The following is a 54,828-nucleotide window of genomic DNA, read 5'->3' on the forward strand; positions in this document are numbered from 1 at the left end:
AAAACGCTTAAACCGTCTGGACCAAGTTCGCTCCACTTGGCGAAATAGGCATGCACCGTGCGCCATTTCGGATATTCACTGGGCAGCATCCGCCACTGGCAGCCACTTTTTAGCAAATACAGCACGCCACAGAACACATCATATAGATCAACCGTACGGGGCTTGGTCTGTTTGCGTACACTTTCCAGCAAAGGACGGATCTGTTCGAACGCTTCCCTGCTCACATCACTGGGGTATTTCTTTCTCATGCCGCAGCTTACGACATTCAAATGATTGTGAACAGGTTCTAAGAGGCTGTTTACAATTTTTTCAGCAGCAAGGTCAAATGGGAGGGATTGCTGCCGCTTCACGCTGATGTGCAGCAAGGCCAATGTCTTTTGCATTGCATATGTCGTCCGAATGTACGTAGAATCGTCGGAATATCTACTCCCGAAGATCCAATCATGCGTAAAGCTATTCTCGCCTTGGTTTGCCTTAGACTGATGGTGGCTTGTGGAGGTGGCGACGGCGAGAGTAGCGGCGCATCCGGCAGTGGGGAAACCTATGCCGAACTCTCCGTTTCCCGTATTGACGCGATTGCTGCGATGTTGCCTGACCAACCCGCTGGCAGTGGCCCGACTTGCGCCGACCGTGCCTCTTGGGGAAAACCGGAGCTTGCCAGCCGTGTCACTGACATCCTGGCTAACGCCGATACCCGCCTCACCCAAGCATTCCCCGCATGGAGCGATGCAGATTATCTGGACTACTCCCAGACTGGCAGCCGTACCCGAGGCGAAGCCATGATGAATGCGCGCAAAAGCTGGATTTATCCTCTGGTGATGGCGGAATGCGTGCGCTATGACGGACGCTATTTGGCGGCAATTGAAAAAACCTTGACCGAACTTGCCAGCCAACCCACCTGGACTTGGCCGGAGCAAGACAAGACCTTGCGCAATTTTCGCTATGCCAATTACGAAGTGGATCTGATGGCGGCGGATACCGCCCACGAACTGGCGCAAACCCTGTATTTGCTGGGTAACAAGATTTCCACCCCGGTGCGCCAGAGTGTGCTGACTGCGCTGGAACAACGCATATTCACGCCACTGCGCCGCACCCTGCAGACCGGCAATAGTGATAATTGGTGGCTGGCAAATCATTACAGCTGGAACGCAGTCTGCCTGAAAGGCACCGTCGGTGCCGCACTGGCGGCACTGCCCGATCACCGTGATCGCGCAGTCTTCGTGGCCATGGGCGAGCATTACATTCAGAATTACCTTGGCACTTTTGGCAACGATGGCTACAACGTCGAAGGGCCAAGCTACTGGAATTATGGCTACGGGCATTTCACCGAGTTGCGCGAGCTGATCGGCCGCGCAAGCGAGAACAAGATCGATCTTTTCAGCGATCCAAAGGTGCGCAATATTGCGCTTTACGGCGCGCGCATCCAGATGTTCCCCAACAATGTCGCCGCCTTCAGCGATACCAGCCCCACCACCAAGATGGATTCCTTCGTACTGGGCTACAACAACGACGCACAGGGATTGGGCTTGAGCTCCAGCTTGGCAACGGCAGCACTCAGTTCCAGCACCAAGCAGTCGGCGAACAGTGCGCCGCTGGCAGTAGCTTCAACAATCTTGTTCGCAACCCCGTATGCTCTCACAGGCAGCTCGGTGGTCATTGATCCACTGCGTGGCTATTTCAGTGATGTCGGCGTTCTGGTGACTCGCCCAGCCAGCGGATCAAGCAACAAAATCGCTGCCAGTATTAAATCCGGCGGCAATGGCGCCCATAGCCACAACGACATAGGTTCCTACACCATTGCACTCAACGCCGAGCAACCCAGCGGCGACGTTGGCAAACCGGCCTATACCAGCAAAACTTTCAGCAGCGAGCGCTACACCATCAAGGCCATCAATTCCTATGGCCATCCGGTGCCGGTGGTTGACGGGCAATTGCAGATCGACGCCACCAGCGTCAAACACAAAGTGCTGGCGACCCACTTTACCGATGCCGACGACGAAATCACCATTGATCTCAAGCCCGCCTATAGCCTGAGCGGCCTGCAGACGCTGACCCGTACCCTGCATCACAAGCGCGCCGACGGTGGCAGCATCAGCATCCAGGACGACTTTTCATACGATGTGCCCCGCAGTTTCGAAACAGCTATGACCACCACAGGCTCTTGGCAACTGATCGCACCCGACACCATCGAGCTATGGAAAACCAACGAGCACCTGATTGCCAAGATTGAAGCCTCTGCAGCGTATAGCGTCAGCGGCGAGGTGATCGACGAAGAAGGCTTGATCTTCAAGCGCATCGCCATCCGCCTGAACGGAAATCAGCAAACGGGTTGGGTGAAAGTTGTGATGCAAAGTAAATAGTCGAATCTGAAAGATCCCGTTTTCGGAGGCTGATCTAGCAATCCCGCTCAACGCGAGGCTGTGTGCTGGTCTGCCGACGAATATCCACGCCGCCGGTGCAAAGCATAAGGAGTTTGGCGGGCGCCAAAATGGCACACAGGCGGGTTTCAAAGTGAAGCGGTCATCCGTGTGGCTGCTTCGCGGAGACCGGGACCGTCAGATATCGGTCTGTCAATCCTGCTTCAATGCTTCATAAGCCGTCAAGGCTCAAAATCGACCCAATTCGGACCGTCGTGTCCGTGTACTGTCATCGACAGGAAACTGAGTGCAGCAGACATTTCGGACAGGCTCACCGGCAGGTCATAGCAGTCATCCATTCCCTATCCATTTTGCGACAGCTTTGTGATACCAAAGGGAGGCTCGAAATCATTAATGGCAGTTCGCCAAAGCAGCCTAGCTACTTCGGGCTTTCCGGCCACGCGTAGCCTGTTTGATTGGAACGCTTTGTCCGTACTCTTTCCACCAAGCTGTGAGCGCCTCCATCGTCGGGCCGAGCCCACGCGCCTTTTGCGTGATTTCGTATTCAACTCGCGGCGGTACTTCTGCGAACACCGTGCGCGACACTAAACCGTCCGCCTCTAGCTCACGAAGTTGCGCCGTGAGCATGTGCTGAGTGATACCTGGAATTGCTTTGCGAAGCTCTCCAAAACGGTACAGACGCTGATTAAGCAGCCACATGATTTCCAGCTTCCATTTGCCTGAAAGCAGTGCAAATGCGCGACGCATTTCCTCGTGCATGTTGATCTCAGAATCTTCAATAGTCTGCTTTTTCATACTAAGCACCATTTTTTCATCCTACTTGTCAATAGTCATCTTAGACGACATCCTTGCTGCGTGTCAAACTCAAATGCTGATTAGCAATTAACTCAATGACTACTACATACATCTACTGGATTAGCACCGCTCTGTTGTCGCTGCTCTATTTCGCTTCTGCTTTCCTGTATATCACCAAGGGCGACTTCGTTCGGAAAGCTCAGGCGGACTTGGGCTATTCGGCCCCACTTCTGGTGCCGTTCATGATCGTCGTCAAGCTGCTTGGGCCTGTTGCGGTTCTGTGGCACTTCAACGCAGCACTCAGCGATCTTGCCTACGCCGGCATCTTCTATCACCTGATCTTGTCTGGCTTGGCACACCTGGGTGTTCGCAAGCCCAAGGGCGCCATTCCAGCGGCTGCCGGACTTATTTTTCTGGTCGCCTCCTTCACGACACAAAACGCCGCCCGCGAACTGCAATCGCCTTACAGCCTTACACCCGACGGCGGAATGGTCATCGACGCTGCGCGCTGACCGGCGCAATGACATCAACTACGAAGCGATTGGAGAAACGAATGAGCCAATTTCAAGCCAAGACCTCAGAACAGTATTTTGCCGCAAAGAAATACCTCGACATTCACGGGCACAGGATGGCCTATATCGATGAAGGCGAAGGTGCGCCCATCATCTTTCAGCATGGCAATCCCACGTCCTCCTACATCTGGCGCAACGTCATGCGCCACCTGCGTGGGCAGGGTCGATTGATCGCTGCTGATTTTATGGGAATGGGCGACTCCGAGAAGCTCGACCCGGCGCTTGGCCCCTCCCGCTACAACTTCAACGAGCAGCGAAAGTATCTCCATGGTCTATGGGACGCATTGGACCTCGGCAACGAGGTGATCCTTGTTCTGCACGACACGGGTTCTATGTTTGGCTTCGACTGGGCGAATCAGCACCGAGACCGCGTTCAGGGCATTGCCTACATGGAATCCATTGTCGCCCCGCTGTACGTATCCGACTTTCCAGAATATGCGCAGGCCCAGCTCAAGCAAATGACACCCGAAGGACTGGAAGCCAGTTTGCAGGGGCTGGACTTTCTCGAAGGATTTCTGCTCGGGGCACGTGACTTCACCAATGTGGAAAAGGCTCATTACCACACCCCTTTCCTCAACCCTGGTGAGGACCGCCGCCCCATGATTTCATTCGATTTGCCGCTCGAAGGGCTGCCAGAACATACCAATAAGATTGTTGCGGATTATTCGCTCTGGCTTAGCCACAGTGCTGTTCCCAAGCTGCTGATCCGGGCTGAACCCGGCTATCTATTGAGCAATCGCCTATACGATATTGCGAAGACTTGGCCGAACCAGACCGAGGTTACGGTCAAAGGTGGCCATTACATTCAGGAAACAACTCCGGATGAGGTGGGATTGGCGATAGCAGATTTCGTGCGTCATTTGCGTGGTTAATCGTCGGCCAGACCGGTCATTTTCCCCGTAAGAAAAATGGCTGTAGACCTATCGAAAGTTGCCATTGAAGTATCTAGCAAGCTAGGTGCGATTCAAGAAGACACCTAAACCGATGGTAATTTGCGGCGTATTGAGTAAAAAATGTGTTTTTAACTGTCTATGACCAGAGCTTGGGCTATTTCTTCGGTGGTATGGGCCTTGCGGTCACCAAGAAATCACGATTCGTAGCTTCGACCAACTCCAGAGGCGGAGTCGGTCGAACAACCGACTCATCCAAGCATTCCCAAATACATTGGCGGCACTGCCGTTAGTCCTGCATGCACGTTGCGGGTCACGTCATCGGCCAATAGTTCGGACTGTCCGGCCTCCAAGGCGTCAATCGTCATGCGCGCGACATCGTCAGGGGATGTTTTGGCGCCCGGCACGCCGCGTGCCATGTCGGTGTCCATGAAAGCGACGTGCAGGGACAGGACTTCCGTACTCTGGCCTTTTAGTTCCTGCCGCATTGCATTACTCAAAGCCCAAGCAGCAGCCTTGGAGGCACTGTAGCTACCAGTAACGCTGGGCAACGTAGCCCAGCTTAGGGCCGAGATAACGTTGATGACGGCACTGCCATTGTGAGCGGCCAGAATCGGTGCAAATGCCTGCGCCATGCGCAACGGACCCACTGTATTCGTTTCGAACTGCTGATGCAGCAGTTCGATAGCTGTAGGTGCGAGCACAGGTCCGGAGCCCCCAATGCCAGCGTTGTTGACCAGCAAACTCACATCGCCCAATCCACGAGCGAACGCCTTGATCTGGTCGGGGCTGGTCACATCCAAGCGTACCGGCACGACGCCTGACTGCGCCGTGATGGTCGATGGATCACGTGCGGCCGCATAGACTTTGGCGGCACCGGCAGCCAGCAGTGTGCGGACGAATGCAGCCCCTAACCCTCTATTGGCGCCCGTAACGAGCGCGACAGAACCTTGAAGCTTCATAATAATTCCTTCCAAAAAAGAAGCAGTTACGATGCCAAATGAAGCATGACGTAATGCTCATAATGGCCAACGCTATTCTTTACGATGGGATCTTCCGAGGTGAAGGCAGCGATGTCTTGGTCATCCCCAATCTGGTAGAGCGAGACACCGTAGCCGCCGCTTTCCTCAATCACCGGGCCATGGGCAACGATCACGCCTTTCGCGAGAAGATCGTCGAGAAAAACGCCATGCTGCTTCATCCATTTCAATTCATCGGCCGACATGGCGGCGAGAAAATTAGCACGCGGCGGAATCCATTTACATAAGTAGTATTTCATTTCGTCACCTTTGCGCTTTCTTGTAACAGCCTGTTTCCTTCGCCAACGTAAAAACCCATGTTGCTTTCAACTTTCTCAAGGCCAAGCTCCTGATACATTTTTCCGAACAAGGGCATGCGTTGTTGCAGCCCCGGCCATGACAAGGATTTCGTAAACTCCTTATATGAGTTCAATCGATCGGCCTCCTTGGGAAATACAACGCTATTAATCTGCTTTTTCGTGGTGATCAATGCTGTTTTGTCGAACGAGGCAAGACGATTCGCTATCTTTTCCACAAAACCATCAAGCTGTGCGTCAGGTATCGCACGGGTAACCCAGCCATACTTTTCAGCCAACTCGGCGTTGTAATCATCGGCACTCAAAAAAGCTTCAAGGGCGCGATCCCTGCCAGCAAGTCTTGCCAGCATGTCTGTGCCGCCACCACCAGGAAACAGGCCAATGGCTACTTCTGGCTGATCAAATATTGCCTTTTCCTTGCTGGCATATCGCAGATCAAACGCCAAGGTCAACTCGTTTCCGCCACCCTGTGTACGGCCGCGAACAGAGGCGATGGTGACAAATGGTGCGTCAGATAGGTTGGTAATCAATTCAACCCACAGAGGCTTGGCATTGGCACCAACCTGGCTCAGAAAGTTCGGAAACTGACTGGTGTCAAAGTGATTGAAAAAATAACCCGTCATGTCGCTAACAAAGATGACCACCTTGATGTTTTCATCTTTGCCCAGTTCCTTGATCGCCTCGTTCAAGGAAGCAATAGTTTCAGGATCAATGAAATTGATGGGGGCATTGAAGAAGTGCACTTTGGCAATCGCGGGCGATACGCGCTCAATGCTGATAGTGCTTTGATGAGCAGCTTTTACGACAACCGGTTCCGAGTTGTTTTTTGCTTTTGTTTCTTGCGCATAGGCAGTATTAAAAGCAAATGCTCCTGAAACAAGGATGGCTGTGATTATTTTTATTTTATTCATTTTAATTTCCCATGAAGAATTTGTATCGTGGCAAGGTGGTTATTCACTCTGCTGAAGTTTGATTAGCAGAAAGGCGCTTCCCTGCTTCGGCAGACAAAGTCATGACCACACTAGCGGGGCGCATCATGACCATGAAATCGGTGATTTTGCCTTCCTGATCGAACTCCATCAGATCGACACCGAATAGAATTTCATCACCGACTCGTGCACTGAATTCCAGGACGTATCCGGTACTGTTGCCGAAGTGCCGCAAGTAAGTAAAATCTTGGAGGACACTGAAAACTGCACGTAGAATTGCCACCATGGTTGCCTTGCCATGATATGGTTCTAGCGCCGCAGGATTGCGGAAAACAACATCCTCTGCGAGCAATTCGGGAAGACTGTCCCAATCCAGAGAGGCAACAATGCGATGCCACTCTTTGAGCCCAGTCTGGGCCGCTTGATGGGGTAGCCCTGTTTGGATGTCTGCGGTGGCGTGCAAATTTGAGTCGGTCATTTAAATCTCCAATAGTTAAATGTTTACTTCGCGGTATTAACGCTTTTAAGGATCGCGCTCTCGAACATTTTCGGCGCATGGTTTTGAAGGAAAAGAATCATGCGGCTCATCTTCCCCACGGGATTGCTGAACTTTGGCTCTTTCGCCTCAATCAGTCTGGTAATCGTGCAGACAACCGCGTCGGGCGATTCTGCTTCGTCGATGCCTTTTTGCGTGGCGGCGTTTACCAGTTTGCGATAGGTGTTGTAGTCCGCGATGCTGCCATTGGTTGCGGCGACGGCATGGTTTCCAAGGTTGGTCTTGAACCAGACAGGCTCGACCATGCTGACCTTGATATTGAATTGATTCAGTTCGAAACGCAGGGATTTGAAGTAACCCTGAACAGCATGCTTTGAGGCGGTGTAATAGGACAGATTCGGTGGCCCTATCCGGGCCACGATAGAACTGACAGTGATAATTCTCCCGCTCTTCTGTTTGCGGAAGTAGGGCAACAAAGCATTTGTCACCTTAACCGTGCCCCAGAAGTTCGTTTCAAACTGCTGCCTACCCAGTTCCATAGGAGTCTCTTCGGCAATGCCCGTTACCATGTATCCGGCGTTGTTGACTAGCACGTCCAGGTGTTTCGTGTAGGCGAACAACTCTTGCGTGAATGTCTGGATGGAGCTGTCGTCGTCAATATCCAGACGCAGCAGCTTGAAGGGCACGCTGCGCGCATATTTCTCAGGCTGGCGGCTAGTGCCAATCACATTGAACCCTTCTTTATGCAGCTTGTTGGCAAGCATCAAGCCAAAGCCGGACGAGGCGCCTGTAATCAAAATTGTTTTCTTCATTTTGTAAATCCTTTGAATTGGTATGGATGTGTCTCAGTACTTGAGAAAGGTGTTGATGTAGCTGGATGCGAGTTCGGGATATTGATCTTGTGGTCCATGGCCAGCGTCGGGCAGTACGATGAACTGCGTTGTCGGCGCTTTTCCGATAATCGGGTACCAGTTCTTAAATGAAAACGATATGTCATGGTCGCCCGACATAATGAGAACAGGCGTTTTCAGTGTGGAATATGCTGCCCTGAAGTTCTCGACATCTTCGACAATGGATGGGATGGGGGCGAAATAGCGCTTCAGCACTTCGGGGCTCTCGGGCACTTTCGAGTAGTCAATTCGATTGGAGATTCGCTTAAGTGACTTTTGCGCAGCTAGGCGACTATTGTCGGACTTTGGTTCGAAGAACAGGGTGACATAGTCCTCAAAACCGAGATCCTTGTTGGCCTTCATTGCGCTCTGTGCAAACGCGGGCTCCATGGCAACTTCGTTTTTACCCATCGCATTGTTGTCGATGAGAATCGTTTTCAGAACTCGGTGATGTTGCGCCTGGGCAAGTTTTGGTAAAGGCAATCATTTATGAAGTCCAGACCACGGCCAAAGAGTCCAGCGCCATCGATCTGGCCGTATCGCTTCTGAAAACCAAGGTTGGTGTCACGCTCAATGAGTCTGCAAAAGATAGCAGCAACGCCTATTTGAAGCTTCACGGCCTGGGTGTGGATTTCTCTGCCATCTATTCGGCTTTGTCCAGTGATGACCGTTTTAAGCTCGTATCCTCGCCGGTGGTGCGTGTGGTGTCGGGTGGCTCGGCTAAGTTCTCGGTTGGCCAAGAGGTGCCGATTCTTTCCGGTGTTTCCTATGACACACTCGGCAAGGCAGTGCAAAGCGTGACTTACAAGGATTCCGGCGTAATCCTGAACCTGACCGCCAGCATCAAGGGTGCTGTCTCTGACTTGCAGATCGAGCAGCAGATTAGCCAGTTTCAGAACACCACTACAGGCGTCAATTCCACGCCCACACTGATCAAGCGCTCCCTGAGTACGTCTATTCAGGCGGCGGATGATGATGTGCTGGTGTTGGGTGGGCTGAATGAGGATCGCTCCACTAAGACTGAAGCTGGGCTATCGTTCCTGCCTGCCTTGTTCCGGGCCAAGTCCGGGGAGGATCAGAAAACGGAGGTTTTGCTGTTGCTGAACGTCAAGCGTATCTAGGGCGGCCTGCTTTTTGAAAGCTGACTGCGGCGGTTGCTGCTGGTGTGGGGCGGTGGAATTCTTCGGAGTTCTGCCGCTTTTTTCTTGGCTCTGGTGCTGGAGAAAACAGCCTCAGGGCGTTTTTCCGCCTCACCGTTGAACCAAGCGTTATCAGGCGCCTGATAACGCGCGGGCAGGGCGCCTATTGTCCTGTGGGCTGGTTTTGGGGGCTTGGAGCCGCACGCGGAACGGTTGCGAGGACTGAGCGGGCGAAGCCCGCAGCAAGCGGCCGCGTCAGCGGCCCTAGATTTATAACTAGGACACATCTCAACCGATCAACCAGTAAAGGTGCTGGCGCTTGGGTTCGGACAGTTCCCGACCTGTCTTTTTTCTGTCCTGGGTGTGAAGTCTTTGGCGTTTTTTCCGTAAGTCCAGCCTTTTTTCCACTTGTCATTCTTTCGGCCTTTCTTTACTTTGTATTACAGTTTTTGACAAACAAGGGGCTGCCGTGTCTGACGACGTCGCGTTGGGTCTGTTCTTGATTGCCTTGGGGCTGGTGTTGGGCCTGCTGTCTCTTTATCTGTACCGCCGTCAGCGCCAGCGCGCTCCTGTCGTGATCCTGGGGGCTTTGTTCAATCCTACGGCAGAATCTCCGTACCAGCGGCTTGTCGATTCCACGGGCGGCGATGAAGCCTTGGCGAAGCGCTTGATTGTTGAACAGCTTGAGCGAAGCCCGAACATCAGCTATCCAGAAGCCGTCCGGGAAGCGTGGATAGATTTTCAGTTTGATTACACGCGCCAGCAGACACAGGGCGCTAAAGATGACTCGCGAGCAGCTTGAGGCTGCGGGAGATTTGGGAATGGAAACGGGGAAGTTGCAGGGCTATTACTGGCGCTGGCGCAATTGCCGGGTGTTTCAGAAAGATGGCTGGATGCAGAAAATTGAGCAGGAACAAAAACGCCTACTTGATGAAGTAGGCGTCGATCCTGCGGCGTTGTGGCTGTATTGCCGGTGGATGTCAGACCCTCGCGGTGTTCAGGAAGGAAAGTGTGACGATTTTCTGGAATATGTTGCGAACTCCAGCAAAAATCGTCGAAAAGATGAGTCTTAGTAATTGCTGATAATGTTTATTATGTCAACTTGCTTATTGCTATGGTTATCGCGGCAGGCCTCGCAAAAGAGGCAAAAACCCGTCAAAAATCGAAGGCTAACTGCGGATCAACTGTTGCCGCATAAGCGAAGTACCGATCCCACCTTTTTTGATTGTTAGGCTGACACAGCACCAAGCTGATCAGCCTAATTTTTTCAGGGTCTATTCCCGCTTCGACAAGCCTCAACTTCTCCACCCGAACACGTCTGTAGGCCTTGCGTTTTTGCCTCGCAAACCTCGCATTACGGACGTTCCAATATAAATTTATTAAATGCCCGCTCCACTCTGGATAGTCCATACGCAAAAAGCCGTAAAGACTACAGCGGGTGGCGACGTCTGTACAGGTGCCTGCTAGCGGCAGGTTTGAAGGCGTGGCGGGCATGCGTAACGGCAGTTGTCTCCATCACCGCCCCAAAGCAAAGGCGGCAGAACTCCGAAGAATCCCACCGCCTCGCGTACCTGTTTAACCAGGTGCTTGTCTGCTTTCAGGATGAAGAGTTTTGACGCCTAATGCATCGCCATCAACCAAAGACAGCCAACAACATAGCAAAAAAGAAAGATCAGGAGAAAAAGAAAAGTACAGAGAAGAACACCAGAGAAAAAACCACGAATCCGCAAAAGCAAAGTACAAGAACGCTCGTAATCCGTTTCCATAAAACCCCCATCAAGACTTAGGCTTGCTCTTAAAATTTCCCTTGGTCTCCACCGATCCGTCCATGCTAATCCAGCCCACAGGCGGCAAGGTCTGTGTATCAGCGCTGACGACCTGCGGAGCCTGCTGCTGAGGTGGCTGTTGTGTCGCCTGTTCGCCGGGTGGCTTGGTCTGCCAATCCACGAAATAGCCATTCTTGACGACATTGCGGCAAAACGCGTCCGAGGTGTCCAAACGCGTGCCTTGCTGGGTGTAGCAGGTGCAACGACTGCTTGAGGCCACACAGGCCGCAGGATACGGCGCAGTAACAGGTTTTGTGACCTGATCATAGACAGGCGCGGAGTACTGAAGGTTTTCAACACGTGGCTTGTACTGTGCGACGTATTCGGCAGGTGTAAGAGCAGGTTGAGCGTCAGAACGTTGTTTGGCGCCCTGCTCCATCAAACCACGTTCCATAACAGAACCGCCCAGGGCAGGCACAGACTGTTCCTGCCCTGGCTTCTGGCCGGGTTTCTCAAACACAGGCTTGAGCATCCTATAACCCATATAGGCCAGCACGAGCGCGACGATAGGCATCAAGAAAATCAAATAGAACTTGAACGGAATTGAACGCTTGACCGTGTGAACTTCGGCTGACTTGTAGTAGCCATAGACTTCCTTCTGGTAAAACCAGCGCGAGGACTGACTATCTTTACGCTGTTTGGGATTGTCTCTACACTCAGGCCACTCATGGATAGTGGCATTGTTGGAACCAAAGAACCTGACCACGTGGTTATGGCGACCTGTGAGCATGCGCACGTTCTTGTGAATCAGCATCGGCATTTGTGTGATCAACACAATATCGACGCCGCCATGCCTATGCGTCTCTAGCTTGCTGATGAACTCAGGAACATTGGCACCCGATGCAGCCGGTCTAAAAACCCGTTGAGCCTCATCAATAATGACAATGGCGTTGGCTTCGCATTCGAACCACTTTTCAGGATTGTCGAGCTGGTGCCAAGGCAACGTCAAATCAGAGATGTTGTGATAATAAACAGGCCGGTTTTCATCTTCTGACTTTTTCTTGTAGTACCAGAGTGTCCAAAGCGTTTTTCCATGGCCAGGGAGACCTGTAACAAGGTGAATCATTGCGCGCCCTCCCCTTACTTGAACTTCATTTTCTTGATGGCCCCATTCTTGAGGCCCTGTAACGCCCACTTTGCAGCTATGGCGCTAGTCAAGATATTCAAGCTTGTTCCTACCTTGAGAACACCCAGAATTCCCACCACCTGTGCAGGCAGGCTATTGCCCGCAGACACAAAGGCATCATGAAAATAGGTCATTGCTACATTGATGCCGATATAACTCACAAAACCGATAGACAGCCCCAAAAGAATTTGACCGATCAACGTACCAACAATAGACAAAATCGCAGCAGCAATAAGCACGGGCATGTTATGACTTCCCTATGATAATCAAGCCAATCACAAACGATATCATCACCGACACCGTTCCAAAATATGACATCCACTTGCATGCCTCACCCATCGGCACCACAATCGAATGACCATTCACAGAAAAGGACAAGTCAGCCAAGCATGACGCTGAAAACTCCTCCCGTTCAGAGCCTTGCAACATTGCACCAATATCCACAGTATCAACGTTTGCAGCAAGAACCGGATTATCAGAACGACCATTCAGGCCATTCTTAACCGCTTCGTCGTAAGCCTTTTTAGACGCGTCATCAGGCGTCATCATGCACTTCAGCTCCCATGCCTGACGAGCTTGAGCGCATTGCACAGCATCACCAGAGCAAACAGGTTGAGCTTTGCACCCACCATCAGACCATCCTGACTTGGAGTCAGGGCCGGATTGATCTGTACTTGGAGCACCGGATTGATTTGTACCGGGCGTACCAGATTGACCTGCACCCGGTGTAGAAGATTGACCCGTGCCGGGCGTACCTGATTGACCCGTACCGGGAGTGCTAGATTGACCTGTGCCCGGGGTGGAGGATTGACCCGTGCCGGGCGTACCCGATTGACCTGTACCGGGCTGGCCCTGACCCGGATCACTACCCGTACCACCAGAACCGTTAGCAGGATCACTGGCTTGCGAATTCGGGTCACAACTATCACCCGTAATATTCATTGTCGCTTTACCACTACCAGTCCATTGGCAACCTACAACGCAACTACCACCAGACGGTAGCGCATTCTTACCCGTGCCAGATACACAATTAAAATGCTGAACATTGGCCGGACAAGAAGGATCAGGCGCGGCAGCATCAACCGCCCACTTCTGAGCAGAATAATAACAACTGTTGGAACAGAGCTTTGTTGAATAATCAAACCCATCGCCTGGATTGCATTTGTACTCAGTGAGAATAGGGCCGTATGTATATTGCATGCCGGTTTTGGTCACCCGAATACAGTTGTAATTCCCACCACCCGCACTAGAACTACCACCATAGGTAAAACCATCACCAAGATTAGCCTGACAAGCCGCATCAACGGAATCATACGACACACCACCAGACGAGTATTTAACCTTAGGTGCGTAATTGGGAGAAGCGGCAAAAGAAGACGACCAGACAAAAAACAATATCAGGGCGCAAACAATATCCAGAACGCGCCGAGCATTGCTACGAGTACCCAAATTCCCATTTTGCATATCCTCCCCCTGATGGTAAAAGAGGGGCCGTAGCCCCTCATGGCAGCCAAGCCAGTGCAACAATTACAGGAAGCTGGCGATCCACTTGTATGCCTTGCCGCCCACCTTCATGGCAAGGATTGCGCCACCCACAACAGCCGCCGCAGCAGTAACAGCGGTAACCACAGTAGTGACAGCCGACATATCAAAATCACCCGCAGCAGCAAATGCACCAGCGGACAGGGTTGCAACACCAGCAGCTACGGCAATACGGTTACGAAATGCTTGAGTCATTTTTACAGCTCCTCTTGGTTTTGGGTGGAAAGCCACCCGTCTAAAAATCCCGCCAGAAAGCGGAACCCGAAAGCAACAGCCCAACACCCAATAATGCTGGAGCCGATCTGTTGCGCATCTTGCACACTCAAATTAAAGGGCGAAGCCTGCAAGCTTGAGACTTCGGCACCTGTGAAAACCACCATCTGGCAGTTCGTGACAACGGTCTGTGTTGTGTCGATAACCAGTTGCCCGGAGGCGTTTGTTACGAGACAGGCTGGCATCATTCATCCAGTTCGATCATGCGATGTATCTCGAAATCAGACTCATCTGGCATAGAGACCCGGATAGAGTCATGTGCATTGTCCCAATCAGGAAACCGCCCTGCCCTCGCCAGCGACCGACAGCAGTTCATGTCCCAGTCAATGAACAGGCCAGACCGGAGCTGGACGACATAGACAACACGAATCGCGGCCAGTCTTGCCATGATCAGCCTGCCTTGGGTTGATGCAGACCATGCACTTCGACAACTTCGATACCCCTGGTCGTGATGGACACGGTCATCTGCAGCTCACACGGAAACGGGAACCCCTTCACCTTCTCGAAATTGTCAGACTTGCCAAAAACGAGATCGGTAGAGTTATGGCCGACCTCATTGCCATTGGTGCCACTGACTTCCATCTCAGCGTACAAAACCGTCTTGTCATACTGACGGCCTTCAAATTCGCCCTTGGCCTTCTTGGCACCCAACACGCGGAATACTTGTCTCAATTGCATAGCACACCCCCTACAAGGTTAAAGTCGCCAAATCTGGATGATGGTAACAACGACCAACGTTTTTCCATGTTGGCAGGTTTAGGGCCTTCGGAAATTCGAAGGGTTTCCCAATTCGATCTACAAACTGTTGCGCACCACCGAACAACTCTGACAGGAACCAGATATGCTTACCGCATTGTTTTGTGAGCCAATCACATTGCTGTTCGAGCGTCTTCTCTGCGACCTTCTGGTTTGTCTTGATGCGTGACTGTTCGGCTGACAGGAAATTGAGGCACGGATAGGCGCCGGCGAGGTACGCGCCCGGATTCAGGATGGCATCAAACGGTATGACACGGCCATTTTTGGCACGGTATTCAACTTCGTGACGGAGCCAAGGCGATTCCTTGTCGCCCAACTCTTTGCCCTTCTCGTACGCCCGGTACATCAAGCCAGATTCTCGGGTGCCAACGTAGTACGTGCGGCCCTTGCCGTTTGGCCTATCCCAGTTGCCGCCAAAATGCTGGTCAGGCTTTGAGCCCCGGTAGTCAAAGGCTCCATCCAAATACCACTGGCGAACCTGATCGACATTGACCAACCCTTCCACGTCATCGTGCGACAGATCGACGCGGGAAATCTTGCCATTGACTGCCATCTCTGACAGGAAGTAGAACAGACGCCCTTCCCATCCGGGTTTGGCAGCAGCACAGGCAGAGCCGGGAAGATTGACGCAGACGGTACGATTCTGGCCACCATGGCAGACATGGCCGTATTGTTCGCCAAGGTCGTAGGAGCGTTGGTAGAAGAAGAGACCGCCAGAACGTTGGCATGTCACACCGTAGCCGAGTATCCAGTCAAGGACGTAGGAGCATTCAACAATGACCTCATGGTCGGTCACGCCTTGCTGACGGATTGCGAAGCTGTCTTCGTGGCAGGTAAAAGTCACCCAATCAATGAAGGCTGAACCACCGTCCCAACCCCTACGGGCAGGGATTTGAACAACTTCACCGTCTTGAACCTTCAGGGTTACAGGCCGAGCCTCTCCGGAACCTACCCCCCTATTAGTAAGGGGGGGCACAGGCACTTCGCCGCTTCGCCGTGCCGCACGGCGGCCCGTCTTCGCCAGCTCAGGCGCCTTGGCGGGGGCTTGCTCAAGGGTGGCAACGTCCAACATAGCGCGAGCGCAAACTGCATCAATCTGCTTTGGCGTCAAACTGGCCAATACGTCTTTTGCTCGTGCCACTGGTCTCCCCTCCCCTGTGTGTCGTTTACAACGCAGCCATGAGGCTGTATCGTCATCGAAATTACGTTTTTTCTAAGTTTAGAAAACGCGTAACTGTTTGACACATTATAAAGTTTAGAAAACGCGTAACAGCGGAGAAAAGAGATGAAATTTATTGATTACATCCAGCAGGCCGAAGAGCAAGTAGGCGGAACGAAAAAGCTTGCCCAACTGCTAGAAATCCACATCACCCATCTCTGCAATGTAAAAGCAGAAAAGATGAAAATGAAGGATGAAGCCTGCATAAAATTGGGTGTGATTTTGGGGATAGAAAGACCCCAAGATATGATACTCATCCAGCATGAAAGCCGGGCAAAATCAGAGGAGGAACGCCAATTTTGGCATAGGTTTTTGAACTGGTCACCAGCTCATGCTGCTGGCATTGTGATGGCGGTACTTGTCACAAAATTTTGTGTCACTACCCTGCCGGAAAGCCCCGCCAGCATTGGGTTTGGGGACTCCGCGAGTGTTTATTATGTCAACCAAAGTACACAAACCAAATCAAAGAGCTAGGCTATCTTTTTAAAAAACCCGCTCTCCCCTTTTGTTATTCCTAACAAATATTGCCTTGGGAAGAGATGATCGCCTTAGTTCTTCTACAGCGCATCAACCGTCTGCTGCTTCGCACACTAGCTAAAACTAGGCGCGCTTGTCAACGTCACCTGCCCATTTTGTGATCGTTCTCCTTGTCTGGTGCTCTAGGGATGGGAGGGTTTGGTCGCAAACTCCAGCTCGAAGGGAGCCAGGTGTGGGTTCGCAGGCGGCACTTCCGCGAGCCACTGTTTTGGATTGCGCAATACAACGGCAGACAACTTGCTCCTGCGCTTGCCGTTGGCCACCACCTGGTAATGCAGGATGTTGCTGTGGTTTTCACCCATCTGGTGCCAACCTGCAGCGGTGACTTTGCGCTGCAAAACCGAATACTCCACGTCTGTAACAGCCTCATCTATCAGAAATTCTTTGAAGATTCGTGGAGATACGAGCGCAATGCCTTCAGGCACGATGTGCACGAGCGAGTCGGCCTGGTTGTACGTGATGGTGCCGCTGGCCAGCCCTTGCTGCACCCATTGGACGAACTCAATGGCCATCGGATCCGGCTCCTTCTTGTTGCCGATGATTTTGGGCGGCTGCGCATGTGGCATCACCGGTTTAATCGTCTCTGGCGCCGTTTTGGCGCTCTCCAAGGGCTTGTGAGGCAATCCTTGCTTCTCATCCTCGTAGGTGGCCACGTCACCATCACCCGGCAAGAATTCGTTTGAGTCGGCTTTCGTGGTGGGCTGCTGTGGTGGTTTTGCCGTGGAAACCTTGGCTGGCGCGGGTGTGGGCGCGGCTACGGGCACCTCGTTTGATGCCGGTTTGGGCTGAGGTTTTGGCACACCGTTTGGGGGCGCCGGGATGGCGTTTGCCTGGGAAACGGGCTTTGGATCAGCCCCTTTTTCGGACCCCTGTCCCAGATTATGTAAAGTCTTGCTGTTTCCACCCGTAGTGCCCTGTTTTGAAACGGGTTTTGGCCCAGGAATACTGAACGCGTTGCGGTCAATACTCGGGACTGGTTTTGGTGCAGGCGTTGTACTGGCCTTGGCGTTTGTTTCAGTGCCGGATGGTGATTTATTGGGTGCAGTGTTGCTTGAGGCGCTTATTGTCGCAGGCGCCTTTGAGCTCGTGGCAACTGGTGCAGTAGTCTTCACTGCATCCGCTACATCAAGGAGCCCATCGGGCGCGCTACGTGCTGCCATGGCAGGTGCGGCCGCAGTACCTTCATCCCACACTGTCTCTTCTGGCGCGAGATCTTCCGGTGGTGCAATATCCGATTCGGCCTCTGTTTCAAGCTCCACTTGAACGGCATCGGCCTTTTCCCCGGTCAGTATCGTGATCGAGCCTTGCATGTCGATCGGATACTGAGTCGGTGCATCAAACAGACGATGTAGCGGAAACTTCAGTACCGGAAATGGTGGTAATTCATAGTCCGGGCCTTGCACAATCACTTTCCAGATCGCACCACCGGAGTTTGGATTGGGTTCAATCAGCCCATAGTCCTGCCAGGTATCAAAGAGCCGGTCATTCTTGTTGCCGCCTGGAATGGATTCGTCCGGATGATGCTCCTGGATGTGCTTACGCACCGTATCCGCAAGGCGTTTTGCGACAAACCAGATTGCGCCGTCATACACCCAACCGGCTGCGCCATTTCTGTTCAAAGGCAGTTTTGTGCCATCTCGCAGCATATGCCGGATGGCTTGCATCAAAAGTTCGTTGAGCGGTACGGCCGTGGCTGTCACAAATCGCTGCCTTGTGCCATGGGCCAGATTGCGGGACACCGAGAAACTATCGGCCCGTTTAACGATCTCAGACAGCGCTTTTGCGCCTTCGTCTATCACAGCGTCTTCACCTGACAGATACTTGGTCAATGCGGTCAGCACGTTTTGTTTGCGCCCGAGGAAGGCTAACGCATTGCTCGGCACCATGGCTTGAAGCATGACAAGCGCCAAGCGTTGGTGGGCCTGATAGTCGCGCTCACTCTTGGGGGCAAACTGAATCTGGTATTCCAGCGCACGCGAAGCGTGCATTGGGCCAGATAACGGGAGCCAGCGCCGGTTTTGTGCCTGGGGTGTATCCCGAATGTCGATCTGCAGGTCAGTCAGCACCTTACCCACGTCATGCAGCAAGGCTGCATAGAACACTGCGTAGGTCCAGTGATCGCGCTGCGCATCAATCAGCTCGGTGTTCGCGTGCAGTGGCAACAGATAACCATTGCGGGCGGTCAAGGCGGCCAGCACCACTTCCAGGGTGTGGGCGATCAGCCCGCCGATGTGTGAGTGGTGATGGGCTTCGGAGGCCGGCGCCAGTTGAATGAATTCAACATAGGCCGTGATCGCTGGGTACATATCGCGCATAAACACTTCATGCGATAGACGTGATTGGCGCTCGATGTCAGAAAGGAGAGATTGAGCCTTACAGTGAGCCAGCAAATGCTCCCCTGAGAGGACGTTGAACCACCCTACTCCACTGCCTGCAATGGGCGGCAGGGACGCTACTTTCTGGTCCGAGACCTCGGTGGGGGCTTCTTGCTCCGGGGGCACCCTCCAGTGTTGCCAGGCGTAGTAGCCCAGGATGCCAAGTGAAGTCAGTGTCAGCAGAGCAAGAAGGAAGATCATCATTCAGGAATTGGGTCAGAACCCCCACCCGGCGGCGAGCCAAGCGTGGGCGGATTTTGGGTTTGAGTCAGCTTTTCGATCAGGCGCTCACGCAATGCGGTTGTGCCTGCAGGGGCGTAGCCCGTGCTCCAGACGTGCGGAATCACCACCGGCTTGATCTTGGTGAGGTAGTCCATGAAACGTTCTGCAGAGGGATCCCATTCCTGGCCTTCGTACCCCATGCGGGCACGCAAATCACAGAAACTCTGACTCGCCAGTTTGTCGGCCAGTTCAGTGGGTGTCACGGCGGTCGTGACGCCAGACTCAGCACGCTGTTGGACCAGACCTGCCAAGGCTTCGGCACTCAACAGAACAGGATCCTGGTCCTTGAAAACGACGAGTTCCAGACCATCATATTGGCTCAGCCAATCGAGCACAGGTGAGATCCAGGCGGCTTGTCCCAAGCCTTGGAGCATATGGGCAATCGACATGATGGCCTGTTGGCGCAAGGCTTGATGTTCCACGGTCAAGGGCGCCAGTTCCGTCAGTGGCGGTCTGTCGAGCCAGAGCTGGATGAGTCGGAGCAGCTTGCGGATTTCGCGCGTGGACATGATGAGTGCGTGCCTGAAAGGTAAATGAATACCCGGCCAGCGTGTGTTGCCGGCAAACGGGTAGCGAAAGGCCTGCGCAACTGCGCAAGATGCAAATCGCACCACGCTTGGGCAGACCTTGGGCTTCATTATACAAACTCATCCTTCACGCTATCAGTGTCCCTTGGTGTCGCTGACTATCGGTCTTTATGGAACCCATCTGAACGGTCTTCGCGCACTTCAGGCTGCAAGGCGGGAGGGCTCCCCTGCCCCATCGCTTTGAGCGCTTTCTTCATCCTTTGTTTCACCGCCCAAGGCCCCGAGAAGCTGTTCCAGCATCGCGGTGGCCTCCAGGGCAAGGAGCGTGAAATCCACATCGAATTGCTCTTGCGCATCCTGTGCTGTAGCAGACTTACTCTCCGTTTTAGTGATGTCGAGCAGTTCAAGTCCTTTGATTTCGAGCCGCTCGGTGAGCGTGAAACTGACCCGATCCGCATAGCTGAGCCCGAGGCTATACACCTGCTTGCCCTGGGCAATATGGTCGCGGATCTCTTCACCTTCCAGGCTGTGGTGGCGATAGCGCACCACACTGGTCTCATCAGTTACGGCGCGCAGCTCGCAACTGTCATCAATGCTGAAGCCGTTCGGCGCTTCATGGGCGGCCAGCCAGTCTGTCATGGCCTTGCAGGGGCTAAACTCCGTGTTGAGGAGCTTGATCGGCAAACCTTCCAGACATTTGTAGAGGTGTTCAAGCACGGGTTCTGCTGCTGTGCGGGAGCTGGCCAGCACCATCAACCAACCTGCAGACACGTCGAACCACGCGAGCACCCGGCTGTGGTTGATGAAGGCCGTGGGGAGGAGTTCTTGTGTGACGGCCTCAGCAATCTCCTTCATCTGCTTGCGACCCGGCTTGAAGCCTTGTTGGGCTTCCAACTCAGCAGCCCGCTTTAGTGCGGCTTGTTTCACGACACGCCCAGGCAATATGCGCTTGTCGCAACCCAATGCCACCAGCCAACGACCTGCTACAGCATGAACGAGGCCTGCGCCGCCCGACTCAGCAGGGAGGACGTTTTCCCAACCCTGACGCATGGGTTCCTGGTTGCCACAGGGCTGAAAAACCATTTGGCTCAAAAGTTCCGCCAGGCGTTCCGGGTCCATGTCCCAGTTTGGGTCAAGACGATACGGAATCAGGTGCTTGGATAAGGGTGTCGACATCGTAAAACTCCTCAGAGAAATCAAAGATGGCTATTGATGTGGATGTCAGTCAGAAGGAGCACGTTGGCGTTTTCTGCTGCAAGCTCAGCACCCTCACAAGCAGCCTGACTGTTCGGGGCAAGGATCGTGACCAGGAGATCGCCTTGGCGCTTGTCATTCACGACGCAATCCAGAACCGTGGGGCCACTGTCATTGACAACATGCATGATGCTGTCTTTCCAGCGCACCAGCGGATCGCCCTGGAGTGCTGCATAGAGCGCCAATATGTTGGCGTCACTTTGCTCGGCCTCCATGGCTTCAATAGCCAGGCAGTTCTGTGGCAGCTTCATGTCGACGCGGTTACGGGGCCGATTGAGTTTGCCAATCCAGACTGTGTCGGTGACAAAGGGACGCACCGCATCCAGCACGGCGCGAGCTGTGTCCAGTCCACCGAGCAAGGGTTCTGCCGACACGGAGGTGCGAAACCCGGCACCATGCGCCAGCCGCAAAGCTTCAAGCCGTTCTTCTGGCGCGGGCGCACCAGGCTCCCAGAATCGGGCGACCTCGGCATCCATGGTGCCCTGGGTAAAGCGGAACATGACCTGGTTGCGGTACGTGGCCAACTCAGCCACCAGGTGCGCAATGCACGCAGTATGCGGTTTGCTCACGATCAGCACCTGGTTGCCCGCATCGAGCATCAACTTCAAAAAGCGTGTGCAGGCATCCAGGTTCCCAGGTGTGATGTCATGGGCGCTGGGGAACATGATCACGCCGTGGCGCTTGGGATACTTTGTACGCTCGGCGTTGGCGGTCAGGCTCTCGGTATGCCAATTCACACGAGCGAGCGTTTTAAAGCGATGCGCATTGGCCGCTGCAAAACAGTACTTGCAGTTGTGACTGCAGCCTCGCTGAATGTTTTCATTATGATCAGCCCACTCAAGCGTGCCCGACCCGTCACGCTGCGCGTCAAATCCTTTGGAGTTGGAGGTGGATTGATCGCTCATGAGGCATGCTCCAGCTCAGGTGCAGAAGGTGCAACCGAATCACCGGTAGAACCTGGAACGGCACCGTCGTGGCTCTGACTCTGATCCAGACTCAGGCCCAGCAGTTGCGCGAGTCTGTCGTCTGTGAGGTTGTCGATGGTGAGGTTTTCATCGCCGCTGTACATCAAGACGTAATGGATGATGCCAACCTGCATCCGCCGGGTGGCCATGCGGCGCTGTGCATCGCGTAAAGCCTGCGCGGCAGAGGGCTGGTCACGACGCTGGCGCACCTTGTCGGCCAGGGTGTCGGCCGCATAACGCGCCTGGTCGCGCAGCGCCTGCAGTGCTTCACGGAAGGCCACAGGCAGCGGGCTATTCTCCTGTACGGCCCTGCCCGCGTCATAGGCCATCAGTAGAATCTGCTTCAACCGCTCGAAATCAGTGATGGAGTCTGGATCATCGAGTGACAGAACTTGCTTGATCGTCATCGGGCGTGCGCCCAATAGATCAACAGCCTGAAATGCCAGATCGGTTGCGAGTGTCTTGCATGTTGCTTCATCCATTGCGTTTCTCCTGGTAAGACTTTTTGGAACAGCGCCAGCCCTGGATCATCAGTGCCACACCAATGACCAGGCCAAGGGCTCCGAGCACTCCGTTAATCAAGTCCTGCCTCCAGTCGACGTTTGCAATCATCATGAGACCGACGATGGCGATCAATGCCCCGCACACCGCAGGGAGCCAGCCGCTTGCTTCAGTAGGTGTGTGTTCTGTCATAGAGGTTCCTCTCCGTGCGGCAGATCGGGTTCAGGGATAGGAAGCGAATGAATCTCTTCGATTGAGCGGATAAAGACCTTCACCCCACGCATGAGCGACTTTTTGTCGCTACACTGGTTCTCAAATGACATGATCACGCTTGATGGCAAGCGGCTGACAAACAGAAGTGACAGGATTTCGCGGTTGTGGTCTGAATCAATGGGCGAAGCGTCACGATCAACACCGGTCAGCACAAAGCCTCGCTCGACGAGGCTCTCACGCCACAATTTCCGCTGTTGTCTGTCGCTGGCAGGCGTTTTAGAAAACGACGATGAATACCCAAAAAGGGAGCAACAAAAGTCGACCTCGCACCCATCATCCCCAAACCGTATGCTGCTGACGTGCCCGAAACCTTCCAGCTCCCACCAGGCTCTGATCTGCTCACACATATGCTTGAGGCTCGCCTGGGTGGCTGCGGGAGCCTGGGATGTTCCCAGTTGCCCTTCGAGGTAATGAATTCGCTCGTTCGCTTCACGCAAACGGGCGTATCGCTCTTCGATTTCTTGGCCGGTCTGGGTAGGAATACCCAGAACTTCTCCCAAAGCAGAGAGGTTGTGATCGCAGCAACGCAAGACATTGAAGGCTAGTTGTGAATCCAGTCCCTCACTTTCTTTGATGCCTTTTGAGAGTGCCGACACCCCAAAACGCAGGTCGCGGATGGCGCGTTGCGCCAGCTCCTGTTGGTCTTCGTTGAGATGAATTTCCTTTTCATCGGCCATTAAAATGTTCCTTCAGGAAAGAGAATAGATGCCATCGCCTGGTCGGCCATGGCATGAATACGTTGCAGGGCTTCTTGATACATACGCTCAATGCTGGCCTTGCGGTTTGTCTCAACACGCGTCAAGTACAGTTGGCCCAGTTCTCTCGCTAGCGCGTCCGGAAACTAGAAGTCGTCGCCTTCGTCAAACCAGCGCTCGACCAGTGTGCGCGGTAGTACGTCGCAAACCTCCCATCCTTCTTCGTGGGAGTCACGCCAGAATTCTTCCTCTCCCTCACAGATGCGGATACTCGCGGGGACGAGTACGCCTGAATGGAAATTCGTCGTGTGTTCATCCACTGTGTCATCACGGTGCAAAACGTAGGGCGCGTGTTGGCCCAAACTGCTTCAAGGCGAGAAGCAGGGTTGCAGCAGAATCCTTGCCGCCCGAGACTGAGACAACATGCAGAATGCTCATAGAGCCTCCTGCCCTGCCCCCTCAGAAGGCTTCAGGTGCTCGTCCCGTCTGGTCTTGTCTGCCACAGCGTCGTCTCCCGCATGACTGGTTCATCAATGCGGAGATCATGGCGAGAAGGACAAGTGGATGCCAGCCGAAACCCCTTGTAAAATAATTTGGGTTTTCGCTGGAAATTATTTTTTAGGTGTGGTAGAGCGTCTTATGCTTGACGATTCAGTGCAATAGTTGCTTTCTTTGGTAAGTCCGACGTCTTAAAATCAAAGCCTTATTGTAAGACGCTGTGCTAAACAGGGATTGCGTCAACGGTTGGGCGTCGCCGCTTTCATATCTAGCGAGTGGGCGCTGACCGGCATGAGCCACGCTTTGCATCATTGGAAACACATGGACGAACGACTTGCACAACTGATTTCTGATTACCAACGAGCCGTTGGCACGGCTGTTTTATTAATGTCAGAATCTGGCTTCAAAATCCCATCAAACATAGATGACTTTCTTAACCTGGACATCCCCGCTCAGGGAGAACTGAACGGAGGTATCACATATATCAAACATGGTTACGGCTGTTGGGTAAATCTGCCAGAAGGTGAGGTGGACTTTGATTTAGGCCCGCTGTGCGAGATTGATGGATTTGACGAATGGCGTTTGTGGAATTTTTGCTCCGAGCGGTTGAACAAATATGCATTTGACACGCAGCAAGTGCTCGCGGATTGCATTAGAGATGCCCTCAATGAGAAGACGCTTGCAGCTTCCTCTCACGACCTCTACTACGTGGTTGACTCGGTCAATAAATTGGGTCAAGAAGCTTCCCGTATCTTGACGGCAGGGTGTGCACTTCCCCATTGGACCCGAGACTGCGTACTGACTCTTTACTCTCAGTGCTTTTGTTCTGCAGACCTAATGCTGGAGCTCCATGACGCAATTCTTCGTCGCTTGATAAAAGATCAGAAGCTCAGCCAAACCAACAAAATGAAGTTCCGTGTGTATCTCCATTCCTGGATCGGATATCTACACTCGACAGTTAAAGGGTTTGAGGTTGTGGGAATGCGGAATCTTTTGCAAAATAAGCGTCCTTCGAGCTTCCTGAAGTTGATCTCCATGAGCGATAAGCTCGGCAAGCTAAAGAAGCTGCATTGCAACGACTTGCGAGATTTGCGCAACGAGGTTTTCCACCTTCGGACCAGTGAAGAGACATTTAGGCGATTTTTCGATGATGACGGAAAGCGGATGGAATGGGCTAGAGAGCTTCATGCTGCGTTTGCTGCCTTCTTTTCGGACTACAGGGTTCTCGCTGAAGAGCATTATTTGCTCAACGGGCGCTCTGGTGAGAGTCAAATATGGCAAGCTGGCGAACGGCGCCGAAAGCAGAAGGCCGATAAAGCCGAGATGAAACGGTAGGGGACTTTGATCCGATTTAACCTTTTTGGATCACCTTGCTGGATCACTTGAGCATGGATCAGAAAACGGTACAACCGTAGGGCTGGCACAGGCCTTTGCGTCCTTTGTGGTTGGCGGACGCCAACCACGCCCCGTACCCCCGTAAAAGAAAAGGGTTTGGCCCGTCCCAGTAAGCTGTTTGCGCCCGATCCCGGTGTATTAGGGATCGGGCGCCCCTTTCAATAGGGGCCTGTCAGCCCGTAAAAGAAAGTCCGCCCACGGACTTTCCGGTGTAGGCCTTTGAGGGCCTTAGCCCAGGCTGAGACTCCTGAGCCAGTGCTTCAGATTCTTGATGTCTTCGAAATCCTCAAGATCGCGCTTGAACGCGCGGATACTGAGCCAGAAGTTCTCGATGTCTTCGTCAAGCGCAGGCAAGACACGTTCTGGAGACAGATGTTCAAAAGGAGCAAACCCGTAGCGCTCTCTGAATGCAGATTCGACGTGCAGGATCTGCTGATCAAGTTCGCTCACCTGTTCCTTCAGAATCTTGTTGTAGTGCTTGAGCCGATCTTCGTTCAGGTGATTTAATGACTGCAGGTCGATATGCTCCAGCTCCAGCTCCAGTTGCAACTCCAGTAACTGCAGCAGGTTATTCTTGTTGTAGGCGTCATTGACGCGCTGCATCAGCAGCGTTTTCCGCTCGCGCTCCTGTGGATCAATCTCCCGATCTGGGTGTAGGGCACTGGCCAGTTTGCGATAGATCTCGCGGATAGAAAGACTCATCTGTGCCTGTTCTTCCTGCGCGCGCGCTTCTGCTGCAAGTTGTTTGGGTGACTTTTTCCGTGTGGCGCGATGTGCTGCCCGGGTGACGGTCTCATCCTCTTGCTGCTGGAGGTGCGCTCGTGCGCGGGCAATCAGGTCTTCTGGCGAGTTCGTGTTTAGATCCTCACCCAGATCAATGCCTAGCAGGCTCTCAAGCATAGATTTTATGCCATTGATATCGGCAGCGGCTTCGCTGTCGTAGTCCGTCTCGCTGTACCTGTTGTAGATTGCTTTCAGATTTTCATCCTGGCCGACCATCTCCCCCGCCAGACTTGTGATCACGCCAGCCACTTTTAGGCGTTCACTTTTGGTCAGTCCTTTTTGTGGGTAAGCGCGATCCAGACAATGCACCAGTTGGATTCGCAGATTGGTCGAAATCCGTTCCAGCGGCAGGTAGTCATTGACGTAGCGCTGCTGGAAAGTGGGGGTGACGGTTTCCCAGGCACTCAGTCTCATCCGGCGCTTCTCGATTTGTTTGATCAGCGAGTTGAACGTCTTTTGTCTCTTCGACAACGCGGGGCGATTGTGATCAGGTTCAATACTGACGGACGGAGACTGGGTTCGGGTCATGACGGGAAATTGCGCGCAAAGCGAAATTATTGAGCCAGTTTTAGCTGCCGCATAGTAGACCGAAAACGGCGCCTTGCACCTTTGCCTGTAGTGGACGGCATCTGCCTGATGCCTATCCTTGGTAATAATAGTAGTGGCCATGCTTGAATTGCATTTAAAATACTGTGACTATGTACAGCATTTTTAACCGCCTCAAGGATTCCTCCATGTCGACCCCTAAAACCCCTTGTCACAGCGCCACGCTTGAGATCGACCAGGTGCCCTACAAAATCTTCATGTTGATTGGCGGTTCTGTTGAAACAGACTTGCCCGTGGTGATCGCCATGTGTCACGACCCGAAGAATAACCGGGCGAATCTGCGCTTTGATGTAGACCCGGCGCGGGCAGAAGAACAATTGGGGGAATTGAGTGCGGATGAAATTTTCGAGCGCTGTCTCACACAGATGCAGACTCGGAGATTGATCCCCCACACATATACGCTGGCAAACAAGTCCTACGTGGGAATGTTTGAGTAGAGTGCTGGCGGCACTGAAAGGTCCAGCCGTCACCCATTGTTATGAGTCATTCCGTCCCTACCGAATGTGGCTGCTTTTCATCCAAGTGGATTACGGCCACTTTTTCCGCTTCTTGCACAAGATTTAACTCTACCAGCATATGTTCGTAGTGATCTATAACTTTCTCAAGTATGAGCGCACGTGTTTCTTCAGAGCACGGTTCTTGCAGAATTTGTATAAGGGTAGGTAGCCGTAGCATACATCCTCGTTTTTCTAGGTTTTTGCACAGGCATGCAACCAAATCGATTCAGGAGGCTTGTATCCACGGTCCCCACCCGTGCTCATCCCGGTTGCGAACAAAAGTGGCATAACGTTCTTCGAGCCAACGATCGCCTCGGTCTTCTGATGAAGCCAGGGGGCTCACAACCAGTTCCTGAATTACATCGTGATGTCCTGACAGAATGTATACCAATGCGCCGCCGAGCTCTTCGTACACGCCTGCGCAAACCTCATTCTCGTCTCCTTGGGATAGCTCATTCCAGATATGTGTCAATAATGCCTGATCAATTTTAATGGGCAGATGCATTGTAATGACTCCATGTCGCGCGCAGGCGTACCCGTCTGGTTTGACTGTGGACGAATTGGCACGGATCACGCTTCTCCTTGCCACAAGGTATTTTTTAGACGATAAATCGTGCCACCCCTGTTCTCAATTGATCCGAAACCTGGACGAGTTGGTGGGCGGTCGAGGAGACGGTTGAAACCACGGTCGCGTTCTCTTCTGCCATCTGTGCAATGATCTCCACGTTTTTGGCCAACTCGATGGATGCCGCACGCTGCTCCTGGAGTGCGGCTGAGATGTCGCCGACCGCCTCACAGACGGTGCTGGCGGCTGTGCCGATCTGTACCATGGACTCTGAGGCTTGCACTATAAAGCAAGGGTTCGGCGGTGGTTGTGAACCGCTCGTTGCCCAACCCATCGTTCCACCGGGCCTGCGTGAAAAGCCGTGCAGGCCGGTGAATTCAAACGTTGAACGTCCGCATCCTCATGGGCTGGCTAGCCGCATCGGGTCGATATTGAGCCTTGACGGCTTATGGGGCGTGGATGCAGGATGGAGGCCGAGTTCGGCCAACTGCTGCCGGTCGCCAGAACCACAGAAGCGCCATTCGCATGACTTGTACACTCTGAAACCTGCCGGATAGGCAACGGAAGCCCATCGGCCGTTGCGGTCATTGATGCCAACGAACTAGAATGATCACTGTCAGCCAAGAACAGACGCTCGACTGATACCCAAAAACGGACGCCCGGGGCCTCCGTTCCGAAATCCGCAAGATGAGGTTTTTGTCGATTCTGTTAATGGTGTGCTTTTGTACAGAAGAATATCGCTAATCCAGTCTGCACACCATTCTTCGCTGTAAGGCGGCGCCGTGTTAGGGAGCCAGCGCTGATGTTATGTAGCAAAACCGCTCCCTATAACAAGGTGGGCATAACCGCAATGGCAACCGGTGACAAAGATCCGCGACTACTTAAAATCTGGAATCAGTCAGAGATCCCGGTTTTATATCGTCGTGGAAATGGCTCACCACTGTTAGTTCGCCTTCCGTTTTCTCCCACTAACAGAGCGTGGTTGAAGAACGACCGCCGCCGCAATCCAATTTGGCACAAACCAGAAAAGTACTGGGAAGTTCCAAAGTCGTGGTTTGAGGTGTTGATTAAAGAATCACTCGTTAAGTACAAGAAGGTCTACGTAATACAACCGTTCAATCCAATGGAGAAATGCGCTCCGGCATGTTGGAATGCGGTGGGAGCGGAATGCGAATGTTCATGTATGGGGGCAAACCATGGATCGGGAAATCCTGCGGGGAAATGGCACGTAGTTTCTGACACCCTAGCTATTAGTTGGGGTCCCAGAAGATATTCATGCCGGCTGCTAACTCCAGTAGAGCATCATTCGCATTGATAGCCCCTATACCCAAAAATTCCGTCGAGAGGGATCACCCACAAGTTGCGTTCATGGGTTCCCTTCACGGCTTCGTCGCTACGGCGGTCCCCAAAATCAAACGTTAGGAAACAAGAAGCCAATGTACCCAGTTAGTCTTGGTTATTCGACTGCCGTTGCCAGAATTACTGCGCTGCTCCAGAACGGACACGATGCAGAGGCCCTTGTCACTTCTGTTTTTACCGCAGAAAAGACGCTACGACGCACGCTTCGGCAGCTTGTGGTTTCAGCTGGTTTCCCATCGTCAATCGCTGACAAGATTGTTGGCAACCTACGCGGCCTTGATGCAGTAAAGAATGCTTGGGAGTTGTATGACCCTAAGCATCGAAAGCTTGCCGATATCCTACAGGCACCAGATTGGAAGGTATTTAAGGAAGCCGCGGAGATGCGCAACAAGCTCGTTCACGGGGAGAAGGTTTATGCACTCGCTGTATGCAGGAAAACAGCCAATGATGTATTGGCTGCGCTTACCAATGTCAAAAGCACACTGGATACAGAGTACAACTACAGCGGCTGGACAAAAGCACTCTCCAGAAGAACCTCTCGTCTCCATGTTGATCCAAAGGTCCGCATTGCTCCATAACCATCAGTCGGGGACCGCCTACAAGCTGAGCTTATTGGTTCCCTTCGCAGCTTCGTCGCTCCGGCGGCCCCACACGTCAATCGTTGAATATCCGTTGGACTGACTGCTAACAGTTGCATCAGAGACGGTTGTCGTCGGGGAGCTGAACAGCGGCAATGGCCGACGACATGTCGGTCATTGCTGGTAGGCCTGTCGCCTCCTGAGCGACTATGTTCGAGCGGCTGAAGTTCGGCCAAAGCTGCCATTTAACACGTCCAGTCCGAACGGCAGGTTTGTTGAACATAGCGGACACACTTTCAATGCTCAGTACCGATACCTGTCCGGAAGCTAGTCCCTTCGGTAGTGGTTGTCGGTGCTTTGCTGAATGCTCATGCGGGAATCTGAGATTCTTGTCGAAGAAGCCTGCAAATTTGTTCTTGGCCTGAGTCACATAATAGCCACAGCGTTGCATATTTTTCACCTCCTTACTCCCCAGTCGCCTCCCGCGCCAGCCGAAGAGCACGATCGGTACGACCACCGGCGGACGCCGCAGAGCACGAGCAGGGTGAGCTTGAGATTGGTGGTAAATAGCATGACCAGCCCGCCAATCAGAACCAGCACATTGCGTAGCGCAATCGACAGGCTTGAGCCAACGGTCTGATCAATCAGTGTGGTGTCGGCGGTCAGGCGCGAAATCACGGCGCCGGTTCTGCCCCGCTCGAAATAAGAGGGTGGCAGGGACAAAAGGTGGTTGAAGACGCGCCGACGCAGGTCAGCGGTTACCCGCTCACTGAGCCACGAAACGTTGTAGAAACGGGTATAAATCGCCGCCGCGAGCAGCGCAATGACGCCAAACATGAGCACCAACGCGCGGTCCAGCCAAGCCGGGTCGCCTACTGCGAATCCCTTGTCGATCACAGCGCGCAATCCTTGGCCGACACCAAGCATGGCCAGAGCGGCGACGATCACGCGGCCTCAGTAGGGCTTGAGCAGCGCCAGCATGACGCGTGCGGGAGTATTTGAATCTGGCATGGGCGGGTTCCTCAGGATAGGCTGTATTATATTCCCGCAACGCCGCTGGCTTTGGTGAGATCAATCCTTGCGCCAAAGTGCCCTTGATAAGCGCATTTCCGGTAACGGCGCAGAGCGCTTTGCCGGTCCTGGTGTTCATTTTCCTGAACGCAGTCAATGTGGGGCGTACCTCAGCACTATGGCTTCGAGGTGCCAGCAGTGATCACGTGCGGCCACTTGGAACGTGGACTTGGTTCAATCCATATTGTTCAATGTAAAAGGGGGCTGGGGCTCCAGTGCAGCGAAACAGTTGTCAAATGCTTGCATTCAGGCAACGGCCGGTCGAGTCTCCCTCAGAGCAGCCATTCAGATGACCGCTTCGCTTTGAAACCTGTTCGATAGCCAATTCACACAAGTCGGACTTTGCTGTCGTTCACTATCACTGACTTGAGCGGCGCAATAGAGAAGCTGAGCAGACTTTAGCAACCTGTTCATAATCTTTTGAGCAAAAAAGCCAAATGAAGGAACTGTAAACTGGTGGTGAGTAAGCGCTCGCAGTTCTTCCACAAGCGTCGGCATTTTTCAATCCAGGCAAAGGGGCGCTCAACAATCCAACGCTTGGGCATTACCGAAAAAGTGTGTAGCTCATTGCGCTTGGCGATCTGCACTTGTGCGCCTAACAGTTCATGAATAGTTTGCGAAAAGGGCTTATCACTATAGCCTCCGTCAGCCAGAATGCAGGTAACTGCAGCAAGCTCTATGCGGTGTTTTTCTATGGCCTGAATAGCGCCTTTGCGGTCGGTCATGTCTGCCGTGGTAATGGCCAACGCATGCGGTAAACCCTGCTTATCGACCAGACGAAGGGGTTGATGATCATAGCGCCACCGGTCAGATCGGCAGCACTGCCATCCGTCAGTGCACGGATCTGGACCTGCTGGCTAGGCACCCGCTTGAGCGCAACAATGATCTTCATCAGTATTGGTTTCGTGCGTTTCAGAGATCTGCAAGATACTCGGGATCGAGTATCCGCTTCGAATAGGTATTGGAGGTATACAGCGTCACCGCCGGGTTGTGGCCATTCAGCCGGTCCTTTGTGACCAGCGTTGTCACCAGCGCTTCCGAATACTTAGTAAACAGGGAGTCGTGGCCCACGCAAAGCCCCATGATCACGTTCAAGTCGGTCTTCGTCTCGTTGAGTTGGCGTGCCTGCAAAATGGGATTGCAGCATGCCTCGAAGGAGCCGCACTGGATCTTCAGCTCCTCGTCAATGCCGATCTCGGTTTTGTCGGTAGAACCGACCTTGCACAACACAGTAAAAGGCTCCAATCCGGCGGCCCGCAGCACCTTGGTGAAAATGCGGGTCTCTTCGATCAGCCCGAGGCAAGTCGCAATGCCAATGCGTTTGGCATCAATACGCCGTGCAAACGCCACGATCTCTTCGGCGCGCGAGAGCTTGCAGTAGTAGAGGCCCTCTACCTCTGCTGCTGCATGTGCCACCTTCGCATCAATGGAATCGCCACGATAGTGCCCTAGCGTTTCAGCGTGGGCTGCCGGGTCAACATTCTCGGTCAGGCAGAAGTCCGGGTACTTCTTGTTGTGGCGATAGCAATGCAACTGGCCACATTCGGAACAGGAGGGATTTTCGATTTTCGCCATGCTTGTATCCTTCAGACGACATTCCGCATAACGCGGAGTTTAGTATGCATTTGGCAACACACTCAGGGCCTGCTCCAGGTCGGCAATCAAATCGCCAGGGGCCTCAAGACCTGCGTGCAGGCGGATAATCGTGCCACGTCCTCGCCAATCACTTACACTGCGCACATTACTCAACTCGGCTACCATCACCAGGCTCTCGAAGCCACCCCACGATGCCCCGATGCCGAACAAACGCAGATTGTCGACGACAGCCTCGGCCCGCCCGGGCCGCTGATCCTTGAGCGCGAATGAGAGCAAGCCGTTGCTGCCGCTGAAATCACGCTTCCACAATGCATGACCGGGGTCTTCGGGCAAGGCCGGATGCAACACATATGCCACCGCTTCGTGCTCTGCCAGCCAGCGCGAGAGTTCAAGCGCTGTGGCCGCATGCACGGACAGACGACTTGCCAGCGTGCGCGCACCCCGCAACACCAGCCAGGCATCATCCGGGCTCACTGTCATGCCATGTGCATCAGCAGACAGGTTGAATGTCTGCCATACGGCCTCGCGGGTCGTCACGGCCCCCATCACCACATCTGAATGCCCGCTCAGGTATTTCGTCGCGGCCGAGATCACGATATCTGCGCCATGGCGCAATGGCTGGTACAGATAACCGCCCGCCCCCCAGGTGTTATCGGCAGCAACCAGGGCGCCATGTGCATGCGCTCCCTGCACCAAGGCTGGCAGATCGACAATCTCGTAGGCCAGCGATCCGGGAGACTCGACATACACCAAGCGTGTTTCAGGCAGATAGCGCTGCGCAATGTCGCTGCCGTCTGCTGCAAAAAAACTGTAGCGGATGCCATAGCGCTCAAAGAAGCGTAGCGCGAAATTGCGCACCGGGCCGTACACCGCATCGGTGATGAGTACGTGGTCGCCTGGTTTCAGATATGCAATCAATGCCTGGGTGATGGCCGCCAGGCCAGTCGGAAACAGGCGTGTGCGATAACCACCTTCGAGCTCACTGATCAGGTCTTCGAGTGCGAAGGCTGTCGGATTACCCCGCGCACCGTAGCTGAGCAGGCGCTCCGTGCTACGTCGCGCACGCACATCTTCGAGTTCAGCAACTGAATCGAAGAGGATGGTGCTGGCACGCACAATAGGGGGATTGACCGGGGAACCGCCTTCGACACGGGTATCACGACCGGCATGCTGCAGGCGCGTGCGCAAGGCGACTCCCCTATGTTTATCAGTACTCATGTAGCAGCGGCCTCACGGCGCGTCGTGACGCCAATCGACATGATCGAACAACTCTTGTCTTCTAGATTGAAACTCAGGCGCTCGGTCAGGGTTTCAAGTGCACGGCCATATAGATGCAGGTGGCGTATCGGCGCATCTCCGCGAATCTCAACGGCGTGAATATCATCCGGCAGAAGTGCAACACCGCTTCCAGGGCCAACTTCCAGTGTGCGCTCATGCACCAGCGTGGCGTAACCGGGTTTGCTGCCGTCATCGGTGCGCGTATACAGGTGATTGAACTCGACACCTTCCACCGCTGCGATGGTCGCCCAGGTCGTGTGGTTATGTGGCAGGATCCTGTTGTCGGGCTTCATGACATTAAGATATAGTGCAAATGTCTTGTCAGCCTCCTCCCGGATGAGATAACGCGCATGGCGCACACCTTCTTCGGGAGGTGGGAAATCAGCTTCAAGCCATAGCTCGGGTTGGGCGGCAAGCGCCTTGAGCTCCTGGAGGATATCGGCCAGTGCCTGGCGATCAAGCGGGCCGCGTGCGACAATCGACTTGACCCTGAGCAATGCGGCGTCGACCGTCTGTTGGCGAATGATTTTCTGTGTCATTTTGTTCTCTCCGTTTACTGCATGATCATGACATTCAGCGCCAGTCAGCAAGGGCCTTCTCATTGGCTGAAATGCTGCGGCCGTGGGCGTAGGCCTTCTGCACGGCAGCGCGCCCATGCACGCGCTCGAACCATGCGGCCAGATGTGGATAGTCTGCAAGCTGCTGCCCCTGACGGCGTGGCTGAATCCAAGGCAGAACAGCGATATCGGCAATCGAGTATTCATCGGCAAGGTATTCATGCTGCGCGAAATGCGCATCGAGAATCGCATACTGTCGTTTCACATCAGCAATCGCAGCATCAAGCTGGGCTTGGCCGATCTGCTCAGGAATCAGTTCACGGAAGCGCTGATACTGGCTCAGTGCGGGTGAAAGCTGGGCAGAATGCCAGATCAGCCACTGCAGGACGGCATAGCGCCCTACCCCCTCACGCGGCAGGAAACGCCCATGCTTTTCGGCAAGATACAACAGAATCGCGCCGGATTCGAAGATCGCCAAGGGGGCAGTCGTGGCATCTCCTTCTTCGTACCATGCTGGTATTTTCTGGTTCGGATTGATGCGCTTGAATTCTTCGTTTTTCTGCTCGCCCGCACGAATGTTAAGCGGCACGATTTCGCTGGTGACACCCAGCTCTTCGAGCAGGATGGTGATCTTGATGCCGTTGGTGGAGGGCCAGAAATAGAGTTTGCTCATAATGGTCTCGCGAGAATTCAGCCAGCGAGCGCATTAATGAAGCTGCGCGTGCGGGCATTGACAGGATTGTGGAAAATCTGGGCTGGAATACCTTGCTCAACGATCTCTCCGCCTTCGGTGAACACAATCTCGTGACTGACCTCTTCAGCAAAGCGCATTTCGTGTGTGACCAGGATGCAAGTCAGGCCGTCCTTGACGAGTTCCCGGATCACCGCCAGCACTTCGCCCACCGTTTCCGGGTCGAGCGCTGAAGTGACCTCGTCAAACAAAACCAGTTCGGGATGCATTGCCAGCGCACGTGCAATTGCCACGCGTTGCTGCTGCCCCCCTGATAGCTGGCCGGGATACGCATCAGCCTTGTGTTCCAGGCATACCCGCGCAAGCAACTCACGTGCTTCCCGCTCGGTCTCACCACGATCCTTGCCGAGAATGCGGGTCGGCGCGATGAGGATGTTTTCCAGCACACTCAGGTGCGGAAACAGGTTGTACTGCTGGAAGACAAAACCGATGCGCTTGCGCAACGCGATCAATTCGCTCTCGCTTTGCAGGCGATGCACTGCTGTCTCGCCAACACGGATTTCACCGCGCTCGGGACGCAGCAGACCATTGATACAGCGCAGCAGGGTTGACTTTCCCGAACCGGAGGGGCCGATGATCGATACTGCGTCACCACGACGCACGCGAAGATCAACGCCCTTGAGTACCTTGTTGTCACCAAACGAGAGATGCACGTTCTTCAGCGCGACCAGGACATCCGCATCATGATTCAAGGAAAGAGTTTCAGTGGTAGGCAAAGCGTTTCTCCAGGCGACGCGTGAGACGGGTGATCGGGTAGCAATAAACAAAGAACAGACTCAACACGCTGAGGTAGACGAGAATCGTGAAGTCGGTGCGATTGACGGTATTACTCGCATTCTTGGCCGCTTCGAGCAGTTCTGTGACCCCCACCAGCGATGCCAACGTGGTACTCATCGTGATCATCGCGTAGAGATTCATCCAGGGCGGCAGTGCGCGTTTTACGCATTGCGGCAGGATGATCCAACGCAGGGTCTGGCTGCGTGTGAAGGCGAGCGAAGAAGAGGCTTCCCATTGCGGTGTCGGAATCGATTGCACCGCACCGCGAAAAATCTCGGCAATATGAGCGGAAGCTGGCAACGCCAGCCCTATGGTAGCTTTGAACCAGTCGGGGAAAGGCAAGTATTGCCCGGCGATCTTCACTTCAAAGGGGAATACATAGGTAGTGAAAAAGATCAGTACCAGCAGGGGCGCGTTGCGAAAGATCTGCACATAGCCGCGCGCTGGCGACTGGACCCAGCCAAGGGGAGAAAGCTCCAAGGCTCCGACTACCAGACCCAGTACAGTGCCGATGGCCATAGCCAGCACACTGATCAGCACATTCATGAGCAGGCCACGCCCGAGCAGCGGCAGCCAGTTGATCAGAATGGTAATGGTTTCGGCATAAAATACATACAGCAGCAACCAGGCTGCACCCAGCGCGAGGAACCACAACAGGATCGGAGAAGGCGCAGCCCACCATCGGATTCTGGCGGAGCATGAAGCAGGTATTACGTTGTCAATGGCCATAACCAGGCATCCGCAGATAGTTTTCAAGAGCACGCCCAAGACGTGCGACGACATAAGTCAGCACCGCATAGATCAGGAAGATAAAGATCATCAGTTCGAGCACGTTGTCGCGCTGCACCCAGATCATTAGCGAGGCATAGGTGAGCTCACCGACCGCAATCGCGGCACCCAGCGCAGTCGATTTGACGAGATTGATGAGGTTGCTGGTCAAGGCTGGCAGACTGAAGCGCAAGGCCAGAGGCAACTCGACATGGCGCAACAGTTCGACTCGGCTAAAACCCAGCGAAAGCGCCGCCTCGCGCGTCGTCGCGGGGACTGCCTCAATCCCCGCACGCAGCGCCTCGGCGTGATAGGCCCCATAGTGCAGGGAGAGCACCAGCACGACCCAATGGAAAGGCGTCAGCGGATTGTGCTCTGCTCCACCGAGCACTTGGTTGAGCAGCATGTTGAGGACGAAGAAGGCGCAGTAGAGCTGAACCAGCGTGGGCGTGTTACGCAGCAACTCGATCAGGCCACGTGCTGGCCCACGCAGCCAAGCTTGGCGCGAAGCTAACAAGGCAGCTAGCACCACGCCCACTAGCAAGCTGCCGAGGATCGAACACAGCGCGAGCAGAATGGTGATGCCGATGCCGCTCAACCAAGGTATGCGTTCGTAATCACTGAGCAAAAAGGAATAGTTCAGGCCGATTATTTTCGCGGCGGCAACGAAACCGTGCAGGAATTTTTCAAGCATGGAGGGGGGCTCCGGATAATTGCGCAATAGCGGCGGCGATACGTGGGCCAGCCTGGCGGATGTCTTCGGTCGCCGTTGCAATCGACAGGCGGAAATGCCCTGGCAAACCGTAGGCGCTGCCGGGCACACCCGCAACCCCGGCCGCTTCAAGCAGGTAATCAACGAAATCCTCATCACTGGCAAGTACTTTGCCAGCGGGGGAGCGGCGACCACGCAACGCCTCCCACGAGGACAGCACAAAAAAGCCCCCTAGTGGCACAAACGCCTTGATGCCGGGGATCGGTGCCAGCCCAGCGAGCAGGATGTCGCGCCGCTCATGGTAGATGCGCGAACGTTCGCCAACCAAAGCCTGTGGCCCGCGCAGGGCCGCCACGCCTGCTGCCTGGCTGATCGAGCTGACCCCCGAAGTCGACTGGATTTGCATGATACCCATCGCGGCAATCAGCGCCTGTGGCCCGGCGGCGTAACCGACACGCCAACCTGTCATCGCATAGGCTTTGGAGCACGCATTGACGATCAGCACGCGCTCACGCAGATCGGGCGCCACATGCAGGAAGTGAGGATGAGATGACGCAAAACGAATATGCTCATAGACTTCGTCAAGCAAGAGCAGCACGTGCGGATGTTCGCGCAGCAACTCGGCCACAGCACGGAAATCGTCTTCGTCATAAACCGCACCACTCGGGTTGCTCGGCGTGTTGATAACCAGCCAGCGGGTCTTTGGCCCAATGGCCGCACGCCATTGCTCAGACGTGGGCTTAAAGCCTGTATCCGCCGTCGTGCTTAGAAATACCGGGGTTCCGTCATTGGCCTTGACCATCTCTGGGAAGGACGGGTAATACGGAATCGGCACGATGACTTCATGGCCTGGATCAAGGCTCGCAGCAAAAGCGTTGTAGATGGCCTGTTTGCCACCATTGGTGATGGCGATTGACTCCAGCGGGAATTCAAGCTGGTTCTCGCGTGCGAGCTTTTCCCGCACAGCTTCGCGCATATGAGCGGTGCCCAGCGCGGGCGTATAACGCGTCTGGTTGCGCGCCAAGGCTTCGCGGGCGGCTTCCTTGACATGTTCGGGGGTGTCGAAATCCGGCTCACCGATAGTCAGATCAAGAATGTCACGACCGTCGGCTTTGAGCTGCTTGGCGCGCTGGCTGGCTGCAGAATTGGGCGAGAAGCCGATGCGCTGGATGCGCTGGGAAAGGTAGGCATATGTCATTATGCAGTCCTTGCCTTGGCGACCTGCTCACACTGCGAAGGCTCGATATTCAGAACCTTTCCTGGATTTAGCAGGTTGAGCGGATCAAGTGCGTGCTTGATGCGGCCCATAAGCTGCAACTCTAGTGCACTCTTGTATCGTGGCAAAAGGTCGCGCTTGGCTATCCCGATGCCATGCTCGGCGCTGATTGAGCCGCCGAACTCGTGCGTGGTGTCATGTACGATGTCATGTACCCGCGATTCTTCGGCCAGAAAATCAACAGCAGCCACACCAAGCGGCGCTGATACATTGAAGTGCAGGTTGCCATCACCCAGGTGGCCGAAGATCAGCGGCCGACACCCTGGAAAATGCTGCTGCAGACGCGCCAGACTGGTGTCAACAAAGGCCGTCAGGCGCGAAAGCGGCAAGGAGATGTCATGCTTGATGTTGCGCCCTTCAATGTTCTGCGCTTCGCTGATGCCGTGCTCACGCAGCCCCCACAAGGCCAGGCGCTGACTTCCGGAAGCGGCCACCAGCGCATCCTCAATCAGGCCATGCTCGAATGCCTCAGCCAGAACCCCGGTAAAAATTTCGCTGGCAATTTCCTGAGACTGTTCGTTCGAGGTTTCTATCAGCGCATACCAGCCTCCCGCAGGCGCCAATGAGGGGTCGACAGGCAGGGGATACTGCGGCGTAGTTCGGGCAACAAAGCGCAGGACATCCGCTGCAATGATCTCGAATCCCGTCAGTGCAGCACCGAAACCCTTGCGCGCCAGCCCGAGGAACTGCAGTGCATGATCAAGCGCCGGAAAACTCACAAATGCCGTGCATTGGGCCGTCGGCAGTGGAAACAGCTTGAGTGTCGCGGCCGTGATGATGCCCAGCGTGCCTTCGCTGCCGATGTAGAGGTCACGCAGGTCGTAACCGGTATTGTCCTTGCGCAGCCCACGCAGACCATGCCAGATCTCGCCCTCGGCGGTGACGACTTCAAGCCCGAGTGTGAGGTCACGCGCATTGCCATAGCGTAGCACCTGGGTGCCCCCGGCGTTGGTGCCGAGGTTGCCGCCGATGGTGCAACTGCCTTCCGCCCCGAGGCTGAGCGGGAACAGCCGCTGCGCATCGCGCGCGGCCTCCTGCACTTGCTGGAGGACACACCCGGCTTCCACCGTGATGGTGTCGTTGTACGCATCGATCGCGCGGATGCGGTTGAGACGCGAGAGATGCAGCAGGATCGCGCGTCCCGATTTATCCGGGGTAGCGGCGCCCATCAACCCGGTGTTGCCACCTTGCACCACGATAGGTACCCTGGCTTCGCGCGCTGCACGTACCACGGCACCAACCTCCTCGGTACTGCCTGGGCGAACCAGGGCCTGGGCACGCCCCGTATAACGGCGACGTGCATCCACGAGCAACGGCGCGATTTCCTCGCCACTCAGGACATGGGCATCGCCGACAATCTGGCGCAAGGCTTGCTGCAGGCTCATGTCAGGTCTGCCGCATTTGATGATTTTTGCATTTCATTGCTCATTGCAGTGGCGCAGAATCCGCCGATACCAAAAGTTGTGGTAGAAGTATTTCAAGTGCATGCCAGTTCAAGTCCCACCTACAGGACGAGCTTGCCAGCCTTGACCTTCTCTTGCCACTTGCGCAACGTACCGACAGACAGATTGTGTTTCTGCGAGACTTCAATCAAAAATCCTGTGCGATGCCAGTTGCGTACAATCTTGTCGAGTGCCGCAGCAACATCGTTCTCACCCTTGCGGATCCAGATCACCGAAGGTGATGGGATCAAGGTGTGAGCGATCGGCAACTCGTAGTCCTTCCATTCAGCGTTGTCGTCAACCAGTAGGCTCAGCGAGGTACTTACGTGCACCGACGCTTGGCAGGTACCACTCTTGAGCGCCAGCAGGGATTCTGGCTGGCCCGGCAGCGCCTTGACGTTGGCACCGTATTGTTCGACCAAAGGTTTGGTGAAATTACTGCCCTGGGAGACGCACACCACCTTGCCCTTGAGGTCTTCCCAATGCTTGATGCCAGAACCTTTCTTGATGATTGCCGCCCCGCCTTCTTCCTGATAGGGCGTCGGTACATAACTGAGGATCTCGGCACGTTCTTGGGTGAGCTGCATGTTGGCGATCAGCAGATCGACCTTGCCCTGCTGCAGAAACTGCACCCGGTTCGGAGGTGTAACGGGCACCGTCTCAAGTCTCACACCAAGCTGTTGCGCAACGGCCCGGGCAAGTTCGATGACAAAGCCTTTCTGCTCCTGCGTGGCTGGATCAAGATAACCATAGGGAGGACCAGAGAGAATCACCCCGATCGAGACACTGCCGCGTGACTTGATCTTGTCGAGTGTGGCATCGGCCCGCGCTGCAAATGGCATACCTAGCAAAGCAGTCAGAATAAAAAGGGTCGGTGTGCCAAAGAAGCGGATTTTGTTCATGACAAAGCAGCCTTTCGTGAATTACTTGGTACCGACCAGCTTCGCCTGCCATTTGAGGAATTCAGGGGTAACCGGGACACGATTCTTTTTCAGCGTCTCCAACAGCCAACCTGTGCGGTACCAGTCCTGAACAATCTTGTCGAGCGCAGCCTGAAAGTCCCCCTCCCCCTTGCGTATCCAGATCACCGATGGCAGTGGCGTCAAGTCGCTTGAGATCGGCAACTCGAAATCCTTCCACTCCGGGTTGTCCTGCACTAGCAGATGCAACGGTGCGCTATCGTGCACCGAGGCAAAGCAACTGCCGCCCTTGAGCGCAAGCAAGGATTCAGGCTGTCCAGGCAAAGCGCGCACATTGGCGCCGTACTGCTCGGTAAGCGGTTTGGCATAATTACTGCCCTGCGAGACGCACACCACCTTGCCCTTGAGGTCTTCCCACTTCCTGACGCCACTACCTTTACGCGTGATCAAACCGCCGCCAGCTTCAGTATATGGCGTTGGCACATAACCCAGTAATTCCGCACGTTCAGGCGTGAGCTGCATGTTGGCCAGCAAAAGATCAACCTTACCCTGTTGCAGAAACTGAACGCGATTGGGCGGCGTGACAGTCACAAACTCAAGTTTGAGCTTGAGCTTGTCGGCTATGCTTCTGGCAAGATCTGCATTCAGCCCTGTAGGCTGCTGAGTATTTGGATCAACATAACCAAAGGGCGGCCCGGAGAGGATCACGCCAACAACGACGCTGCCCCGGGACTTGACTCGATCGAGGGTTGCATCGGCTTGGGCTATGCCCTGAAACGCCAGCACCAGCAAGGGGATCAGACAACGGATGAGGGATACCTTACGCACGATAGTCTCGCCATAAATAGTGATGTAACATCATAAAGAGTCACAAACATTATTCGTAAATAAGATAAAAATCTTTCTATATCCTCGACTGGACATGTTTCTGAAGGCAAACTGCTCGGCTCCAAATAGTTTTTGCCGCAGCAAAACGCACAGTCACTTCAATACGCCCCATCTCCACCATGAACCCTGCTCCGATTTGCTACCTGGATTCACTCAGCCTACGCAGCCAACTGTCTGACGGTGCCGAAATCGCACTTATTGACGTGCGTGAACCCGGCCAATACGGTGAAGGCCACCCCTTTCTCGCTGTCAACTTGCCTTACAGCCGTCTCGAACTTGATGCAATTCGGTTATTACCACGTCTTGACGTTCGGATTGTTCTGATAGACGCTGATGACGGTGTAGCCCAGCGTGCCCATGCTCGTCTTACTGCAGCCGGGTACGGCAATCTAGCCGTGCTAACAGGGGGGGCTCCAGCTTGGCCTGCTTCGGGCTGTGCGCTGTTCAAGGGCGTCAATGTACCCTCAAAGACCTTTGGCGAGTTGGTCGAGCAGATCTGTCACACCCCGCATTTGTCCGCGATCGAACTACAAGGCCGGCTGCTTGCCAATGAGCCTGTGCTACTCGTCGATGGACGCACCCCGGCAGAACACCGCAAGATGACCTTACCCGGCGCGTTGCCTATACCCAACGGTGAACTTGCCCTGCGCATACCGGCCCTGCTCACCGACACCTCCACCCCAGTCGTCATCCATTGCGCGGGCCGCACACGCAGCATCATTGGCGCTCAGACCCTACGCCACCTCGGCTTGACCAATCCGGTACTTGCACTTGAAAATGGCACACAGGGCTGGCGTCTTGCCGGACTCGATCTGGAACACGACAGCCCACGCACCCTGCCGCCAAAGCAGCAGAGCCAGTTAAAAGAAGCGGCACGCCATTTTGCTGCGAGAGCCGGAGCGCCTGAACTCGATACAGCCAGTGCCCAGGCTTGGCTGGATGATCGATACCGCAGCACATATGTGTTCGACATCCGTAGCGCCAAAGAGTACGAAGCAGGCACGCTACCAGGCGCTTTGCACGCACCAGGCGGACAACTGATACAGGCAACGGATCAGTACGTTGCTGTGCGCCACGCACGCATCCTCGTTCTTGATGACGAAGGCGTACGTGCCCCAACCGTGGCCGCTTGGCTACGTCAGCTGGGTTTCGAGTCTGCCACGCTAAGTCTTGGCATCCATGCGCCGCTGAAGATTTCCGCACGCAGTGCACCGTACCTGCCACCCCTGCCCTGGCAGCTTGATTCTGCAGAAATGCGCAGTTTGATTGAGGCTGGAGCCCGAATCATCGACCTACGGGCCAGTCTGGCCTACCGTGCTGCACATCTACAGGGCGCCCGATGGAGCATCCGTCCCCGTCTCGCCAAACATGCAGAGAATATGCCGATGTTGTTGATCGCGGATAATCCAGCGTTGGCGGCATTGGCTGTGCAAGACTTGCATGAGTCTGGTGCGATTGAGTCGTACATGGTTGATTGGCAGACAGTACTTGACTCCGGCCTGCCCATCGAGGCTTCACCCGATTTACCCTCTGACGATGACGCCATCGACTACCTCTTCTTTGTGCACGACCGTCACGACGGTAACCTTGATGCGGCACGACGCTACCTCGAATGGGAAACCGGTCTGATCAGCCAGTGCATGCCAAATGAGTTGGCTATTTTCAATCCATTACCGCCAGATCGGCCATCCTTTTCCACTCAGAACTTTTCCACTCAGAACAGCCACAGAGCCCATTCAACTCCATGAAATGCACTGAGCAAGTCGAGATGCATCACTCGTGCTACAACACTGCACTCACGCCCGTTCTCTGAAAAAACATGACCCGTGGCATTATAGAATATGACGTCATTATCGTCGGTGCAGGCCCCGCAGGGCTGGCCGCTGCGATCCGCCTGCGCCAACTGGCTGCCTCAAGCGGTCGCGAGATTTCCGTTTGCGTACTTGAGAAAGGCGCCCAGATCGGTGCTCACATCCTCTCCGGCGCGGTGATCGACCCCATCGCACTGGACGAACTTCTACCAGATTGGCGCACACTCGGCGCACCGCTCAAAACCAAGGTCTGCGAGGATGAAGTCGTCTGGCTCAGCGCACAGCACGCCTTGCCCATACCGCACTTTAGCCTGCCACCGCAGATTGACAATCGCGGACTCTACGTCGGTAGCCTCGGTGAGCTGTGCAGTTGGCTCGGCGCACAGGCCGAAACACTCGGCGTCGAGCTCTATCCAGGCTTCGCCGCTGCTGCGCCCTGCTACAACGAGGCAGGCGCGCTGATCGGTGTGCTCAGTGGCGACATGGGCCGCAATGCCGCTGGCGAAGAAAGCGCACGCTTTGAGCCCGGCATCGAGATCCGTGGCCGCTACACTTTGGTCGCCGAAGGGGCAGGCGGCTCACTCACGCGCGAACTCGAAACCCGCTATGGCCTGCGTGAAGGCATCGGCGAAAGTCACTACGGCTTGGGCATCAAGGAGTTGTGGCGGGTTCCGGCCCAACACCACCGCACTGGCAGTGTGGCCCACTTCCTTGGTTGGCCGCTGGGCCGGGAGGCCGGCGGTGGTGCCTTCCTCTATCAGTACGGTGAAGACCGGATCGCTCTGGGCCTCGTCACCCACTTTGGCTATCGCAACCCACAGCTCTCGCCCTTCGACGAGCTCCAGTGCCTCAAGACCCATCCCTGCATTGCTGCCCTGCTCACCGGTGGTGAGCGCCTGGGCTATGGCGCCCGCAGCATCAACGAAGGTGGCCTGCAGTCGCAGCCCCGCCTGAGCTTTCCGGGTGGCCTGCTGCTGGGCTGCGCGGCGGGCCTGCTCAATGTACTGCGCATCAAGGGTACGCACACCGCGATGAAGTCCGGCATGCTTGCTGCCGAAGCGGTAGCCGCTGCCCTGCAGGCCGGGCGTGGGCATGACGAGCTGACTGATTTCCCAGCCGCCGTGGCCACCTCCTGGATCGGCCGTGAGCAGCGTGACACGCGCAACGTGAAGCCACTGCTCACGCGCTTCGGTACCGTGCTCGGCTCCCTGTTCTGCGGTGTCGAGATGTGGTTGCTGGCGCTCGGCCTGCGTCTGCCATGGACCTTGCGCCACCCAGCCCCGGCACGTAGCAAGATGGCCGCCGCGTGCAACTACCCGCCACGCCCTCAACTGAAGCCGGATGGCGTGCTGACTTTCGACCGCAACAGCTCCCTGATGCTTGCCAACATCAGCCACGAACACGACCAGCCTCCCCATCTGCGACGCCGGAACACCCCGACCCAGGAAACCGCGCGGGTCATCCGCTTCGCCGCGCCTGAAACCCGCTACTGCCCAGGCGGAGTGTACGAGCAGGAGGGCGACGCAGTGCGCATCACCAGCCAGAATTGTCTGCACTGCAAGGCCTGTGAGCTCCATGACCCCGAGCACAGCCTGCTCTGGCACCCGCCCGAAGGGAGAAGCGGACCACAGTACATTGGCATGTAAACCTCGATACCGGAGTGGGCCGCGCTGAAGTGCGTGAGGCAAGCACAAGCACAAGCACAAGCACAAGCACTTCAGTAGTTTAGCGCGTGCGAATCCGGGGCTTGGGCGGCGTATCCATTCCGTAACCCAGGTAATAATCAACCAGAGTCGATTGAAGGTATCCACGCACGGTAAGGCTCAATCTATACTCTGGATTATGGGTCAGTGTGTAGAGGCGCTTGCTGCTGGGCGTGGGGGTACTGTAGAGCCGCAAGGCTGTGCGGTCTTTGGTTTCAAGGAGAATCTCCTCGCGCCAGTCTCCCAGAATGTCGCCATAGAACGGAGGCGCAGCCCGCCAGGACAGGATCACGTCGCTCGGGTCAAAGAGGTGCTTGACAGATTCCGTGGCTGGGTCCCATTTCCCAACGTAGGCCGCACCCTGTTGCGTACCATCAAGCAGTTCGGATCCTTCATCACCATCCCACCATATCCGGAAATTGGCACCCGGGGCTTTATAGGTCAGTCGAGTACCCTTCACATTGAAGAGGCCGGATGAGGGGAGCGCAGGATCGGTAAGACTGGTCCAAAACTCGTAACCGGGATGGTTCGGGTCGATATCTGCAGCCGTACCCCGAGCAACGTCATAGGCTACTTCGGTCACATAGGGCGGATGCTGGCCGGTGATCAGACGGGTGCCAGACGAAGCATCATAGAAATACCACGGGAATTTGCTCCATATCCCCAACTCGGACTGCTGGATGCCGAAACCTTCGAGGCCCGCATGCGAGGGGTCGAACTCACCGATCTGAAAACGATCACCGTGACCCACGCCATCAATCACGTAACGCAACGTGCCATCGCTGTTGAGGGCATAATTGCCGCCGATGAACTCGTCCTTGCCATCGCCATCGAGGTCGACCACGCGTATCTGGTGGAAACGCTCTGGCGCGGTGGTGACGGTTTTCTCGTTGTCGGCAAACCATTTCCAGCGATTGCTAAGTTTCTTGCCATCAAAGTCCCATGCTGCAACCATGAAATGGAAGACCCCTTTCTTGGCAGGCAGGCCACGTGCAGTGAGCTGGGTCACCAAGCTGGGTCGAATACCATCCAGGTAAGCGATACCAAATTGCCCTCCTACCGGTCCATGCTCAAGCATGTCGGTAATTTGGTTGCGGGTGATCTCGGTGCCTGTGCTGCCACGGATGACCGAGATAAACTGATCGGTCGCACCACTGGATGCGATCACAGTACCATCGGCATAGGTAGTACCGGTTGCAGTGCGAACCAGCACTTCGGCCTTGCCATCTCCGTCCAAATCGAACACGGTCACCATATCATCGTTTCGATAACCGGCGATGTTACCGTAGCCGCTGATCGAAGCCGGAGGTGAATCGTTGGCACCAATGCCGGGGGCCTGGGTATAGGAATTAACACCCATGTTCACACGCCAGAGGAAGCCACGCTCCAGCGAGTATGCTTCCACGAAGCAAGGCTTACCTGCCTTGTCGCTGTATGGCAAACGGGAAACAACAAACTCATAGCGCCCATCGCCATCAAGATCAGCCGGCCATGCATGCTGAACATAATAATCAGCCTGAACTCCACCCGGAACCTCCTTAAGGGGAATGTTCAGGTAGCCATCGTTCAGTTTCAATGCCGTACGACTTTTTGCAAGAAGACGATTGCCATCAACGATGGCCCGAACGGTATACTCCCCTGACCCCGGACTTTCATCAAGGTAGTTGGTGCGGTCAGCGATAGGTTTGGCGTTGAGCAGCTTGCCATCCTTGTAAACGTTGAACGCAATATTGTTACCGTATTCGGTGCCTAAAAGTCTCCACGAAATAAGAGAACCTGTGCCGGATGGCACCGCAATCAGGCCACGATCCAGCTGCTCTACAACGCGTCCCGAAGAATTCTGGTAGGCGGACGAAACCTCGATTTCATCCACTTCATTCACGATGTATTGATTGCTGTCTAAGTTGGACTGTGTGTCGCCGGATTTGCCACCACCGCACGCTACCAGAGCAAGCGTAAGCCCCAGTACGCTGGTCAGCGCTGTGTATTTGTACCGATTATTCATTTTCGGAACCGTTCATGACGGCAAGTGCCAATGTGGATTTCTCCTGCTACGCAACTTGCCCGATTGAGAAGAAGTGCCAATCAGAGGCGAACCACAGAGAAGTGCGACAGTTGCCAGTGACTGACGGTGGTGCGAAAACCGAACCATCCGGAAAGAAAAGGTGCAGCATCTTCATAGCTGAAGATAAGCACATCATTGGCATACCACTTGAGGGTTGCCTTGTCGCCAGCTGTTGCTACACGCGACACCACGCGTACACTCACCGGCGTATTGGCCGTAAGCGAAGTTGCAGGGGTCATGGCCCCGGCCTTGTCATCGTCTGTCCGACTGGCAGCTGTGGCGTAGCCGGTAATCTGCGGGCGTAGTGCTGTGCCATCGTAGCGGCGCAGGCGGGTAGTGGTATTGCCGTTGGCCCCAAACCCCACGTAATACAAGGCGAGCGGATTGTATGACGCAAGCTTTCCATCCAGATTCAGGTGGGTTGGATCCGGATCAGAGCCTGTCGGCACAGTAGCATTCCAGAACATGTTCAGATCCGATATCCGGTCTGTATAGGTTTTAGTACCGACCGTCACCGTGTAGGGAATCGGTGTGGCGGTGAAACGGATTTCGTAATCGCCGGATAACTTCTGCTTGAACCACAAGGTGGCGCCAGCCGGCTGCACAATATCGAGTACTCCGTTGGTCACGCTCACCGTGCCTGACGCATTCTCCTGCTCGACTTTCCAGAGCGAGAGATCCTTGGTGAAATCGTCAGAAGCCAATACTACGGAGGTCGGACTGGATACGCTTGACGATTCTGGGACACTATCACCCCCTCCACACGCTGAAAGCCCCATGAGCATAAAGACGGAAACAAAAATGCCGACAAGGTCGGCACGCGCTTGAGAAGGATATTGCCTCATTGCAGGTCCCTATTTGATTGTTTTCCAGTTTTAAATCGCCTTGAAGGCAATTGGATACTAAATAATTAGCAGCACAATCCGAACAAACCTATATTCATGTCTTTATCATTTCCTATAGAATATGCATATACTATAAAGGAAAACTATTTTGATTGGCTTGTTCCATAAATCGTCAGATTTCGCTAAAAAAGCCAACAACCTTATGAACTACGCCCACAACACCTTCTTTTTGTGAATTAGATAATAGATTTTTCGTCTTTGTCAGCCGGAATCACTCAATGCTAAGTTGGCGTTCTGCCATGCCAATAAGCACTGTGATGAGCGATATCAGCCAAACACCCCCCGTTCTTCAATTGCGTCAAATCCATAAGCGTTTTGGTGCAACAGTTGCTTTGGCGGGTGTCGACCTGAGCATTCACGCAGGTGAAATCGTGGCGCTCATGGGGGCAAATGGCGCGGGAAAATCCACACTGGTCAAAGTGATATCGGGCGCGCATCAGCCTGATGCAGGGGATGTCTTTGTTCGGGGGATGCGCGTCTCTTTCAAAAGCCCACGCACCTCATTCTCCAACGGCATCGTAACGGTCTATCAGAACACCAACCTGCTTGGGGTGCCGGGGCTGAGCATTGCAGAAAATCTTTTGCTGGATCAGCATTGCGGGGGCAGAAGTCGAATCTGGCAGACCCGCATAGCAATCCACAAAGAGGCCAAACGCATTGCCGATGCGCTGGATCTTCACCTTGATCTGGAAGCCGACTTCCTCTCGCTGACACCCGCCGAACGGCAACTGCTGGCCCTTGCACGCGCCTTGCATACTCAGGCGCAATTGGTCATTCTGGATGAGCCAACCGCAAGCCTGTCTCAGCGCGAATCCGCCATCTTGTTTGCTGCGATTGATCGCTTGCGCCAACAAGGTGTCGCCATCTTGTATGTCTCCCATCGCCTCGAAGATCTACGCAAGATAGCAGATCGTGCAGTAGTGATCAGAAATGGACGTGTTGCCGCAGAATTTAGCGCGCCGCTGGATCTCAACGCAGCGGTGCAAGCTATGATGGGCAGTGCCCTACATCTGCCAGCGCCACGCGCACAGCATTTCGATGTACCGGTGCTGCAGATCCGCAATCTGCGGCTAACACCCTCCTCCACTGCGTTCGATCTATCCGTACATGACGGAGAAATCGTCGTCGTCACTGGTAACCTGGGCTCAGGCAAGACACGTCTGCTCAAAACACTGTTCGGGCTTATGCCAGTGATTCAAGGCGAAATCACTCTGGATGGGCACGCCTGGCATCCCGCCACTCCCCGTGATGCAATCCGTGATGGCGTGTTCATGGCGGGCGAAGATAGATGGAAAACCAGCTTTCTTCCTCAGGATAGCCTGGGCGCAAGCATTGCAGATGTGATTGCTTTTCCGCACCTGGATCGGCTTTTCCCCCACGGCTTGATCCGGCAAAAGGCCATCGACGAAATTGCGGATCAGCAGATCAGGGCGCTGGGAATTCGCTGCACTGGCGGGCAGGACAAACCGGAACAACTCTCTGGTGGCAATCAGCAAAAGGTGGTGGTGGCCCGATGGCAGAGCCAACCCTCACGCCTATTGTTACTTGACGAGCCGTTTCAGGGTGTAGATGTAGGGGCTCGCCAGGACCTGATCACCGCAATTCGAAAGCGCAAGAGTGGTGCAACCTTGATTGCCACCAGCGACCTGGAGGAAGCGCTTGAGGTAGGCGACCGGATCATCGTCCTGAAAAACCACGAAGTCATATCGGGTATTTCATCAACAGGGTCTCAATCTTTGCTGTCGATTCTGAGCTTTCTTGAGGAAAAAGCAGCATGAGCCTATCTCTGGACATTCCACAAGCCGCACAACCCAAACGTAATATCTCAGCTGAGCTCAGGCGTCACGTTCTATTTGTTGTATTGGCAATACTTGTATGCGGATTTACCTGGGCTCAGCCTGCATTCATTCGCCCAGCCAACCTGCTCTCGATCCTTCAATCCAGTTCGGTCAATACCTTGTTGGGATTGGCCGTTACCATCACCCTCATCACGGGTGGTTTTGACCTTGCCATTGGTGCGACTGCCAGCACCACGCTGATTGCAACCAGCTACATGATGGTGGTATGGCAATGGGGCACCGTACCCACGGTTATCGCAGGGCTGTTGCTGGGTGCGGCGATCGGGCTCTTCAACGCCTATCTTACCGTGCGCCTACGCATCCCGGATTTGCTCGCCACGCTGGGCACCATGTTCTTGCTGACCGGAATTCAGCTTATTCCCAGTGCAGGCCAATCCATCAGCAGCGGATTCGTGCTTCCAGATGGCGATGTGGCTCAAGGCGCTTTTACGCAGACCTTCCTGGCCTTGGGCCGGGGCCACATCGCGGGCATTCCTGTACCAGTCATCATCATTGCATGCATTGCAGCCGGATTGTGGCTACTTATGCAACGCACCCGATGGGGACGGGTTTTCTATGCTACAGGCGGAAACGAGGAAGCCGCTAGACTGGCAGGCGCTCCGACAGTACGCTATCGCACACTGGCCTATGTTCTCTCAGGCACTCTCTCCGCACTGGCGGGGATTTTTATTGCCGCGCGCGTCGGGCGTGGCGACGTATCCGGAGGCGCTTCGTTACTCCTTGACAGCATCAGCGCGACGCTGATCGGCTATGCCGTACTCAATGCACGTCGCCCCAATATCGCGGGAACTGTGGTTGGAGCGGTGCTGGTGGGGGTGCTGCTCAACGGACTGACGATGTTAAACATCCCTTTCTACACGCAGGATTTCGTCAAAGGTGCCGTGCTTGTTGCCGCCCTCGCTCTGACCTTTACACCCAGCACCCTGCACCACTAACTGTATTTGACCGCAAATTCTACCCAATACACATACAAAACGCCCAACATCGGAGATCAACACATGAAACACAGCAAAACCGCTATTGCCAGTTCCATTATCCTACTCGTATCACTCATGTGTGGCAGCGCATTCGCTGCGGGCATTAAAAATGCGCCTGCGCCCTTTGACAAAGGGGACGTACCGATTGCCTTGATCGACTATATCTCCGGTGGTGATTTCTTCCGTGCATTCGAGTCGGGCGCCCGCAAGCAGGCCAAAGCACTGGGTGTGGATCTGCGTGTTTTTCCCGGCAAGGAAGATGCCGCACTACAGCGCGACCAGATTCAGCAGGCAATCAACCTGAATGTAAAGGCGATTGTCATCAACCATGGTTTGCCCGAGTCCATCAAGGATGTCGTTAAACAAGCGCTGGATGCTGGCATCAAGGTCGTTGCTTTCGATGTCAACATCGACCACCCACAAGTGCCGCAAGTAGAACAGAGTGACAAGGATCTCGCCCAGATCCTGCTTGATCAGGCCATCAAAGATAACGGCAAGTCCTTCAAGGCAGGTTACGTCTATGTACCCGGATTCGCACCGCTTGACCGCCGCGATGCGGTCTGGAGTGCAGTCAAGAAAGCCAACCCTGGCATTTTGGAAAAAGCTCGCTGGGGTACGGTCAATGCACCCGTGCCCACTTCGATAGCAGCCCAGGCAAACGCTGCACTGCGTGCCAACCCCGATATTTCTGTCGTGATCGCGCCCTGGGATGAATTCGCACGTGGCACCAAGCTTGCCGCCAATGAATTAGGCGTCAACAAAAAACTCAAAATCTACAGCGCAGATATCTCAACCAGCGACATCAGTGAAATCCGGGAACCGAGCAGCCCCTGGGTGGCAACAGCGGCAACCAATCCAGCAGTCGTCGGTGCCGTGTCGATTCGCGCAGCGGCACTATTGGTAGCGGGTAAGCCCGTGCCGCATAACGTTGTCGTCAAGCCGGTACTGGTGACCCGGGCAGACCTGGAAAAATATGACATCAAGACGGTTGAGGAACTCTCTGCAAAACTGCCTGAATTCGGCAAGAGCGATGCAGTACTTGCTCCGTGGATTCCACAGCCAAATTGACCATAGCATAAAGAAGAGCGAACATGAATGCGCCAGATAGTCAGACATGCTTTAGCGTAATCGACGGCATCATCGAAGCAGGACGCTTTGCCCACGCGCGCGGCTGGGTACCGGCCACATCAGGCAATTTTTCGGCTCGCATTGATGCTAATCGAATTGCTATTACCCGAACCGGTCGCGACAAAGGCAATCTCACAGAGGCAGACATTGCAGTTGTGGACCTGCAGAGTCCGCTGCCACCGGGCCTTTCCGCTGAAGCTCCCTTGCATGTGGCGCGATACCAGGCATCAGCCCACATCGGTGCAATTTTCCACATTCACTCCCCTGCTTCCGCGTTTGTATCGAGAGTGCATGAATCACAGCATCAGTTGCTACTGCATGGTTGGGAACTGGAAAAAGCCATTGCAGGGGTGAAAACTCACGAAGCGATTGTGCTGCTCCCTATATTCCCAAACAACCAGGATACCGTCACCCTGGCGGCAAGCATTGAGGAACGCTTGCAGCGTACAGACAATGCCGCACCGGGCTACCTGCTGGCCGGACATGGTCTCTACGCCTGGGGGCACGATACGCGAGAAGCCCTGCGCCATATCGACGCTCTCGAACACCTCATTGCGCTTCAGGATCGCTGGAACAGCAAACACCAAGGAATTACGGCATGACTCAGCTATCAGTTTTTCTATCCGAAACACCTGCAGCCCCGATTGAGGTGACAACGGACTTCAGCACGATTGCAGATAAGATTGCTTCATTAGGCGCTCGTCTCGAAAAGTGGCAGGCAAACACTCCCATTGCCCCTCATGCGGATCACGCCGCCATCCTCTCCGCCTATGCCGAAGACATTGAACGAATCAAGCAGCACGGCGGATACACAACTGCAGACGTCGTGCGCTTGAATCCAGATCACCCAGACAAGGAAGCGCTACGTGCAAAATTCCTTGATGAGCACACCCATTCTGAAGATGAGGTACGTTTCTTTGTTGAAGGCAGCGGCGCTTTCTATATCAACGCGGGGCAGCACATCTTCCAGTTGATTTGCGAACAGGGAGACTTGCTCAGCGTACCCGCCAATACACCCCATTGGTTTGACATGGGGCCACGCCCAAACTTCACCGCCATCAGGATTTTTACAAATCCGGCAGGCTGGGTTGGCAACTTTACAGGTTCCGGACTCTCAGCCCAGTATCCTCGCTATGGCGATTGAACAAAAAGTATGCCTTGCCGGTGTGCAAGCAATCGTTACCGATATCGAAGGCACCACCACACCTATCGCATTTGTACAGGAAACCCTGTTTCCTTATGCGCGCGAGCACCTTGCAGCTTTTGTGACCGCACACCAGCATACTGAAGCAATACAGAGCATTTTACGCGAGGTATCAGCCATCGCAGTACGCTCTTTGAGCGTAGAAGACGCCGTGGACTTACTCGCACTGTGGGCACAGGAAGACTTGAAAATTACCCCGCTGAAAACGCTTCAAGGCCTGATCTGGCGGGAAGGATATGGAACTGGAGCACTGCGAGGGCCGGTTTACGAAGATGCGGCTGCATCACTACAGGCATGGAAGCAGGCAAGATTTCAACTCTATGTTTATTCATCGGGCTCTGTCGCGGCGCAACAACTCCTGTTCGGCCATTCGAATCAAGGTGATTTGCGCCGTCTATTTAGTGGGTGGTTTGATACCAAACAGGGAAGCAAACTAGAGTCTGATTCCTATCGCAGAATCGCCGCCGATATCGGCATACCGACACAGGCCATCGCATTCTTGTCTGATCATCCAAGGGAGTTGCAAGCGGCTGATAGCGCGGGTTGGCAGACGGTAAGGCTCTTGCGTACGCAGGATCTGACAATTTCTTCTTCCCCCGCGCGCATTCCTGTAGATCCGGGTATCAGCACTGTCTCATCTTTCGCACAGATCGAACTTGTCTCGACCTAACCCGCATGACATCCTGAGGTCAGATCAAGGCATGCGGATTCAATCCTGCATGTTCGAATCTTGAGACCGCATCAATCAATGCAGCAATATCCGTATAACGATCAGGCTCAGTCAATATCGAATATGCCAGTGCCAACGCCCCCGCCTGTGCGTGTGCCCTCAGAGCCAGATCCTCGATGACCTCAAAATCGGCCAATTGAGCATAGCCCACGATACGGCGGATGATCTTGATGGCCGCGAATGCAATGGTGTCCTTGAACACTTGGTCGAGATACGCAGCACGGATTTTCCGCAATCGTGCAGCACCAGGAGCGCCTTCAAAGTGGCTTTGCGGATAGGCGTCTCCGGCAAGCTCGTGTGACTCCCACAGCACAAGGAAACGATCATGGAAAGCATTCCAGAAGACTGCAATTTGATCCAACAAATACTGGCGATAACTGTGCAAGGCAGCCGCTTCGCTGATGTGGCCGGCTTTGGCATACCAAGCCACCAACATATTGGCGAGAAATGCACCGAGGTCAAAACCAATGGGGCCATAACTTGCGAACTCACCATCGATCACCCGTGTGTCATCCTCCGTTACCATCACGGAACCCGTGTGCAGATCACCATG

Annotated in this window: 64 protein-coding genes and 1 pseudogene (1 of these 65 only partly in view); 18 read left to right on the plus strand and 47 right to left on the minus strand. The window is 54.5% G+C overall.

Translation table 11 applies throughout. From position 1 onward, the window contains the following. The coding region (locus tag B145_RS29330) for a transposase (protein ID WP_018607132.1) at positions 1-383 on the minus strand (383 nt) is incomplete at its 3' end. Between the two features lie 60 nt (positions 384-443). Between B145_RS29330 and B145_RS0110220 the strand changes: the two genes are divergently transcribed. Then, positions 444-2,360 (plus strand): hypothetical protein, encoded by a 1,917-nt coding sequence (locus B145_RS0110220; protein WP_157288361.1) that lies wholly within the window; start codon positions 444-446, stop codon positions 2,358-2,360. A 432-nt stretch (positions 2,361-2,792) separates the two neighbouring features. Here B145_RS0110220 and B145_RS0110225 read toward each other — a convergent pair whose 3' ends face one another. Beyond that, the gene (locus tag B145_RS0110225) at positions 2,793-3,173 is read right to left on the minus strand and encodes a winged helix-turn-helix transcriptional regulator (RefSeq protein ID WP_026259010.1); all 381 of its coding nucleotides are present in this window, start codon (positions 3,171-3,173) and stop codon (positions 2,793-2,795) included. A gap of 95 nt (positions 3,174-3,268) precedes the next feature. On the opposite strand from B145_RS0110225, the gene B145_RS0110230 reads away from it, so the two are divergent. Next, complete coding sequence (locus tag B145_RS0110230; protein WP_018607135.1) at positions 3,269-3,685, plus strand: DoxX family protein; 417 nt, start codon at positions 3,269-3,271, stop codon at positions 3,683-3,685. Between the two features lie 41 nt (positions 3,686-3,726). Next, positions 3,727-4,617, plus strand: coding sequence for a haloalkane dehalogenase (locus B145_RS0110235; RefSeq protein WP_018607136.1), 891 nt, complete (start codon positions 3,727-3,729; stop codon positions 4,615-4,617). A gap of 269 nt (positions 4,618-4,886) precedes the next feature. On the opposite strand, the gene B145_RS0110240 is transcribed toward B145_RS0110235, so the two are convergent. Genes B145_RS0110240 through B145_RS25185 form a run of 6 tightly spaced genes read right to left on the minus strand, consistent with a single transcriptional unit; the run spans position 4,887 to position 8,769 of the window. Beyond that, complete coding sequence (locus tag B145_RS0110240) at positions 4,887-5,597, minus strand: SDR family oxidoreductase (protein ID WP_018607137.1); 711 nt, start codon at positions 5,595-5,597, stop codon at positions 4,887-4,889. Between the two features lie 26 nt (positions 5,598-5,623). After that, the gene (locus tag B145_RS0110245; RefSeq protein WP_018607138.1) at positions 5,624-5,914 is read right to left on the minus strand and encodes a YciI family protein; all 291 of its coding nucleotides are present in this window, start codon (positions 5,912-5,914) and stop codon (positions 5,624-5,626) included. Beyond that, positions 5,911-6,882, minus strand: a complete 972-nt coding sequence (locus B145_RS0110250; RefSeq protein ID WP_018607139.1) for an enoyl-CoA hydratase/isomerase family protein — start codon at positions 6,880-6,882, stop codon at positions 5,911-5,913. Before B145_RS0110250 ends, B145_RS0110245 begins: the two co-directional genes overlap by 4 nt. A 43-nt stretch (positions 6,883-6,925) precedes the next feature. Next, positions 6,926-7,378, minus strand: a complete 453-nt coding sequence (locus B145_RS0110255) for a nuclear transport factor 2 family protein (protein WP_018607140.1) — start codon at positions 7,376-7,378, stop codon at positions 6,926-6,928. A gap of 23 nt (positions 7,379-7,401) precedes the next feature. Next, positions 7,402-8,208, minus strand: coding sequence for an SDR family NAD(P)-dependent oxidoreductase (locus B145_RS0110260; RefSeq protein WP_018607141.1), 807 nt, complete (start codon positions 8,206-8,208; stop codon positions 7,402-7,404). A gap of 33 nt (positions 8,209-8,241) precedes the next feature. Beyond that, entirely contained in the window at positions 8,242-8,769 is a 528-nt protein-coding gene (locus B145_RS25185) for an alpha/beta fold hydrolase (protein WP_018607143.1), read from the minus strand. Between B145_RS25185 and B145_RS25190 the strand changes: the two genes are divergently transcribed. From B145_RS25190 to B145_RS0110280, 3 genes are all read left to right on the plus strand, one after another. Then, positions 8,757-9,407 (plus strand): type II secretion system protein GspD, encoded by a 651-nt coding sequence (locus B145_RS25190; RefSeq protein ID WP_018607145.1) that lies wholly within the window; start codon positions 8,757-8,759, stop codon positions 9,405-9,407. The genes B145_RS25185 and B145_RS25190 overlap by 13 nt on opposite strands. Before the next feature lie 487 nt (positions 9,408-9,894). Then, complete coding sequence (locus tag B145_RS0110275; RefSeq protein ID WP_026259012.1) at positions 9,895-10,227, plus strand: hypothetical protein; 333 nt, start codon at positions 9,895-9,897, stop codon at positions 10,225-10,227. Beyond that, complete coding sequence (locus tag B145_RS0110280; protein WP_157288362.1) at positions 10,208-10,498, plus strand: hypothetical protein; 291 nt, start codon at positions 10,208-10,210, stop codon at positions 10,496-10,498. Before B145_RS0110275 ends, B145_RS0110280 begins: the two co-directional genes overlap by 20 nt. A gap of 82 nt (positions 10,499-10,580) precedes the next feature. Here the strand turns inward: B145_RS0110280 and B145_RS0110285 are convergent, their stop codons facing one another. The 9 genes from B145_RS0110285 to B145_RS25210 all read right to left on the minus strand — a co-directional run bounded on the left by B145_RS0110285 (position 10,581) and on the right by B145_RS25210 (position 16,089). Further along, positions 10,581-10,919, minus strand: a complete 339-nt coding sequence (locus tag B145_RS0110285) for a hypothetical protein (protein ID WP_018607149.1) — start codon at positions 10,917-10,919, stop codon at positions 10,581-10,583. Between the two features lie 282 nt (positions 10,920-11,201). Continuing rightward, positions 11,202-12,317 (minus strand): zonular occludens toxin domain-containing protein, encoded by a 1,116-nt coding sequence (locus B145_RS25195; protein ID WP_018607150.1) that lies wholly within the window; start codon positions 12,315-12,317, stop codon positions 11,202-11,204. Between the two features lie 14 nt (positions 12,318-12,331). Then, entirely contained in the window at positions 12,332-12,622 is a 291-nt protein-coding gene (locus B145_RS0110295; RefSeq protein ID WP_018607152.1) for a DUF2523 domain-containing protein, read from the minus strand. A 1-nt stretch (position 12,623) separates the two neighbouring features. Further along, complete coding sequence (locus tag B145_RS0110300; RefSeq protein ID WP_018607153.1) at positions 12,624-12,926, minus strand: hypothetical protein; 303 nt, start codon at positions 12,924-12,926, stop codon at positions 12,624-12,626. 5 nt (positions 12,927-12,931) lie between these two features. Then, positions 12,932-13,297, minus strand: coding sequence for a hypothetical protein (locus tag B145_RS0110305; RefSeq protein ID WP_018607154.1), 366 nt, complete (start codon positions 13,295-13,297; stop codon positions 12,932-12,934). Between the two features lie 607 nt (positions 13,298-13,904). After that, positions 13,905-14,114 (minus strand): major capsid protein, encoded by a 210-nt coding sequence (locus B145_RS0110310; protein WP_018607155.1) that lies wholly within the window; start codon positions 14,112-14,114, stop codon positions 13,905-13,907. Positions 14,115-14,376: 262 nt separating this feature from the next. Continuing rightward, positions 14,377-14,580: a hypothetical protein gene (locus B145_RS0110320; protein WP_018607157.1), complete on the minus strand. Its 204-nt coding sequence runs from the start codon at positions 14,578-14,580 to the stop codon at positions 14,377-14,379. Between the two features lie 2 nt (positions 14,581-14,582). After that, on the minus strand, positions 14,583-14,870 hold the full coding sequence (locus tag B145_RS25205; protein WP_018607158.1) for a hypothetical protein: 288 nt from the start codon (positions 14,868-14,870) through the stop codon (positions 14,583-14,585). Between the two features lie 10 nt (positions 14,871-14,880). After that, entirely contained in the window at positions 14,881-16,089 is a 1,209-nt protein-coding gene (locus tag B145_RS25210; RefSeq protein WP_157288363.1) for a replication initiation factor domain-containing protein, read from the minus strand. Between the two features lie 144 nt (positions 16,090-16,233). Between B145_RS25210 and B145_RS0110335 the strand changes: the two genes are divergently transcribed. Next, on the plus strand, positions 16,234-16,641 hold the full coding sequence (locus B145_RS0110335; protein ID WP_018607160.1) for a helix-turn-helix domain-containing protein: 408 nt from the start codon (positions 16,234-16,236) through the stop codon (positions 16,639-16,641). 185 nt (positions 16,642-16,826) lie between these two features. On the opposite strand, the gene mobH is transcribed toward B145_RS0110335, so the two are convergent. The 9 genes from mobH to B145_RS28605 all read right to left on the minus strand — a co-directional run bounded on the left by mobH (position 16,827) and on the right by B145_RS28605 (position 24,014). Then, positions 16,827-19,283 carry a MobH family relaxase gene (gene mobH, locus B145_RS27440; protein ID WP_018607161.1) on the minus strand — a complete coding sequence of 819 codons (2,457 nt, stop codon included), beginning with the start codon at positions 19,281-19,283 and terminating at the stop codon, positions 16,827-16,829. Continuing rightward, positions 19,280-19,870, minus strand: a complete 591-nt coding sequence (locus B145_RS0110345) for a hypothetical protein (RefSeq protein ID WP_157288364.1) — start codon at positions 19,868-19,870, stop codon at positions 19,280-19,282. Before B145_RS0110345 ends, mobH begins: the two co-directional genes overlap by 4 nt. 219 nt (positions 19,871-20,089) lie before the next feature. Then, a complete protein-coding gene (locus B145_RS0110350) occupies positions 20,090-21,064 on the minus strand; it encodes a recombination-associated protein RdgC (protein ID WP_018607163.1) in 975 nt (324 codons plus the stop codon). A gap of 20 nt (positions 21,065-21,084) precedes the next feature. Beyond that, entirely contained in the window at positions 21,085-22,047 is a 963-nt protein-coding gene (locus tag B145_RS0110355) for a radical SAM protein (RefSeq protein ID WP_018607164.1), read from the minus strand. Continuing rightward, positions 22,044-22,589, minus strand: coding sequence for a hypothetical protein (locus B145_RS0110360; RefSeq protein ID WP_018607165.1), 546 nt, complete (start codon positions 22,587-22,589; stop codon positions 22,044-22,046). Before B145_RS0110360 ends, B145_RS0110355 begins: the two co-directional genes overlap by 4 nt. Further along, the gene (locus tag B145_RS0110365) at positions 22,582-22,800 is read right to left on the minus strand and encodes a hypothetical protein (RefSeq protein ID WP_018607166.1); all 219 of its coding nucleotides are present in this window, start codon (positions 22,798-22,800) and stop codon (positions 22,582-22,584) included. The genes B145_RS0110360 and B145_RS0110365 overlap by 8 nt, the downstream gene beginning before the upstream one ends. Beyond that, entirely contained in the window at positions 22,797-23,558 is a 762-nt protein-coding gene (locus tag B145_RS0110370) for a hypothetical protein (protein WP_018607167.1), read from the minus strand. Before B145_RS0110370 ends, B145_RS0110365 begins: the two co-directional genes overlap by 4 nt. A 164-nt stretch (positions 23,559-23,722) precedes the next feature. Then, positions 23,723-23,896 carry a hypothetical protein gene (locus B145_RS28600; RefSeq protein WP_157288365.1) on the minus strand — a complete coding sequence of 58 codons (174 nt, stop codon included), beginning with the start codon at positions 23,894-23,896 and terminating at the stop codon, positions 23,723-23,725. Between the two features lie 7 nt (positions 23,897-23,903). After that, complete coding sequence (locus B145_RS28605; RefSeq protein WP_018607168.1) at positions 23,904-24,014, minus strand: phosphoadenosine phosphosulfate reductase family protein; 111 nt, start codon at positions 24,012-24,014, stop codon at positions 23,904-23,906. Positions 24,015-24,395: 381 nt separating this feature from the next. Between B145_RS28605 and B145_RS27445 the strand changes: the two genes are divergently transcribed. Then, entirely contained in the window at positions 24,396-25,409 is a 1,014-nt protein-coding gene (locus B145_RS27445) for a DUF6896 domain-containing protein (protein ID WP_018607170.1), read from the plus strand. 288 nt (positions 25,410-25,697) lie between these two features. Here the strand turns inward: B145_RS27445 and B145_RS0110390 are convergent, their stop codons facing one another. Next, the gene (locus B145_RS0110390; protein WP_018607172.1) at positions 25,698-26,666 is read right to left on the minus strand and encodes a J domain-containing protein; all 969 of its coding nucleotides are present in this window, start codon (positions 26,664-26,666) and stop codon (positions 25,698-25,700) included. Positions 26,667-26,986: 320 nt separating this feature from the next. Between B145_RS0110390 and B145_RS0110395 the strand changes: the two genes are divergently transcribed. Further along, positions 26,987-27,295, plus strand: coding sequence for a hypothetical protein (locus B145_RS0110395; RefSeq protein WP_157288366.1), 309 nt, complete (start codon positions 26,987-26,989; stop codon positions 27,293-27,295). Between the two features lie 286 nt (positions 27,296-27,581). Here B145_RS0110395 and B145_RS0110405 read toward each other — a convergent pair whose 3' ends face one another. After that, entirely contained in the window at positions 27,582-27,860 is a 279-nt protein-coding gene (locus B145_RS0110405) for a hypothetical protein (protein ID WP_018607178.1), read from the minus strand. 94 nt (positions 27,861-27,954) lie between these two features. Next, the gene (locus tag B145_RS0110410; protein WP_018607180.1) at positions 27,955-28,185 is read right to left on the minus strand and encodes a hypothetical protein; all 231 of its coding nucleotides are present in this window, start codon (positions 28,183-28,185) and stop codon (positions 27,955-27,957) included. A gap of 1,171 nt (positions 28,186-29,356) precedes the next feature. Between B145_RS0110410 and B145_RS0110415 the strand changes: the two genes are divergently transcribed. Further along, positions 29,357-29,857: a hypothetical protein gene (locus B145_RS0110415; protein ID WP_018607183.1), complete on the plus strand. Its 501-nt coding sequence runs from the start codon at positions 29,357-29,359 to the stop codon at positions 29,855-29,857. Between the two features lie 118 nt (positions 29,858-29,975). Here the strand turns inward: B145_RS0110415 and B145_RS28940 are convergent, their stop codons facing one another. The 15 genes and pseudogenes from B145_RS28940 to B145_RS0110490 all read right to left on the minus strand — a co-directional run bounded on the left by B145_RS28940 (position 29,976) and on the right by B145_RS0110490 (position 41,833). After that, positions 29,976-30,317, minus strand: a complete 342-nt coding sequence (locus tag B145_RS28940; protein WP_169558546.1) for a hypothetical protein — start codon at positions 30,315-30,317, stop codon at positions 29,976-29,978. Next, entirely contained in the window at positions 30,314-30,805 is a 492-nt protein-coding gene (locus tag B145_RS0110425; protein WP_026259015.1) for an ABC transporter transmembrane domain-containing protein, read from the minus strand. The genes B145_RS28940 and B145_RS0110425 overlap by 4 nt, the downstream gene beginning before the upstream one ends. Before the next feature lie 533 nt (positions 30,806-31,338). Then, a pseudogene (locus B145_RS25225) lies at positions 31,339-31,701 on the minus strand (transposase); the annotation flags it as partial. Further along, the gene (locus tag B145_RS28610; RefSeq protein WP_018607188.1) at positions 31,650-31,820 is read right to left on the minus strand and encodes a hypothetical protein; all 171 of its coding nucleotides are present in this window, start codon (positions 31,818-31,820) and stop codon (positions 31,650-31,652) included. The pseudogene B145_RS25225 and the gene B145_RS28610, both read right to left, overlap by 52 nt. Before the next feature lie 20 nt (positions 31,821-31,840). Beyond that, the gene (locus tag B145_RS0110440) at positions 31,841-32,503 is read right to left on the minus strand and encodes a DUF1847 domain-containing protein (protein WP_018607189.1); all 663 of its coding nucleotides are present in this window, start codon (positions 32,501-32,503) and stop codon (positions 31,841-31,843) included. Between the two features lie 39 nt (positions 32,504-32,542). Beyond that, a complete protein-coding gene (gene metC / locus B145_RS0110445) occupies positions 32,543-33,742 on the minus strand; it encodes a cystathionine beta-lyase (RefSeq protein ID WP_026259016.1) in 1,200 nt (399 codons plus the stop codon). Further along, positions 33,739-34,341: a cysteine dioxygenase family protein gene (locus B145_RS0110450; RefSeq protein ID WP_018607193.1), complete on the minus strand. Its 603-nt coding sequence runs from the start codon at positions 34,339-34,341 to the stop codon at positions 33,739-33,741. Before B145_RS0110450 ends, metC begins: the two co-directional genes overlap by 4 nt. A gap of 34 nt (positions 34,342-34,375) precedes the next feature. Next, positions 34,376-35,032, minus strand: coding sequence for a glutathione S-transferase family protein (locus tag B145_RS0110455; protein ID WP_018607194.1), 657 nt, complete (start codon positions 35,030-35,032; stop codon positions 34,376-34,378). Positions 35,033-35,049: 17 nt separating this feature from the next. Further along, positions 35,050-35,826 (minus strand): amino acid ABC transporter ATP-binding protein, encoded by a 777-nt coding sequence (locus tag B145_RS25230; RefSeq protein ID WP_083917713.1) that lies wholly within the window; start codon positions 35,824-35,826, stop codon positions 35,050-35,052. Continuing rightward, positions 35,813-36,616, minus strand: coding sequence for an amino acid ABC transporter permease (locus B145_RS0110465; protein ID WP_018607198.1), 804 nt, complete (start codon positions 36,614-36,616; stop codon positions 35,813-35,815). Before B145_RS0110465 ends, B145_RS25230 begins: the two co-directional genes overlap by 14 nt. Further along, positions 36,606-37,349, minus strand: coding sequence for an amino acid ABC transporter permease (locus B145_RS0110470; protein ID WP_018607200.1), 744 nt, complete (start codon positions 37,347-37,349; stop codon positions 36,606-36,608). The genes B145_RS0110465 and B145_RS0110470 overlap by 11 nt, the downstream gene beginning before the upstream one ends. After that, positions 37,342-38,565, minus strand: coding sequence for a pyridoxal phosphate-dependent aminotransferase (locus B145_RS0110475; protein WP_018607202.1), 1,224 nt, complete (start codon positions 38,563-38,565; stop codon positions 37,342-37,344). The genes B145_RS0110470 and B145_RS0110475 overlap by 8 nt, the downstream gene beginning before the upstream one ends. Continuing rightward, positions 38,565-40,028, minus strand: coding sequence for an FAD-binding oxidoreductase (locus B145_RS0110480; protein ID WP_018607203.1), 1,464 nt, complete (start codon positions 40,026-40,028; stop codon positions 38,565-38,567). The genes B145_RS0110475 and B145_RS0110480 overlap by 1 nt, the downstream gene beginning before the upstream one ends. A gap of 119 nt (positions 40,029-40,147) precedes the next feature. Continuing rightward, positions 40,148-40,987: a transporter substrate-binding domain-containing protein gene (locus B145_RS0110485; protein WP_018607205.1), complete on the minus strand. Its 840-nt coding sequence runs from the start codon at positions 40,985-40,987 to the stop codon at positions 40,148-40,150. 21 nt (positions 40,988-41,008) lie between these two features. After that, positions 41,009-41,833 (minus strand): transporter substrate-binding domain-containing protein, encoded by an 825-nt coding sequence (locus tag B145_RS0110490; protein WP_018607206.1) that lies wholly within the window; start codon positions 41,831-41,833, stop codon positions 41,009-41,011. 179 nt (positions 41,834-42,012) lie between these two features. Here B145_RS0110490 and B145_RS25235 point away from each other — a divergent pair, with 179 nt between their 5' ends. Continuing rightward, positions 42,013-43,641: a rhodanese-like domain-containing protein gene (locus tag B145_RS25235; RefSeq protein WP_018607208.1), complete on the plus strand. Its 1,629-nt coding sequence runs from the start codon at positions 42,013-42,015 to the stop codon at positions 43,639-43,641. Between the two features lie 71 nt (positions 43,642-43,712). Then, a complete protein-coding gene (locus tag B145_RS0110500) occupies positions 43,713-45,350 on the plus strand; it encodes an electron transfer flavoprotein-ubiquinone oxidoreductase (RefSeq protein ID WP_018607210.1) in 1,638 nt (545 codons plus the stop codon). 79 nt (positions 45,351-45,429) lie between these two features. Here B145_RS0110500 and B145_RS0110505 read toward each other — a convergent pair whose 3' ends face one another. Together B145_RS0110505 and B145_RS25240 are read right to left on the minus strand one after the other, a co-directional pair. After that, a complete protein-coding gene (locus tag B145_RS0110505; RefSeq protein WP_018607212.1) occupies positions 45,430-47,412 on the minus strand; it encodes a rhamnogalacturonan lyase family protein in 1,983 nt (660 codons plus the stop codon). Between the two features lie 80 nt (positions 47,413-47,492). Further along, positions 47,493-48,317 carry a DUF6250 domain-containing protein gene (locus tag B145_RS25240; RefSeq protein WP_018607214.1) on the minus strand — a complete coding sequence of 275 codons (825 nt, stop codon included), beginning with the start codon at positions 48,315-48,317 and terminating at the stop codon, positions 47,493-47,495. Between the two features lie 299 nt (positions 48,318-48,616). On the opposite strand from B145_RS25240, the gene B145_RS25245 reads away from it, so the two are divergent. The 6 genes from B145_RS25245 to mtnC all read left to right on the plus strand — a co-directional run bounded on the left by B145_RS25245 (position 48,617) and on the right by mtnC (position 54,215). Beyond that, a complete protein-coding gene (locus B145_RS25245; RefSeq protein ID WP_211209805.1) occupies positions 48,617-50,155 on the plus strand; it encodes a sugar ABC transporter ATP-binding protein in 1,539 nt (512 codons plus the stop codon). Next, entirely contained in the window at positions 50,152-51,171 is a 1,020-nt protein-coding gene (locus B145_RS0110520) for an ABC transporter permease (protein WP_018607219.1), read from the plus strand. The genes B145_RS25245 and B145_RS0110520 overlap by 4 nt, the downstream gene beginning before the upstream one ends. Before the next feature lie 63 nt (positions 51,172-51,234). After that, positions 51,235-52,281: a substrate-binding domain-containing protein gene (locus tag B145_RS0110525; protein WP_018607221.1), complete on the plus strand. Its 1,047-nt coding sequence runs from the start codon at positions 51,235-51,237 to the stop codon at positions 52,279-52,281. A gap of 23 nt (positions 52,282-52,304) precedes the next feature. Beyond that, positions 52,305-52,943 carry a methylthioribulose 1-phosphate dehydratase gene (gene mtnB, locus B145_RS0110530; protein ID WP_018607223.1) on the plus strand — a complete coding sequence of 213 codons (639 nt, stop codon included), beginning with the start codon at positions 52,305-52,307 and terminating at the stop codon, positions 52,941-52,943. Then, complete coding sequence (locus B145_RS0110535) at positions 52,940-53,485, plus strand: 1,2-dihydroxy-3-keto-5-methylthiopentene dioxygenase (RefSeq protein WP_018607224.1); 546 nt, start codon at positions 52,940-52,942, stop codon at positions 53,483-53,485. Before mtnB ends, B145_RS0110535 begins: the two co-directional genes overlap by 4 nt. Beyond that, positions 53,475-54,215: an acireductone synthase gene (gene mtnC, locus B145_RS0110540; RefSeq protein ID WP_018607226.1), complete on the plus strand. Its 741-nt coding sequence runs from the start codon at positions 53,475-53,477 to the stop codon at positions 54,213-54,215. The genes B145_RS0110535 and mtnC overlap by 11 nt, the downstream gene beginning before the upstream one ends. Before the next feature lie 19 nt (positions 54,216-54,234). On the opposite strand, the gene mtnK is transcribed toward mtnC, so the two are convergent. Next, a protein-coding gene (mtnK, locus tag B145_RS0110545; protein ID WP_026259018.1) for an S-methyl-5-thioribose kinase crosses the window boundary here: on the minus strand, positions 54,235-54,828 show its 3' end. It continues 705 nt past the right edge of the window; 594 of the gene's 1,299 nt are visible here — the last part of the coding sequence; the start codon falls outside the window, past its right edge; it ends in the stop codon at positions 54,235-54,237.

Origin of the sequence: Uliginosibacterium gangwonense DSM 18521 (assembly GCF_000373965.1) — a bacterium.
In the GTDB taxonomy this organism is placed as follows: Bacteria; Pseudomonadota; Gammaproteobacteria; order Burkholderiales; family Rhodocyclaceae; genus Uliginosibacterium; species Uliginosibacterium gangwonense.

What these genes read in the sequence shown, in the direction of transcription:
- B145_RS0110220 (WP_157288361.1), top strand. Translation starts at nt 444, where the DNA reads ATGCGTAAAGCTATTCTCGCCTTGGTTTGCCTTAGACTGATGGTGGCT.
- B145_RS0110225 (WP_026259010.1), bottom strand. Translation starts at nt 3,173, where the DNA reads ATGAAAAAGCAGACTATTGAAGATTCTGAGATCAACATGCACGAGGAA.
- B145_RS0110230 (WP_018607135.1), top strand. Translation starts at nt 3,269, where the DNA reads ATGACTACTACATACATCTACTGGATTAGCACCGCTCTGTTGTCGCTG.
- B145_RS0110235 (WP_018607136.1), top strand. Translation starts at nt 3,727, where the DNA reads ATGAGCCAATTTCAAGCCAAGACCTCAGAACAGTATTTTGCCGCAAAG.
- B145_RS0110240 (WP_018607137.1), bottom strand. Translation starts at nt 5,597, where the DNA reads ATGAAGCTTCAAGGTTCTGTCGCGCTCGTTACGGGCGCCAATAGAGGG.
- B145_RS0110245 (WP_018607138.1), bottom strand. Translation starts at nt 5,914, where the DNA reads ATGAAATACTACTTATGTAAATGGATTCCGCCGCGTGCTAATTTTCTC.
- B145_RS0110250 (WP_018607139.1), bottom strand. Translation starts at nt 6,882, where the DNA reads ATGAATAAAATAAAAATAATCACAGCCATCCTTGTTTCAGGAGCATTT.
- B145_RS0110255 (WP_018607140.1), bottom strand. Translation starts at nt 7,378, where the DNA reads ATGACCGACTCAAATTTGCACGCCACCGCAGACATCCAAACAGGGCTA.
- B145_RS0110260 (WP_018607141.1), bottom strand. Translation starts at nt 8,208, where the DNA reads ATGAAGAAAACAATTTTGATTACAGGCGCCTCGTCCGGCTTTGGCTTG.
- B145_RS0110280 (WP_157288362.1), top strand. Translation starts at nt 10,208, where the DNA reads ATGACTCGCGAGCAGCTTGAGGCTGCGGGAGATTTGGGAATGGAAACG.
- B145_RS0110285 (WP_018607149.1), bottom strand. Translation starts at nt 10,919, where the DNA reads ATGCCCGCCACGCCTTCAAACCTGCCGCTAGCAGGCACCTGTACAGAC.
- B145_RS25195 (WP_018607150.1), bottom strand. Translation starts at nt 12,317, where the DNA reads ATGATTCACCTTGTTACAGGTCTCCCTGGCCATGGAAAAACGCTTTGG.
- B145_RS0110295 (WP_018607152.1), bottom strand. Translation starts at nt 12,622, where the DNA reads ATGCCCGTGCTTATTGCTGCTGCGATTTTGTCTATTGTTGGTACGTTG.
- B145_RS0110300 (WP_018607153.1), bottom strand. Translation starts at nt 12,926, where the DNA reads ATGATGACGCCTGATGACGCGTCTAAAAAGGCTTACGACGAAGCGGTT.
- B145_RS0110310 (WP_018607155.1), bottom strand. Translation starts at nt 14,114, where the DNA reads ATGACTCAAGCATTTCGTAACCGTATTGCCGTAGCTGCTGGTGTTGCA.
- B145_RS0110320 (WP_018607157.1), bottom strand. Translation starts at nt 14,580, where the DNA reads ATGGCAAGACTGGCCGCGATTCGTGTTGTCTATGTCGTCCAGCTCCGG.
- B145_RS25205 (WP_018607158.1), bottom strand. Translation starts at nt 14,870, where the DNA reads ATGCAATTGAGACAAGTATTCCGCGTGTTGGGTGCCAAGAAGGCCAAG.
- B145_RS0110335 (WP_018607160.1), top strand. Translation starts at nt 16,234, where the DNA reads ATGAAATTTATTGATTACATCCAGCAGGCCGAAGAGCAAGTAGGCGGA.
- mobH (WP_018607161.1), bottom strand. Translation starts at nt 19,283, where the DNA reads ATGATGATCTTCCTTCTTGCTCTGCTGACACTGACTTCACTTGGCATC.
- B145_RS0110345 (WP_157288364.1), bottom strand. Translation starts at nt 19,870, where the DNA reads ATGTCCACGCGCGAAATCCGCAAGCTGCTCCGACTCATCCAGCTCTGG.
- B145_RS0110350 (WP_018607163.1), bottom strand. Translation starts at nt 21,064, where the DNA reads ATGTCGACACCCTTATCCAAGCACCTGATTCCGTATCGTCTTGACCCA.
- B145_RS0110355 (WP_018607164.1), bottom strand. Translation starts at nt 22,047, where the DNA reads ATGAGCGATCAATCCACCTCCAACTCCAAAGGATTTGACGCGCAGCGT.
- B145_RS0110360 (WP_018607165.1), bottom strand. Translation starts at nt 22,589, where the DNA reads ATGGATGAAGCAACATGCAAGACACTCGCAACCGATCTGGCATTTCAG.
- B145_RS0110365 (WP_018607166.1), bottom strand. Translation starts at nt 22,800, where the DNA reads ATGACAGAACACACACCTACTGAAGCAAGCGGCTGGCTCCCTGCGGTG.
- B145_RS0110370 (WP_018607167.1), bottom strand. Translation starts at nt 23,558, where the DNA reads ATGGCCGATGAAAAGGAAATTCATCTCAACGAAGACCAACAGGAGCTG.
- B145_RS28605 (WP_018607168.1), bottom strand. Translation starts at nt 24,014, where the DNA reads ATGAGCATTCTGCATGTTGTCTCAGTCTCGGGCGGCAAGGATTCTGCT.
- B145_RS27445 (WP_018607170.1), top strand. Translation starts at nt 24,396, where the DNA reads ATGGACGAACGACTTGCACAACTGATTTCTGATTACCAACGAGCCGTT.
- B145_RS0110390 (WP_018607172.1), bottom strand. Translation starts at nt 26,666, where the DNA reads ATGAGACTGAGTGCCTGGGAAACCGTCACCCCCACTTTCCAGCAGCGC.
- B145_RS0110395 (WP_157288366.1), top strand. Translation starts at nt 26,987, where the DNA reads ATGTCGACCCCTAAAACCCCTTGTCACAGCGCCACGCTTGAGATCGAC.
- B145_RS0110405 (WP_018607178.1), bottom strand. Translation starts at nt 27,860, where the DNA reads ATGCATCTGCCCATTAAAATTGATCAGGCATTATTGACACATATCTGG.
- B145_RS0110410 (WP_018607180.1), bottom strand. Translation starts at nt 28,185, where the DNA reads ATGGTACAGATCGGCACAGCCGCCAGCACCGTCTGTGAGGCGGTCGGC.
- B145_RS0110415 (WP_018607183.1), top strand. Translation starts at nt 29,357, where the DNA reads ATGTACCCAGTTAGTCTTGGTTATTCGACTGCCGTTGCCAGAATTACT.
- B145_RS28610 (WP_018607188.1), bottom strand. Translation starts at nt 31,820, where the DNA reads ATGAAGATCATTGTTGCGCTCAAGCGGGTGCCTAGCCAGCAGGTCCAG.
- B145_RS0110440 (WP_018607189.1), bottom strand. Translation starts at nt 32,503, where the DNA reads ATGGCGAAAATCGAAAATCCCTCCTGTTCCGAATGTGGCCAGTTGCAT.
- metC (WP_026259016.1), bottom strand. Translation starts at nt 33,742, where the DNA reads ATGAGTACTGATAAACATAGGGGAGTCGCCTTGCGCACGCGCCTGCAG.
- B145_RS0110450 (WP_018607193.1), bottom strand. Translation starts at nt 34,341, where the DNA reads ATGACACAGAAAATCATTCGCCAACAGACGGTCGACGCCGCATTGCTC.
- B145_RS0110455 (WP_018607194.1), bottom strand. Translation starts at nt 35,032, where the DNA reads ATGAGCAAACTCTATTTCTGGCCCTCCACCAACGGCATCAAGATCACC.
- B145_RS0110465 (WP_018607198.1), bottom strand. Translation starts at nt 36,616, where the DNA reads ATGGCCATTGACAACGTAATACCTGCTTCATGCTCCGCCAGAATCCGA.
- B145_RS0110470 (WP_018607200.1), bottom strand. Translation starts at nt 37,349, where the DNA reads ATGCTTGAAAAATTCCTGCACGGTTTCGTTGCCGCCGCGAAAATAATC.
- B145_RS0110475 (WP_018607202.1), bottom strand. Translation starts at nt 38,565, where the DNA reads ATGACATATGCCTACCTTTCCCAGCGCATCCAGCGCATCGGCTTCTCG.
- B145_RS0110480 (WP_018607203.1), bottom strand. Translation starts at nt 40,028, where the DNA reads ATGAGCCTGCAGCAAGCCTTGCGCCAGATTGTCGGCGATGCCCATGTC.
- B145_RS0110485 (WP_018607205.1), bottom strand. Translation starts at nt 40,987, where the DNA reads ATGAACAAAATCCGCTTCTTTGGCACACCGACCCTTTTTATTCTGACT.
- B145_RS25235 (WP_018607208.1), top strand. Translation starts at nt 42,013, where the DNA reads ATGAACCCTGCTCCGATTTGCTACCTGGATTCACTCAGCCTACGCAGC.
- B145_RS0110500 (WP_018607210.1), top strand. Translation starts at nt 43,713, where the DNA reads ATGACCCGTGGCATTATAGAATATGACGTCATTATCGTCGGTGCAGGC.
- B145_RS0110505 (WP_018607212.1), bottom strand. Translation starts at nt 47,412, where the DNA reads ATGAATAATCGGTACAAATACACAGCGCTGACCAGCGTACTGGGGCTT.
- B145_RS25240 (WP_018607214.1), bottom strand. Translation starts at nt 48,317, where the DNA reads ATGAGGCAATATCCTTCTCAAGCGCGTGCCGACCTTGTCGGCATTTTT.
- B145_RS25245 (WP_211209805.1), top strand. Translation starts at nt 48,617, where the DNA reads ATGCCAATAAGCACTGTGATGAGCGATATCAGCCAAACACCCCCCGTT.
- B145_RS0110520 (WP_018607219.1), top strand. Translation starts at nt 50,152, where the DNA reads ATGAGCCTATCTCTGGACATTCCACAAGCCGCACAACCCAAACGTAAT.
- B145_RS0110525 (WP_018607221.1), top strand. Translation starts at nt 51,235, where the DNA reads ATGAAACACAGCAAAACCGCTATTGCCAGTTCCATTATCCTACTCGTA.
- mtnB (WP_018607223.1), top strand. Translation starts at nt 52,305, where the DNA reads ATGAATGCGCCAGATAGTCAGACATGCTTTAGCGTAATCGACGGCATC.
- B145_RS0110535 (WP_018607224.1), top strand. Translation starts at nt 52,940, where the DNA reads ATGACTCAGCTATCAGTTTTTCTATCCGAAACACCTGCAGCCCCGATT.
- mtnC (WP_018607226.1), top strand. Translation starts at nt 53,475, where the DNA reads ATGGCGATTGAACAAAAAGTATGCCTTGCCGGTGTGCAAGCAATCGTT.